Origin of the sequence: Nonomuraea soli (assembly GCF_013761175.1) — a bacterium.
Lineage (GTDB): Bacteria > Actinomycetota > Actinomycetes > Streptosporangiales > Streptosporangiaceae > Nonomuraea > Nonomuraea soli.
This window is the reverse complement of the sequence record NZ_JACDUR010000002.1, coordinates 286,650-344,320: the sequence shown is the minus strand read 5'-3', so window position 1 is coordinate 344,320 and position 57,671 is coordinate 286,650. Positions and strand designations below refer to the sequence as shown.

Annotated in this window: 50 protein-coding genes (2 of these 50 cut by a window edge); 27 read left to right on the top strand and 23 right to left on the bottom strand. The window is 70.3% G+C overall.

Annotated features, from left to right (window positions below):
* The 5 genes from HNR30_RS08790 to HNR30_RS08770 form a co-directional block, all read left to right on the top strand.
* On the top strand, nt 1–1,221 hold the final stretch of the coding sequence (locus tag HNR30_RS08790) for a DUF8741 domain-containing protein (RefSeq protein WP_181609254.1). The gene continues 1,620 nt to the left of window position 1, outside the view; only the last 1,221 of its 2,841 coding nucleotides appear in the window; its start codon lies off the left edge, out of view; its stop codon occupies nt 1,219–1,221.
* Nucleotides 1,218–5,192, top strand: a complete 3,975-nt coding sequence (locus tag HNR30_RS08785) for an Eco57I restriction-modification methylase domain-containing protein (protein WP_181609253.1) — start codon at nt 1,218–1,220, stop codon at nt 5,190–5,192. Before HNR30_RS08790 ends, HNR30_RS08785 begins: the two co-directional genes overlap by 4 nt.
* A gap of 70 nt (nt 5,193–5,262) precedes the next feature.
* Entirely contained in the window at nt 5,263–7,257 is a 1,995-nt protein-coding gene (locus HNR30_RS08780) for an McrB family protein (protein ID WP_181609252.1), read from the top strand.
* Nucleotides 7,254–8,447: an McrC family protein gene (locus HNR30_RS08775; RefSeq protein WP_181609251.1), complete on the top strand. Its 1,194-nt coding sequence runs from the start codon at nt 7,254–7,256 to the stop codon at nt 8,445–8,447. Before HNR30_RS08780 ends, HNR30_RS08775 begins: the two co-directional genes overlap by 4 nt.
* Before the next feature lie 120 nt (nt 8,448–8,567).
* Nucleotides 8,568–10,331, top strand: coding sequence for a serine/threonine-protein kinase (locus HNR30_RS08770; RefSeq protein WP_181609250.1), 1,764 nt, complete (start codon nt 8,568–8,570; stop codon nt 10,329–10,331).
* Here the strand turns inward: HNR30_RS08770 and scpA are convergent.
* The 4 genes from scpA to HNR30_RS08750 form a co-directional block, all read right to left on the bottom strand.
* The gene (gene scpA / locus HNR30_RS08765) at nt 10,328–12,514 is read right to left on the bottom strand and encodes a methylmalonyl-CoA mutase (RefSeq protein ID WP_181609249.1); all 2,187 of its coding nucleotides are present in this window, start codon (nt 12,512–12,514) and stop codon (nt 10,328–10,330) included. The two genes, HNR30_RS08770 and scpA, sit on opposite strands and share 4 nt — an antisense overlap.
* Nucleotides 12,457–14,130 carry a methylmalonyl-CoA mutase family protein gene (locus HNR30_RS08760; RefSeq protein ID WP_181609248.1) on the bottom strand — a complete coding sequence of 558 codons (1,674 nt, stop codon included), beginning with the start codon at nt 14,128–14,130 and terminating at the stop codon, nt 12,457–12,459. Before HNR30_RS08760 ends, scpA begins: the two co-directional genes overlap by 58 nt.
* A 42-nt stretch (nt 14,131–14,172) precedes the next feature.
* Complete coding sequence (locus HNR30_RS08755; protein WP_181609247.1) at nt 14,173–14,928, bottom strand: peptidoglycan recognition protein family protein; 756 nt, start codon at nt 14,926–14,928, stop codon at nt 14,173–14,175.
* A gap of 100 nt (nt 14,929–15,028) precedes the next feature.
* Nucleotides 15,029–15,493, bottom strand: coding sequence for a GntR family transcriptional regulator (locus HNR30_RS08750; RefSeq protein ID WP_181609246.1), 465 nt, complete (start codon nt 15,491–15,493; stop codon nt 15,029–15,031).
* Between the two features lie 133 nt (nt 15,494–15,626).
* Between HNR30_RS08750 and HNR30_RS08745 the strand changes: the two genes are divergently transcribed.
* A complete protein-coding gene (locus HNR30_RS08745) occupies nt 15,627–16,439 on the top strand; it encodes a radical SAM/SPASM domain-containing protein (protein WP_181609245.1) in 813 nt (270 codons plus the stop codon).
* Here HNR30_RS08745 and mtnA read toward each other — a convergent pair.
* The 3 genes from mtnA to HNR30_RS08730 are packed head-to-tail and all read right to left on the bottom strand — an operon-like array spanning nt 16,429 to nt 20,818.
* Nucleotides 16,429–17,361, bottom strand: a complete 933-nt coding sequence (gene mtnA, locus HNR30_RS08740; RefSeq protein WP_181609244.1) for an S-methyl-5-thioribose-1-phosphate isomerase — start codon at nt 17,359–17,361, stop codon at nt 16,429–16,431. The two genes, HNR30_RS08745 and mtnA, sit on opposite strands and share 11 nt — an antisense overlap.
* A 37-nt stretch (nt 17,362–17,398) precedes the next feature.
* Nucleotides 17,399–18,904 carry a spherulation-specific family 4 protein gene (locus tag HNR30_RS08735; RefSeq protein ID WP_181609243.1) on the bottom strand — a complete coding sequence of 502 codons (1,506 nt, stop codon included), beginning with the start codon at nt 18,902–18,904 and terminating at the stop codon, nt 17,399–17,401.
* A gap of 48 nt (nt 18,905–18,952) precedes the next feature.
* A complete protein-coding gene (locus HNR30_RS08730; RefSeq protein WP_181609242.1) occupies nt 18,953–20,818 on the bottom strand; it encodes a CASTOR/POLLUX-related putative ion channel in 1,866 nt (621 codons plus the stop codon).
* A 231-nt stretch (nt 20,819–21,049) separates the two neighbouring features.
* Here HNR30_RS08730 and HNR30_RS08725 point away from each other — a divergent pair, with 231 nt between their 5' ends.
* Nucleotides 21,050–22,624, top strand: a complete 1,575-nt coding sequence (locus HNR30_RS08725; RefSeq protein WP_181609241.1) for a serine/threonine protein kinase — start codon at nt 21,050–21,052, stop codon at nt 22,622–22,624.
* Between the two features lie 29 nt (nt 22,625–22,653).
* On the opposite strand, the gene HNR30_RS08720 is transcribed toward HNR30_RS08725, so the two are convergent.
* The gene (locus HNR30_RS08720) at nt 22,654–23,823 is read right to left on the bottom strand and encodes an amidohydrolase (RefSeq protein ID WP_181609240.1); all 1,170 of its coding nucleotides are present in this window, start codon (nt 23,821–23,823) and stop codon (nt 22,654–22,656) included.
* Nucleotides 23,824–23,901: 78 nt separating this feature from the next.
* Here HNR30_RS08720 and HNR30_RS08715 point away from each other — a divergent pair, with 78 nt between their 5' ends.
* On the top strand, nt 23,902–25,005 hold the full coding sequence (locus tag HNR30_RS08715; RefSeq protein ID WP_181609239.1) for a DUF5925 domain-containing protein: 1,104 nt from the start codon (nt 23,902–23,904) through the stop codon (nt 25,003–25,005).
* Nucleotides 25,006–25,079: 74 nt separating this feature from the next.
* On the opposite strand, the gene HNR30_RS08710 is transcribed toward HNR30_RS08715, so the two are convergent.
* Together HNR30_RS08710 and HNR30_RS08705 are read right to left on the bottom strand one after the other, a co-directional pair.
* Nucleotides 25,080–26,423 (bottom strand): SWIM zinc finger family protein, encoded by a 1,344-nt coding sequence (locus HNR30_RS08710; protein WP_181609238.1) that lies wholly within the window; start codon nt 26,421–26,423, stop codon nt 25,080–25,082.
* Nucleotides 26,424–26,460: 37 nt separating this feature from the next.
* Nucleotides 26,461–26,805 carry a hypothetical protein gene (locus tag HNR30_RS08705; RefSeq protein WP_181609237.1) on the bottom strand — a complete coding sequence of 115 codons (345 nt, stop codon included), beginning with the start codon at nt 26,803–26,805 and terminating at the stop codon, nt 26,461–26,463.
* Nucleotides 26,806–26,929: 124 nt separating this feature from the next.
* Between HNR30_RS08705 and HNR30_RS08700 the strand changes: the two genes are divergently transcribed.
* The 3 genes from HNR30_RS08700 to HNR30_RS08690 are packed head-to-tail and all read left to right on the top strand — an operon-like array spanning nt 26,930 to nt 31,063.
* Complete coding sequence (locus tag HNR30_RS08700) at nt 26,930–28,018, top strand: C39 family peptidase (RefSeq protein WP_312894294.1); 1,089 nt, start codon at nt 26,930–26,932, stop codon at nt 28,016–28,018.
* Between the two features lie 4 nt (nt 28,019–28,022).
* On the top strand, nt 28,023–29,804 hold the full coding sequence (locus HNR30_RS08695; protein WP_181609235.1) for a dipeptidyl-peptidase 5: 1,782 nt from the start codon (nt 28,023–28,025) through the stop codon (nt 29,802–29,804).
* Nucleotides 29,801–31,063 (top strand): M20/M25/M40 family metallo-hydrolase, encoded by a 1,263-nt coding sequence (locus HNR30_RS08690; protein WP_181609234.1) that lies wholly within the window; start codon nt 29,801–29,803, stop codon nt 31,061–31,063. The genes HNR30_RS08695 and HNR30_RS08690 overlap by 4 nt, the downstream gene beginning before the upstream one ends.
* Here the strand turns inward: HNR30_RS08690 and HNR30_RS50015 are convergent.
* The 4 genes from HNR30_RS50015 to HNR30_RS08670 form a co-directional block, all read right to left on the bottom strand.
* The gene (locus HNR30_RS50015; RefSeq protein ID WP_181609233.1) at nt 31,056–32,888 is read right to left on the bottom strand and encodes a caspase, EACC1-associated type; all 1,833 of its coding nucleotides are present in this window, start codon (nt 32,886–32,888) and stop codon (nt 31,056–31,058) included. The genes HNR30_RS08690 and HNR30_RS50015 overlap by 8 nt on opposite strands.
* The gene (locus HNR30_RS08680) at nt 32,885–33,220 is read right to left on the bottom strand and encodes an effector-associated constant component EACC1 (protein WP_181609232.1); all 336 of its coding nucleotides are present in this window, start codon (nt 33,218–33,220) and stop codon (nt 32,885–32,887) included. The genes HNR30_RS50015 and HNR30_RS08680 overlap by 4 nt, the downstream gene beginning before the upstream one ends.
* 82 nt (nt 33,221–33,302) lie before the next feature.
* A complete protein-coding gene (locus tag HNR30_RS08675) occupies nt 33,303–33,938 on the bottom strand; it encodes a phosphatase PAP2 family protein (RefSeq protein WP_181609231.1) in 636 nt (211 codons plus the stop codon).
* A gap of 19 nt (nt 33,939–33,957) precedes the next feature.
* Entirely contained in the window at nt 33,958–34,344 is a 387-nt protein-coding gene (locus HNR30_RS08670) for a VOC family protein (RefSeq protein WP_376771736.1), read from the bottom strand.
* Nucleotides 34,345–34,417: 73 nt separating this feature from the next.
* Here HNR30_RS08670 and HNR30_RS08665 point away from each other — a divergent pair, with 73 nt between their 5' ends.
* Together HNR30_RS08665 and HNR30_RS08660 are read left to right on the top strand one after the other, a co-directional pair.
* On the top strand, nt 34,418–35,365 hold the full coding sequence (locus tag HNR30_RS08665) for a helix-turn-helix transcriptional regulator (protein WP_181609229.1): 948 nt from the start codon (nt 34,418–34,420) through the stop codon (nt 35,363–35,365).
* 47 nt (nt 35,366–35,412) lie between these two features.
* Nucleotides 35,413–36,363, top strand: coding sequence for a LuxR C-terminal-related transcriptional regulator (locus HNR30_RS08660; RefSeq protein WP_312894293.1), 951 nt, complete (start codon nt 35,413–35,415; stop codon nt 36,361–36,363).
* Here the strand turns inward: HNR30_RS08660 and HNR30_RS08655 are convergent.
* Nucleotides 36,360–36,785: an ATP-binding protein gene (locus tag HNR30_RS08655; RefSeq protein ID WP_181609228.1), complete on the bottom strand. Its 426-nt coding sequence runs from the start codon at nt 36,783–36,785 to the stop codon at nt 36,360–36,362. The genes HNR30_RS08660 and HNR30_RS08655 overlap by 4 nt on opposite strands.
* Nucleotides 36,786–36,882: 97 nt before the next feature.
* Nucleotides 36,883–37,695 (bottom strand): DUF1206 domain-containing protein, encoded by an 813-nt coding sequence (locus HNR30_RS08650; RefSeq protein ID WP_181609227.1) that lies wholly within the window; start codon nt 37,693–37,695, stop codon nt 36,883–36,885.
* Between the two features lie 114 nt (nt 37,696–37,809).
* On the opposite strand from HNR30_RS08650, the gene HNR30_RS08645 reads away from it, so the two are divergent.
* The 5 genes from HNR30_RS08645 to HNR30_RS08625 all read left to right on the top strand — a co-directional run bounded on the left by HNR30_RS08645 (nt 37,810) and on the right by HNR30_RS08625 (nt 43,082).
* Nucleotides 37,810–38,274, top strand: a complete 465-nt coding sequence (locus HNR30_RS08645) for an adenylyltransferase/cytidyltransferase family protein (protein WP_181609226.1) — start codon at nt 37,810–37,812, stop codon at nt 38,272–38,274.
* Nucleotides 38,275–38,402: 128 nt separating this feature from the next.
* A complete protein-coding gene (gene thrS / locus HNR30_RS08640; protein WP_181609225.1) occupies nt 38,403–39,605 on the top strand; it encodes a threonine--tRNA ligase in 1,203 nt (400 codons plus the stop codon).
* A gap of 98 nt (nt 39,606–39,703) precedes the next feature.
* Nucleotides 39,704–41,659 carry a TRAP transporter permease gene (locus HNR30_RS08635; RefSeq protein ID WP_220133383.1) on the top strand — a complete coding sequence of 652 codons (1,956 nt, stop codon included), beginning with the start codon at nt 39,704–39,706 and terminating at the stop codon, nt 41,657–41,659.
* Nucleotides 41,656–42,603: a TAXI family TRAP transporter solute-binding subunit gene (locus HNR30_RS08630; RefSeq protein ID WP_181609223.1), complete on the top strand. Its 948-nt coding sequence runs from the start codon at nt 41,656–41,658 to the stop codon at nt 42,601–42,603. Before HNR30_RS08635 ends, HNR30_RS08630 begins: the two co-directional genes overlap by 4 nt.
* A 116-nt stretch (nt 42,604–42,719) precedes the next feature.
* Nucleotides 42,720–43,082 (top strand): hypothetical protein, encoded by a 363-nt coding sequence (locus HNR30_RS08625; RefSeq protein WP_181609222.1) that lies wholly within the window; start codon nt 42,720–42,722, stop codon nt 43,080–43,082.
* Here HNR30_RS08625 and HNR30_RS08620 read toward each other — a convergent pair.
* The 3 genes from HNR30_RS08620 to HNR30_RS08610 are packed head-to-tail and all read right to left on the bottom strand — an operon-like array spanning nt 43,049 to nt 45,131.
* Nucleotides 43,049–44,017, bottom strand: coding sequence for a magnesium transporter CorA family protein (locus HNR30_RS08620; RefSeq protein WP_181609221.1), 969 nt, complete (start codon nt 44,015–44,017; stop codon nt 43,049–43,051). The two genes, HNR30_RS08625 and HNR30_RS08620, sit on opposite strands and share 34 nt — an antisense overlap.
* A gap of 11 nt (nt 44,018–44,028) precedes the next feature.
* Complete coding sequence (locus tag HNR30_RS08615; protein ID WP_181609220.1) at nt 44,029–44,742, bottom strand: DUF72 domain-containing protein; 714 nt, start codon at nt 44,740–44,742, stop codon at nt 44,029–44,031.
* A complete protein-coding gene (locus HNR30_RS08610; RefSeq protein WP_181609219.1) occupies nt 44,739–45,131 on the bottom strand; it encodes a nuclear transport factor 2 family protein in 393 nt (130 codons plus the stop codon). Before HNR30_RS08610 ends, HNR30_RS08615 begins: the two co-directional genes overlap by 4 nt.
* Before the next feature lie 44 nt (nt 45,132–45,175).
* Here HNR30_RS08610 and HNR30_RS08605 point away from each other — a divergent pair, with 44 nt between their 5' ends.
* On the top strand, nt 45,176–45,760 hold the full coding sequence (locus tag HNR30_RS08605; protein WP_181609218.1) for a PadR family transcriptional regulator: 585 nt from the start codon (nt 45,176–45,178) through the stop codon (nt 45,758–45,760).
* A gap of 23 nt (nt 45,761–45,783) precedes the next feature.
* Here HNR30_RS08605 and HNR30_RS08600 read toward each other — a convergent pair whose 3' ends face one another.
* Nucleotides 45,784–46,401, bottom strand: coding sequence for a VOC family protein (locus HNR30_RS08600; protein WP_181609217.1), 618 nt, complete (start codon nt 46,399–46,401; stop codon nt 45,784–45,786).
* 186 nt (nt 46,402–46,587) lie between these two features.
* On the bottom strand, nt 46,588–47,235 hold the full coding sequence (locus HNR30_RS08595) for a TetR family transcriptional regulator (protein ID WP_181609216.1): 648 nt from the start codon (nt 47,233–47,235) through the stop codon (nt 46,588–46,590).
* 97 nt (nt 47,236–47,332) lie between these two features.
* On the opposite strand from HNR30_RS08595, the gene HNR30_RS08590 reads away from it, so the two are divergent.
* From HNR30_RS08590 to HNR30_RS08575, 4 genes are read left to right on the top strand one after another with little or no spacing between them, the layout of a single operon-like run.
* A complete protein-coding gene (locus HNR30_RS08590) occupies nt 47,333–48,955 on the top strand; it encodes an ABC transporter substrate-binding protein (RefSeq protein WP_181609215.1) in 1,623 nt (540 codons plus the stop codon).
* Nucleotides 48,952–49,887 carry an ABC transporter permease gene (locus HNR30_RS08585; RefSeq protein WP_181609214.1) on the top strand — a complete coding sequence of 312 codons (936 nt, stop codon included), beginning with the start codon at nt 48,952–48,954 and terminating at the stop codon, nt 49,885–49,887. The genes HNR30_RS08590 and HNR30_RS08585 overlap by 4 nt, the downstream gene beginning before the upstream one ends.
* Nucleotides 49,880–51,733: a dipeptide/oligopeptide/nickel ABC transporter permease/ATP-binding protein gene (locus HNR30_RS08580; RefSeq protein WP_181609213.1), complete on the top strand. Its 1,854-nt coding sequence runs from the start codon at nt 49,880–49,882 to the stop codon at nt 51,731–51,733. Before HNR30_RS08585 ends, HNR30_RS08580 begins: the two co-directional genes overlap by 8 nt.
* Complete coding sequence (locus HNR30_RS08575) at nt 51,723–52,676, top strand: ABC transporter ATP-binding protein (protein WP_181609212.1); 954 nt, start codon at nt 51,723–51,725, stop codon at nt 52,674–52,676. The genes HNR30_RS08580 and HNR30_RS08575 overlap by 11 nt, the downstream gene beginning before the upstream one ends.
* Here the strand turns inward: HNR30_RS08575 and HNR30_RS08570 are convergent.
* A complete protein-coding gene (locus HNR30_RS08570; RefSeq protein WP_181609211.1) occupies nt 52,671–53,885 on the bottom strand; it encodes an acyl-CoA dehydrogenase family protein in 1,215 nt (404 codons plus the stop codon). The genes HNR30_RS08575 and HNR30_RS08570 overlap by 6 nt on opposite strands.
* Before the next feature lie 50 nt (nt 53,886–53,935).
* Between HNR30_RS08570 and HNR30_RS08565 the strand changes: the two genes are divergently transcribed.
* The 4 genes from HNR30_RS08565 to HNR30_RS08550 all read left to right on the top strand — a co-directional run bounded on the left by HNR30_RS08565 (nt 53,936) and on the right by HNR30_RS08550 (nt 57,350).
* The gene (locus tag HNR30_RS08565; RefSeq protein ID WP_181609210.1) at nt 53,936–54,586 is read left to right on the top strand and encodes a TetR/AcrR family transcriptional regulator; all 651 of its coding nucleotides are present in this window, start codon (nt 53,936–53,938) and stop codon (nt 54,584–54,586) included.
* 37 nt (nt 54,587–54,623) lie between these two features.
* Nucleotides 54,624–55,835 (top strand): hypothetical protein, encoded by a 1,212-nt coding sequence (locus HNR30_RS08560; RefSeq protein WP_181609209.1) that lies wholly within the window; start codon nt 54,624–54,626, stop codon nt 55,833–55,835.
* 91 nt (nt 55,836–55,926) lie between these two features.
* Entirely contained in the window at nt 55,927–56,070 is a 144-nt protein-coding gene (locus HNR30_RS08555) for a hypothetical protein (RefSeq protein ID WP_181609208.1), read from the top strand.
* A gap of 110 nt (nt 56,071–56,180) precedes the next feature.
* Entirely contained in the window at nt 56,181–57,350 is a 1,170-nt protein-coding gene (locus HNR30_RS08550) for an acyltransferase family protein (protein WP_181609207.1), read from the top strand.
* A gap of 2 nt (nt 57,351–57,352) precedes the next feature.
* Here HNR30_RS08550 and HNR30_RS08545 read toward each other — a convergent pair whose 3' ends face one another.
* Nucleotides 57,353–57,671, bottom strand: the final stretch of a protein-coding gene (locus HNR30_RS08545; protein ID WP_312894292.1) for a tetratricopeptide repeat protein. The gene runs 1,466 nt beyond the window's last position; only the last 319 of its 1,785 coding nucleotides appear in the window; its start codon lies off the right edge, out of view; its stop codon occupies nt 57,353–57,355.

Below are 57,671 nucleotides of genomic sequence, written 5' to 3'. Positions count from 1 at the left end.
AACCTGCAGGACGCCTTTCAGGCAGTGATTCACTATGACCTGGCCTGGAACCCGACCCGCCACGAGCAGCGCGAAGGCCGGGTCGACAGGTTCGGACAGTCGAGGAACGAGGTCCGCACGGTCACTTTGTACGGCAAGGACAACGGCATCGACAGCATCGTCCTGAAGGTGCTGCTCCGTAAGAGCAGGAAGATCTGGGAGACCACGGGGGTGGCGGTTCCCGTCCCCGAGCGCTCCGACGAGGTTATGGACACCGCTTTGAGAGGTCTGCTTCTCGGTCAGGACGAGATCGACCAGCCGACCCTGGATCTGGATTTCACCGTGTCCGCCGACATCGAGCGACTGCACCAGGAATGGGAGGAGTCCGCATATGTCCACCAGCTCTGGCGAGACAGTGCAGATCATGAGTCCAAGCAGCGCACGCTGTACGCCCACCGGCCTATCGACCTGACGGAGGTGGCCGCGGAGGTGACCGCCGTGCGTTCCGCATTGGGCGACAGCACCGACATAGCCTGGTTCGTCCGCTCAGTACTCACCGCTCTCGGCGCGCACGTGGCCGATCAGCCGGAGACCGGCGGGTTCACGGCCGATGTGCTGGGGGTCGCTCCGGGCGTACGGCTCGCGCTTGGGTTGTCCGCGTCCGGGCCGGTGCAGCCGCTACGCTTCGTCGCACATCCACCCGCCGGACCCGGCCAGCGAGCCTTGGTGCGCACCGACCCCGCCGTCGCCGGTCTCGCCCGGCACGTGCTGGAGTCCGCGCTCGACACGCGGCTTGATGCCAGGGATCGGCCTGCCCGCAGGACAGGTGTCATCGTCACGTCGGCTGTGTCCAGCCGCACCATCGTGGCACTGGCCCGTTATCGGTTCCACGTGACGCTGCCGGGAGGCGAGACGCGCGTCGCGGAGGACGCTCGCGTCGTCGGCTTTCGCGGCGGTGAGCGGATCGCCGAGGAGGAGGCCGCCGCCTTGCTCAACGCCAAGCCCGATGACAACCTCCTGGAGGGCATCGTCAGGCAGCAGATGGAGCGGGCCATGGCAGGACTCGACGAACTCAAGCCCCAGCTTGACCGGCTCGGCGCGGACTTCGCGGACGAACTCGAGGCGGCGCATCGCAGGGTGCGAAAGTTGGCCAGCGCCTATATAAGGGGACTTTCGGTGCGTTTCCAGGCGCCCGCCGACGTGCTCGGCCTGTACGTCTACCTGCCCGGAGGAGCCCGGTGAGGCTGTCGCACACCACGATCACTGGCGGCCTGTTCACCAACGACCTGCTCGCCCGCGTAGGCTTGGCCGAGCCTGATCCCGGCGTGCCGGGCACCCGCGCCGCCGACTATCACCTGGCGGGATCCGACCGTGTGCGTGACGCGGCCGCCCGCACCTGGCGGCGGCTGCGCGCCGCCTACTCCGCCTTCCACGTCGAACTCGACACGCTCCCGAGCTCCGACGACGGCACCCGCCTGACCCGGGAGCGCTGGCTCATCCCCCTGCTGGTCGAACTGGAGTACGGCAGGCCCGCGCCAGGTAGGCCGCCGATCAGCCATCAGTGGCGCAACATCCCCATCCACCTCGTCGGCTGGCATGTCGACCTCGACCGGAGAGTCATTCCCGGCCGCCGCGCTCCACAGCCAGTGATGCAGCAACTGCTCAACAGCTCACCGGACCTGCTGTGGGGCATCCTGTCCAACGGGCGGCGCCTGCGCCTGCTGCGCGACTCCACCGCCCTCACCGGCGCCGCGTTCATCGAGTTCGACCTCGAGTCGATCTTCGGCAGCGATGACTTCAGCGAATTCCTCCCGTTCTTCGTCTTCGTACACCAATCCCGGCTTGAGGCTCTGCCCCGCTCCGACGGGGCGCCGTCCACTCCCGCCGACTGCCATCTCGAACGCTGGCGCGAGCACGCGATCGAGAGCGGCATCCGCTTCCATCGCAAGCTGGCCGCCGGAGTCAAGGAAGCCATGGAACGGCTGGGCACTGCCTTCCGTGCCGCCAATCCCGACGTGGACCATGCCCTGGCGACCGGCGGGTTGTCGCTGGAGGACTACCGCCAGGAGCTTCTTCGCCTCGTCTACCAGCTCATTTTCATCTTCGTGGCGGAGGATCGGGGCACACTGCTCGTCCCCGGAGCGGAGGCGCGATGCCGTGATCGCTACGAGCGGTACTTCTCCTCCGCACGGCTGCGCAAGCTCGCCCGCATTCGGCCGGGCGACCGATACGACGACCTATGGCCAGCCGTAGTGAGAGTGCTTGACGCTCTCGGCGCGGACGGCGGTGAGCCGCGCCTGGCTCTGCCCGGCCTCGGCGGGCTGTTCCTCACAGCGGACGACGGTCCGCTCGGCCCCGACTTCGTACGTTGTTGCAACCTGCCCAACAGCGACCTGCTCGCCGCAGTGCGCAGCCTCTCGATGACCGAGGAGCACGGCAGAGACATCAGCGTCGACTACCGCAACCTCGGGGCGGAGGAACTGGGCAGCGTCTACGAGTCACTTTTGGAGCTGCGCCCGGACGTGGATCCGGACACCGGGGCGTTCGTCTTGGCCGGGCTGCCCGGCAATGAGCGAAAGACCACCGGTTCTTTCTATACTCCGGTCGCGCTCATCGAGTCGCTGCTGGAGTCGGCCTTGGATCCGATCCTGGACAGGGTCGACACAAGCGGCAACGATCCCGACGTCTTCCTGGATGTCACGGTCTGCGATCCGGCCTGCGGTTCCGGGCACTTCCTGGTCGCCGCCGCCAGGCGCATCGCCAAGCGTCACGCGGCGATGTACACCGACGAGCCCGAACCGGCACCGGAGTATGTCCGCAGGTCCATGCAGCGGATTGTCGGCCGATGTGTCTACGGCGTGGACGCCAACCCGCTCGCGGTCGAACTGGCGAAGGTGTCGCTGTGGATGGAGTCCACCGAGCCAGGCCTGCCCTTGTCCTTCCTCGACGGGCATATCAAGACCGGCAACTCCCTCCTGGGGGCGTTTCCTGACCTGATCAGGAAGGGGTTGCCCGATGAGGCGTTCAGAGAGCTGCCGGGCGATGAAGGTGCCCTCGTCGCACCTCACCGCGCGCGCAACGCCACCCAGCGTGGAGGCCAGACACTCGATGGCGGCCAGGATGAGCTGGACCTCGGCCTGACCGAAGAGTTCCGCGTGCGCAACGACTACCTGGCGGGCAGGATCCGGCAGATCATGCCACCGCCCGGAGCCTCGCTGGCCAAGATCCGGCAGAGCACCCTGGAGTTGCGCGCCTTCGAGCAGGACGATGTGGAGCGCCGGAGGCAGAAGCTCCTGGCCGATGCCTGGTGCGCGGCTTTCGTCTGGCCGCGCGGAAAGGAAGCGCCCGACGCTCTCACCCATGCCGCGCTGAGCGACATCTCACGGGGCAAGTCCCTGCCTCATGAAGCCGCTGTGCTGGTGGACGCCCTGACTTCCTCATACGGCTTCTTCCACTGGTACCTGGAGTTCCCTGAGATCTTCCCGGCCGACGGTGGCGGGGGGTTCTCATGTGTTCTGGGCAACCCCCCGTGGGAGCGGGTGAAACTGCAGGAGAAGGAGTGGTTCGCGGTTCGTGATCCGGAGATCGCCTCCGCTCGTAACGCGGCCGAGCGCAAGGAGAAGATCGACGCGCTCGCACGCAGCTCCGATCCCCTCGACCGCGGGCTTCACGACGCCTTTGTCAGGGCGTTGCGATACTCAGCCGGTGTCTCGCACTTTCTGCGTGCTTCCGGCCGTTATCCGAAGACCGGCGCCGGCGACATCAACACCTACGCGGTCTTCGCGGAGAACGCCCGCGATCTGCTCGCGTCCGGCGGTGCGGCGGGACTGGTGCTGCCGACCGGCATCGCCACCGACGCCACCACCGCGCCGTTCTTCGGCGATCTGGTACGGCGCCGCGCGCTGTCGTCGTTCCTGGAGTTCGAGAACGAGGAGTTCCTGCTCAGCAGGGACGTGCACCACAGCTTCCGCTTCTGCCTGCTCACCATCTCCGGAATCCCGGTCAAGGCAGCGACGGTGGCGTTCGGCGCACGCCGGATGAGCGACCTTGACAGCCGCTCCTTCGTCCTTCCTCCAGAGGAGATCCTCCTGGTCAACCCGAACACCGGTACGCTGCCGCTGTTTCGCTCCCCACAGGACGCCCGGATCACTTTTGGCATCTACCGGCGCGTACCGGTTCTCATCAGGAACGAGCGTATGGGCGACCGCCCCGCAAACCCATGGCGTCTTTCGTTCCAAGCGATGTTCCACATGGCCAACGACTCCAGTCGATTCCACCGCGCCGCCGATCTCGAGCGAGAGGGATGGGCGCTGGATGGAAATCACTATGTACGAGGCCTCGGCGAGCACATGTTGCCCCTGTACGAAGCCAAAATGGTCCACCACTACGACCACCGGTGGGGCACCTACTTGGGGCAGAGCGACAAGCAGGCCAAGATGGGCACCCTGCCCAGACTCGGGCGGGCCGACAAGGACGACCCGGAATGCGTGGTGCTGCCCCGCTACTGGGTGCCCGCAACGGATGTGGAGGAGAAACTCGGTGACCGGTGGGATCGTGGCTGGCTGCTCGGATGGCGCGACATCTGCCGCGCAACCGACGAACGCACCTTGATCGCCGCGCTCATTCCGCAGGCTGGCATCGGTCACACATTCCCGCTCGCCTTGGCTCCTCACGCGGCGGCGTGCCTGTATGCCAACTTTTCCGCCCTCGTGCTCGACTACGTGACACGGCAGAAGATCGCTGGCACCCACCTCACCTATGGCTACCTCTACCAGCTACCTGTGTTGCCTCCGGAGGCCTACGAGGCGTCCGCGCCGTGGCAGCCCGAGATCTCGCTCGGCGACTGGATAAACGCTCGTGTTCTCGAACTGATCTACACCACCTGGGACATGGCGCCCTTCGCCGCCGATCTCGGGGATGACGGGCCGCCGTTCCGCTGGAACGAGGAACGGCGGTTCGAGCTGCGCTGCGAGCTCGACGCCGCCTATTTCCACCTTTACGGCCTGGCGCGTGACGAGGTGGAGTTCGTCCTGGACAGCTTCGGGGCTTTCCGCAGGAACGACCCCGCCCGTTTCGCCAGGACGGCCGAACGCGTTCTGGACATCTACGACTCCATGGCCGGTGGCCCGCCGTACACCGGACAGATGAACCCGCCACCCGGTAAGGGAGCTCGCCACCCGGCACGCCCAGACTCCGTCAATTCCGGATCTTGAAAAGTGTCCGTCGCATCTGCCATGGTCAGAGCCTGCCCCGCACCTCCGGCACCCCTCGATCGGAGTAGTCATGGCCGTGATGCACCAGCTCGCCGCCAAGGCATGTGTCGCCCTCCTCACCGTGTTGCGCGACGTCGGCTCGCTGAGCCCGGCCGAGGCGTGGACCCGCGTCCGTGAGCGCGCTCCCGAGGTGGAGCACGACTGGGTGGGCCCCGGCGGGCTCACGGCCGGGGCCCTGCTCAGGGTGCAGGTCAATCATCTGGTGAAGGCGGGCTGGGTCTACCGCGATGACCAGCGCTGGGAGATCACCTCAGCCGGGCGAGCTGCCTTGCGCGTCCATCCCTCCCCGCAAGAGCTCGGCTCGGCTCTGGCGGAGGCATACGACCATTGGGTGGACCGGCAGCACGCCTACTGGCGGGCTTTCGAGCTCGCCGGTGCCATACCCGAGGGACGTTGGGCTGCCGACAGCGACGTCGCCGCGATCGCCGAGGTGAGCGCCCGCCACCTCACTGCTCTACTGGAGGCCGAGCGTCCGCCGGGATGGCGCCGGGTCCTGGGGAGCGGCGGACGCGTTCCCAATCTCGATACCTCCTGCTTTCAGGCGTGGTGGGATGAGCTGGCCGCCGAAGGACTGCGACACCAGAACGGCCACTTTGACCGCGTCTACCAGCTCGGCAGGGAAGACCTGCGCCAGTTGCTGGCGCCTCCCGAAACGCTGCGGCGGGCCTGGCTGCTCAGGTCCGATGTCGCCGGCAACAACCTGGCTACCCTGTGGCTGGCGGATGGATTCTGTTCTCTGCACGCCCACCTGCTGCGCGAGATGGCGCCGGGAGCCAGCAGGGCCGAGGTGCACGCGGCCGTCGAGGACGACTACGGCGAGGTGGCCACCTACAGCGAACGAACCAAGCTGACCACCGAGGTCTACTCCTTCCTCAGCCAGATGAGCCCGGGTGACCTCGTCGTCACCTACACCGATGCCGACTACCACATCGGCACGCTCACTGCCGACCCACCCTGGTTCAAGCCTTCGGCGAACTCCCTCGCCACCCTCCGCCGCCGAGTTGAGTGGTTCGCCGGACAACCGATCCCCCATGACTCCATCCCGGCTGCCTTGTTCGCCAAGATGACGCCCCCAGGCGACCTCATCGAGCTGCCCGACGCCGTACCTGACCTGCTGGAGCTCGTCGGCGACCGTGAGCCGTCCGCGCCGTTCACCCTGCCTGACATCGACCAGGATTTCGCGCGGAAGCTGTACTTCCCTGCCGAGTGGCTGCAGGAGTGTGTGGAGTTGCTACGAGAGCGCCCGCAGCTCGTCTTCGACGGTCCCCCGGGCACCGGCAAGACGTACTTGGCCCGCAAACTGGCTGCGCACCTCACTGCCGGCAAGCCGCAAAATGTTACCTTCATCCAGTTTCACGCGAACTATGCCTACGAGGACTTTTTCGAGGGGTTCCGGCCGATCGACGACGGGGAAGGTGGCATGCGCTACGTGAAACGCGATGGGCCTCTCCGTACAATCGTCACCGCCGCTCGCCGCCACCCCGACCAGGTGTTCGTCCTCCTCATCGACGAGCTGAACCGCTGTAACCTGCCTCTGGTCTTCGGCGAACTCTATTTTCTGCTCGACTACCGCGACGAGAGCGTGGCCACGCAATACTCCCCTGAGGAGCCTTTCATCCTGCCTCGCAATCTGGTCATCATCGCCACGATGAACTCCGCAGACCGATCGACTCGAGAACTCGACGCAGCCATGCGGCGCCGCTTCGCCTTCAAGACCCTCCACCCCGACGAGCGGCCAGTCTGCGACCTGCTCGCCGAGTGGCTACGCGCGAAGAATCTGCCTGACGAGGCGGCGATCCGCCTCGAACAGCTGAATCGCCTCATCCAGCACCGTGACTTCAAGATCGGCCCCGCATATCTCATGCGCGAGAGCATCCATAACGGCGGGCTGGAACGTGCCTGGGCCACGCAGATCATGCCCGCCCTTCACGAACTGCATGCCGGGGACCGGGCTGCTCTGGAGCAGTACACCCTGTCTGCCCTGCGCCAGGCACGCTCCTCGTGACGCCTGTCACCCTCAGAGAGGGAGGCGGATGGAAGCCCGCCCCCGGCGTCTCCCGGCAGACCTTGGACCGGCTGAAGAAGCTGGAGATCACCGAGGCCCGCACCAGCCGCGGCACAACAGAGCTCAGGGCGAAACGGAAGGTCGGCTCCATCCGCTTTCCCGACCTGGAGCTGCACATTGAGCCGAAGCTGGCGATCAGCCGCCTCGCCTTCCTCTTGGGGTTCGCCTACGCCAGGCTGGAGGACAAGTGGCGAGAGCCTGATGTGTCCACCGTCGAAGACACCGGGCTGCTTCCGCTCGTCTCCTACACCTTCCTGAGGGCGGTGGATCAGGCTCTCGTACACGGCCTGCCCAGTGCCTACCGCCCCGTATCGCGGACGTCACCTGTCATCAGGGGTCGAATCAGGGAGGCGGATCAGCTCCGCAAGCATGGCGGACATCTGTATCCCGCCGAGGTCACCTACCATCAGCTGACCTCAGATACCGGAGAGACAGCCGTGCTGCGGGCCGCGGCGGAACATCTGCTGACCGTGCCCTGCCAGGACGCCGAAGCAGAGAGGCGACTACACGATCTCCTCGCCCGTATCCGCTTGGCGGTACCTCATCCCAGTGTCCATGCCACGTGGAGTCCGACACCGGACAATTTGCCCTATCGCACTGCACTCGGCCTGGCGGATCTCGTCCTGCGGGACGGCTCCTTCGAGTACGTCGCGTGCGGCGTCGGTTCTATCGCCGCCAGCGGACTGATCATCGACATGGACAAGGTCCTCGAAGACTTCCTGGAGAACGCGCTTCGCCCTCTGCTCACTAAGCACGGCGGGCAGGTGAAGGCCCAGGAGACGTTCCCTCTGGACACCGGCGGCGCCATCGAGATCCATCCGGATGTGCGATGGTTCGAGGGTGACACCACGCTCGCGGTAATCGACGCTAAATACACCTCCGCGAAGCCGGTCGCGCACTACCGGTATCAGATGTTGGCCTATTGCGGCCGTCTCAGCTGCGCCCAGGGGCACATCGTCTACGCCGGCGGAAAGACGACAGCACGGCGGGAGTTCCGGATTCACATGCCACCGATGCTTCTGGCGGAGCATACGCTTGACCTTGCCGCGCCCGTAGCCGACATCAAGCAGCAGATCACGAACATCGCCGATCGGATCGTCACGTTGGCCTCGCGTTCTGAGCTGCCCTGATGCCGTCCTTGCCCTCAACAAGCACATCGCTGTTGGCACCCTGCCGATCGTGGCGCTCGACGGCGCAAACAGTAGAGGAGGATCTCCCTATTGTCCCGATGACTCAGTACGCTGTCCCGCATGGTCATCGACGGTCGCTTCGAGCTGGTCGAGCGGCTCGGCAGCGGCGGGATGGGCACCGTCTGGCGAGCGCGCGACCTCGCACTCCACCGCGAGGTGGCGCTGAAGGAGGTCCGCACCCCCGACTCGGTCGACTCGGGCATGGTGCGCGAGCGGGTGCTGCGCGAGGCCAGGGCGCTGGCGCGCATCCATCACCCCAACGTCGTGACCATCCACCACATCGTGGAGACACCCGAGCATCCCTGGCTGGTGATGGAGCTGGTGCAGGGCGGCTCGCTGGCCGACCGGCTGGCGCACGGCCCGCTCGACCCGGTGGAGGCGGCCCGCGTCGGGCGCGGCATCGTCGCCGCGCTGCGCACCGCCCACGAGGCGGGCATCCTGCACCGCGACGTCAAGCCCGCCAACGTGCTGCTGCGCGCCGACGGCAGCCCCGTGCTGACCGACTTCGGCATCGCCGCGCTGGGCGACTCCCCCGGCCTCACCGGCACCGGGGAGATCATCGGCTCGCCTGAGTACATGGCGCCGGAGCGGCTGCGCGGCATCGAGGGCGAGGCGTCCTCCGACTACTGGTCGCTGGTGCTGCTGCTGTACGTCGCCGTCGAGGGGCGCAACCCCTTCCGCCGCGACACGACGATGGCGACGCTCGCCGCCGTGCTCAACGGGCGCATCCCGCCCGCCGCCAACGCCGGGCCACTGGCTCCCGTCTTCCAGGCGGTGCTGCAGCCGGAGCCGTCCACGCGCCCTCCGGCCGAGTGGATCGAGCAGCAGCTGACCGCGATCGTGTCGGGACAGGCGACGGCCGCACCTTCCGTCCTGCCGTACACCCCGCCGCAGCCGGGCGGCCCCGCCTTCGGCGGCCCGCCCACGCCCGGCCAGGGCACGCCCGTGCCCGGCCCGTACGGCGCGCCGGGCGCGCCGCTCTACGGCGCCCCGCAGCACGGAGTGCCGCAGCACGGAGCCCCGCAGCACGGCGTGCCCTCCTACGTTTCGCCCGTGCACGGGGCGCCCACCGCGGGGTCGCCGATGCCGGGGTACGGCGCGCCGCAGTACCCCGGGCCCAAGCCGTACTACGGCGACCACCTGGCGCCGACCCAGATCAGCGGCCGCCGCTCCAAGGCCCCCGCGGTGATCGTGGGAACGGTCCTGGTCGCCGCCCTGGCCGCCGCCGGGCTCTACGTGCTGCCGGGCCTCCTGGACGGACCCTCCACGACCGTCACCGCCGACCCGACGAGCCTCACCCTGCCCTCACGCACCCCCGTCGCCGTCGACAAGCCCTCGACGGAGCCGACGGAGGAGGAGACCACCGAGGCGCCCGGCACCCTGCTGTCCCCCGCGGGCATGGCGGCCGTCATCGCGGCGCTGAAGGACGAACGCGGCGACACCAGGGCCTACGACCTGACGGTCTACCCGCAGCACATCAGCGTCAGCGTGCCGGTCAAGGGCCGCAAGAAGGCCTACGACAGCCTCACCTTCCGCGGCGGTCTCCTGGAGCCGGGCTCCAGCGGCACGTGGACCCGCGGCGGCGAGCCCGTCGACCTGGCCAAGGTCGACTGGAAGGTGATGATCGACGGCTTCAAGCGGGCCGACAAGGTGCTCAACGTCGACAAGCCCACCAGCCGCTACATGGTGATGTGGGCCGAGTGGGTCTTCAACAACCGCGGCGAACCGGCGCTCGGCTTCTACCTGAGCGACAAGTACGGCGGCGGCTACCTGGCCACCACCCTGACCGGCAAGGTGGTGGCCACGCATCCGGCCGAGGGCTAGAGCCGTTCGCGCAGGTCCTTGAGCAACCCGAGCGCGGCGTCGGCGATGACCGTGCCCGGCGGGAAGATCGCCGCCGCGCCCGCCGCGCGCAGCTCGTCGAAGTCGCCGGGCGGGATCACCCCGCCCACGACGATCATGATGTCGCCCGCGTCGAGCTCGTCGAGCGCCTGCTTGAGCGCGGGTACCAGGGTCAGGTGCCCCGCCGCCAGCGTGGAGACGCCGACGATGTGCACATCGGCCTCGACGGCCTGGCGCGCGACCTCCTCCGGCGTCTGGAACAGCGGGCCGACGTCGACGTCGAAGCCGAGGTCGGCGAAGGCGGTGGCGATCACCTTCTGGCCGCGGTCGTGGCCGTCCTGCCCCATCTTGGCGACCAGGATGCGGGGGCGGCGTCCCTCGGCGGCCTCGAAGTCGGCCGCCGCCTGCCGGACGAGCTCGATGTTGCGCACGGGCCCGGCCTCGTCTCGATACACACCGGAGATGGTACGGATCTGACCGGCGTGGCGGCCGAACACCTTCTCCAGCGCGTCGGAGATCTCCCCGACGGTTGCCTTGGCGCGGGCGGCGCGGATGGCCAGCTCCAGCAGGTTGTCGTCGCTCGCGGCGCCCTTGGTCAGGGCCTCCAGCGCCTCGTCTACCGCGCCCTGGTCGCGTTCCTCGCGCAGCCGCCGCAGCTTGTCGAGCTGCTGGGCGCGCACGGCGCTGTTGTCGACCTTGAGCACCTCGATCGGCTCGTCGGCCTCGGGACGGTACTTGTTGACGCCGATGACCGGCTGGCGGCCCGAGTCGATGCGCGCCTGGGTGCGGGCGGCGGCCTCCTCGATGCGGAGCTTGGGCAGCCCTTGGTCGATCGCCCTGGCCATGCCGCCGGCGCGCTCGACCTCCTGGATGTGCTCCCAGGCCTTGGCGGCCAGGTCGTGGGTGAGACGCTCGACGTAGAAGCTGCCGCCCCACGGGTCGATCGGGCGGGTGGTGCCCGACTCCTGCTGCAGCAGCAGCTGGGTGTTGCGGGCGATGCGGGCGGAGAAGTCGCCGGGCAGCGCGAGCGCCTCGTCGAGGGCGTTGGTGTGCAGCGACTGGGTGTGGCCCTGGGTGGCAGCCATCGCCTCGATGCAGGTGCGGGCGACGTTGTTGTAGACGTCCTGGGCGGTCAGCGACCAGCCGGAGGTCTGGCAGTGGGTGCGCAGCGACAGCGACTTGGGGTTCTTCGGGTGGAAGCCGGAGACGAGCTTGGCCCACAGCAGGCGAGCCGCGCGCAGCTTGGCCACCTCCATGAAGAAGTTCATCCCGACGCACCAGAAGAAGCTCAGCCTGGGCGCGAAGGAGTCGACGTCGAGCCCCGCCCCGATGCCCGCACGCAGATACTCCACGCCGTCGGCCAGGGTGTAGGCGAGCTCCAGGTCGCAGGTGGCCCCGGCCTCCTGGATGTGGTAGCCGGAGATGCTGATCGGGTTGAAGCGCGGCATCTCGCGGCTGGCGTAGGCGAAGATGTCCGAGATGATCCGCATCGACGGCGAAGGCGGATAGATGTAGGTGTTGCGGACCATGAACTCCTTGAGGATGTCGTTCTGGATGGTCCCGGCCAGCTGCGCGGGCGACACCCCCTGCTCCTCGGCGGCGACGATGTAGAGCGCCAGGATCGGCAGCACCGCCCCGTTCATGGTCATCGACACGCTCATGCGGTCGAGCGGGATGCCGTCGAACAGCTGGCGCATGTCGTAGATGGAGTCGATCGCCACGCCCGCCATGCCCACGTCGCCGGCCACGCGCGGGTGGTCGGAGTCGTAGCCGCGGTGGGTGGCCAGGTCGAAGGCGACGCTCAGCCCCTTCTGCCCGGCGGCCAGGTTGCGGCGGTAGAAGGCGTTCGACTCCTCGGCGGTGGAGAATCCGGCGTACTGCCGCACCGTCCACGGCTGGTTGACGTACATCGTGGGGTACGGCCCGCGCAGGTACGGCGCCGCGCCGGGATAGGTGCGCAGGAAGTCGAGACCGTCGAGGTCGGCGGCGTCGTAGACCGGCTTGACCTCGATGCCCTCCGGCGTCTCCCACGCCTGGCCCTCCACCGGGGCGCCGAGCGCCGCGGGCGCGGCGGGGGCGTAGTCGATGCGGGTGAAGTCGGGGATCGTCACAGCTGCACTCCCAGGTCCTCGAAGGTCTCGCGCAGCACGCCCAGCGCGTCGCATCCGGCGAAGAGGTTGGCGTCGACCCCAGCGTAGGAGCCCTTGCCCGCCAGCCAGATCTTCCTTGCCCCGGCCTTTCTGAGCGCCGCCGCCACGGCTTCGGCCTGCTCGCCGTACAGCTTGTCGCTGGAGCACAGGCACGCCACGGGCGTGCCGGCGGCGGCGAAGGCGGCGGCGATCCGCTCGGGGTCGGCGCCGGCTCCGGCGCTCTCGACGGCCAGGCCGCCGGCGCGGAACAGGTTGGAGGCGAACGAGGCACGCGCGGTGTGCACCGCCACGGGCCCGATGGTGGCCAGGAACACCTTCGGCCGCTCGTCCTGCGCGTCGGCGGCGTCACGCAGCCGTTCGTACGGCTCGGCGTAGCGGGCGGCGTGCACGCCCTCGCCGGAGCGGATCACCGGCCGCTCGTCGACGTCGGGGAACTCGCTCACCCCGGTGAGAGGCAGGCGCCGGTGCGCGATGTCGTCGTCGCGCCTGGAGCGGGTGGCGGCGATCCGCTCCTCGATCAGCGCGGCGGCGCCCTCGCCCGCGGCCTCGATCTCCTGGAACCACGCCCAGGCGGCGACGGCCAGGTCGTGGGTGAGCCGCTCCACGTACCAGGAGCCGCCCGCCGCGTCGGCCACGCGGCCCAGTGACGACTCCTCCAGCAGCAGCGACTGGGTGTTGCGGGCGATCCGGCGGGAGAAGGCGTCGGGCAGGCCGAGCACGGCGTCGAACGGCTGCACGGTGACCGCGTCTGCGCCGCCGACCCCGGCGCCGAAGCACGCGAGCGTCGTGCGGAGCATGTTCACCCACGGGTCTCGGGCGGTCATCATCGCCGAGGAGGTGACCGCGTGCTGCACCTGGACGCCTTCACCGGCGGCGCCGCACGCCTCGGCGACGCGGGCCCACAGGCGGCGCGCGGCGCGCAGCTTGGCGATCGTGGCGAACTGGTCGGCGGTGGCGCAGTAGCGGAACTCCAGCTGCCCGAGCGCCTCCCGCACGCTCAGCCCGCCCGCGGTGAGCGCGCGCAGGTGCGCCACCCCCAGCGCCATCGAGCAGCCGAGCTCCTCCACGTCGCTCGCGCCCGCGTCGTGGTACGGCGTGGCGTCGACGACCACGGCGCGCAGACCTGGGTGTTCGTCGGCGCAGCGGCGCGCCAGCTCCACCAGCTCGGGCGTCTCCAGCGTCGCGCCCAGCGTGCCCGACAACGGGGTGCCCCGCTCGGCGGCCAGCGCGAACAGCACCTCGGCGGCCCGTGCCGTGTCGGGGCCAGCCTGCAGCACGACGGGTGCCAGGTCGAGCAGCACGTCCTTGAGCACGCCGGGAAGGGCGTCGGGCGGCAGGGCCAGCCACAGCGAGGTGACGCCGTTCTCCAGGTCGGCCATGACCGCCTCCGGGTCGGCCACGGCGTGGCGCTGCCGGATGTCCCATCCGCGCCCCGCCGGTCGCAGTTGCGAGCCCTCGGGCAGGTCGGAACAGTCGTAGAGCGGGGCGATCCGGATCCCGTCGTAGGTCGGGGTGGCCAGGAAGTCCTCGGGATCGGCGATGTCCGCCGCCCCGGACTTGCGCAACACCGCGAGGGCCAGGGCGCGCCAGTCCTCGCGGGTCGTGGGGGTGAAGTCCGCCGCCAGTTCCATGTTCGGATGGTAAGCGATCGCCGCCCGAACAAGGCTCCGGGGTCAGGATTGAGGGGTACCCCAGGTCAGCGTCCACGTCAGGGGACCCACGATGCCGTCGTCCTCGATGCCCACGCTGCGCTGGAAGCGGCGGCACACGTCACGCGACTGCGCGCCGTAGGCGCCGTCGGCCGTCAGCTCCCAGCCCCGCCGCACCATCTGGCGCTGCCAGGTGCGCACGTCGTCGCCGCGCATGACCGGCGGATACCGCAGCAGGCGTCCGGGGAACTCGGGCGGCCCGCCCTCGCCTCCCGGCCGCGGCGCCCCGCGTCGCACCCACGCGTACAGCTTGTCGCCGGGGCAGTCGGTGGCGTAGCCGTCGCGGTGCCCCTTGATCTCGTTGCCCGCGTTGCCCTTCTCGCGCAGGAACTCGATGGCGTCGCGCACGCCGTGCAGGAGCCCGTCGGGCGGGGTGACCAGGCCGGTGGAGCCGACGAGGCCCAGGACGGCGTAGTGCCCGGCGTTGAGCCCGGCGCCGTTGGCCGCGGGCAGGTGGTAGAGGCCGCGGCCCTCGAAGACCTCCCGATGCGGACACGCGACATAGCTGTAGCCGATGTCCAGCCAGCCGTTGCCGTCCATGTGGTGGTTCTGGATCGCCTGGACGAGGGCCACGCACCTGCTGTGGTCGGTGGCCAGGCCGGGGTCGACGTGGCCGCCGGTGTAGTGCACCTTGACGCCGCGGGTGGAGTCGAGTTGCGTGTAGCTCCCTTGGGGTGGACGAGCGTCCCATTCGCCCCTTAAGACCAGGTCAATGGCCACGGCGGTCTCCTGTCGGTCGCGCGTTGGCTGACTGTAACGCGCCGTGACCTGGACAGGCGGGAAATCCTGGAGATCGGTCTGACTGGGCGAACGTGCGGGATCAGTCACACGCCAGATAGGTACCCTTGCCCGGCACGGTGACCAGCATCCCCCGTTCGCGCAGGATCGCTATCGCCCGGCGAACCGTCGACACCGAGACGTCGTAGTGCTGGGCGAAGCGCTGCTCCGACGGCAGGGGCGGCTCCGGTCGCCACTCTTCGTCACGGATGCGGCGTTCGAGATCCTCGGCGATCTCGACGTAACGCTGGCCGCGGCGACGCCGGGCCTTCCGCGCCTCCTCGGGGCCGATGAACGACCCCTGGCCCTGCCGCGTGTAGACCACGCCCTCTTCGCGCAGCAACCCGATGGACTTGCGCGCCGTGATCCTCGACACCCCGTACTCCGCCACAAGCTCCGCCTCGGACGGCACCCGGTCGCCTGCTTCCAGTTCGCCGTCTGCGATCCGGCTTCGAATCCGGTCGGCGAGCTGCTGGTAGAGCGGGACACGGTCTTGTGGGTCGAGCACGGACCGCAGGCTAGACGTCTCATTTCCAGGCTCCCCGCCCGACTCCCACTGCTTACCTGTTCTATGACAAGTCTCTGGCAGACCTAAGACAAGTTGGGTATCGTTACAGGCAGAAGCTCATCGGGAGGGCATGATGATCGAGCCGGTCCGACGCTATGGCTACGCCTGGATGGAGATCACCTCACGCTGCCAGCTCGAGTGCGTGCACTGTTACGCCTCGTCCGGCCCGCGTGGTGATCACGGCGTGATGACCGCCGCCGACTGGATGACGACACTCGGCCAGGCCGCAGTGGTCGGCGTTCACAGCGTCCAGTTCATCGGAGGCGAGCCGACCATCCACCCCGAACTGCCCGCCCTCCTCGAACGGGCGGCCTCACTCGGGCTGAACATCGAGGTCTACTCCAACCTGCTCCGCGTGCCGGAGTCCCTGTGGCAGGCCCTGGTGCGATCCAGGTCGAAGCTGGCCATCAGCTTCTACAGCACCGATGTGGTCGAGCACCGCCGGATCACCGGCCGCGACGGGGTGAGCGCCACGATGGCCAACCTTCGCGAAGCCGTCCGGCGTGGCATTCACGTCCGCGCTGGGGTCGTCAAGATCATCCCAGGTCAGCGGGTCGTCGAGGCCGCGACCCAGCTCAGGGAGGCGGGAGCGGCCGAGGTGGTAATCGATCGGATGCGACTGCTGGGGAGGCCGGCGCCGGGGGCGAACGACGAGTTCCAGCTGTGCGGGAGATGCGGCGACGGCCGCTTCGCCGTACTGCCGGACGGGTCTCTCACCCCCTGCCCGCTGGCTCGCTGGAAGCGGGTGGGCAATGTCCTGCGTCAGCCGTTGGCCGACGCGCTCACCGGCATGCCCGCGCCGGCGGTTTCCGAGGGAAACGCGTGCTTCCCCGCCAACTGCCTGCCGATGAACGACTGCGCACCGAACATGCGCTCTAGGGAGTGATCACCCGGGCCTCGGTGACGATGGCGGTGATGAGGTCGTTCGGGGTGACGTCGAAGGCCGGGTTGAGCGCGCGGCTGCCCTCGGGCGCCAGCCGTACCCCACGGACGGTGACCACCTCGTCGTCGCCCCGGTCCTCGATCTCGATGTGCTCGCCGGACGGGGTGGCGGCGTCGATCGTGCTCTCCGGCGCGACGACGATGAACGGCACGCCCGCCCGCCTGGCGCCGAGCGCCAGCGCGTAGGAGCCGATCTTGTTGGCGGTGTCGCCGTTGGCGGCCACGCGGTCGGCCCCGATGAGGACCGCGTCCACGCCGGTGGTCAGGAGGTAGGGCCCCGCGGAGTCGACGACGAGCCGGTACGGCGCCGCCATGCGCTGGAGTTCCCAGGCGGTGAGGCGGGCTCCCTGCAGCAGCGGGCGGGTCTCCAGGGCGAGCACCTCGGCCAGGCGCCCGCGTTCGTGCAGGGTCTGGACGACGCCGAGGGCGGTGCCGCGCTCGACGCAGGCCAGGCCTCCGGTGTTGCAGATCGTCATGATCCGGGCGTCGCCCGGGGTGAGTGACTGCACGAGGTCGGCGCCGCGCTCGCCCATGGCGCGGCAGGCGGCGATGTCGTCGTCGCGCAGCCGCAGGGCGGTCTTGAGCGGGTCGTCGGCGCTGCCCGTCACCTGGTCGACGCCCCAGGCGAGGTTGACGGCGGTGGGCCGGGCGGCGCGCAACCGGGCGATCTGCTCACGGTCACCTCCGGCCATGACGACGCCGAAGGCGCCCGCCACGCCGAGGGCGGGCGCGCCGCGGACCGCGAGCCGCCGGATGGCGTCGATCAGGTCGTCGACCGTGGTGATGCGCAGCATGACCAGCCGGTCGGGCAGCAGGGTCTGGTCGACGAGCTCGATGGCTCCGTCGACCCAGTCGATCGTGCGCATGGCCGCATTCTCCCCCACCCGGGGAGAATCACGGCGGTCAGCAGGCGGTCGTGGTGATCGCCTGCGTGTAGGTCTCGGGCGGCCCGCCGTTGAAGGTGACCTTCTGGCCGGTCGAGCCGCCCAGGTCGGCGAGCGGCACCCGCCAGACGTGGCGCCCGTCGTCGGAGGAGGCCAGCGGGGTGCCCGGCTGCTGCTGCCAGGTCCAGCCGGGCCCGGCGTGCTTCAGCAGCCGGTTGTTCTCGATCATGTAGTCGGCCCCGTCGAGCCCGGTCGTCGCGTCATGATCGGCGTCGACGAAGACCCGGTAGTGCTCGACCTCGTCGAGGTAGGTGGCCTCGTAGCGGGCCTCGGAGGCGGTCACGCAGGCGGAGGCGCCGGCGATCGTGCTCGCGGCGGCGGGCGGGGTGGTGATCTTCAGCGAGGTGCTCAGGTCGCCGACGTTGCCGGCCGCGTCCGTCGCCCGCACGCGGAAGCGGTAGGCGGTGGCCGGGTCGAGGCCGTTCACGCGCAGCCGGTTGTCGTAGGTGTGGCCGAGGGAGACGCCGTCGCGGAAAACCTCGTAGCTCACGGTGGCGACGTTGTCGTAGGGGTTGTTCCAGGCCAGGTCGACGCGGGAGGCGGTGGTGCCCGACCGGGTGGTGCCGCGCAGGCCGTCGGGCGGGTCGGGGCGGCGGGTGTCGGTGATCCCGGCGATGCGCACCAGCTCGGGATGCCAGTAGGTCGGCAGCGTGTCCCAGGGGAAGCCGAGTGCGGCGTTCGGGTCGCCCGGCCGGGTGGGGTCGAAGATCAGCTTGTCGTCGGTGACGTAGACGAAACCGGCGTTGTTCGCCTTGGACCTGGCCACGGCGTCGTTCATGGCGGCCTCGTCGGGGGCGTCGTAGACCAGGTGCCAGAACTTGCGCGGGTTGGGGTGGTTCAGCTCCCAGGCGGGTGGGGTGAAGCTCAGGTAGGAGGCGTAGGTGTGCTCGAAGGTCAGGATCGTCGTGGCGATGCGCTCGTAGCACTGCGGCACGCTCACGCCCGGGTTGATCACGATGTAGGCGTTGGGATGGTTGTCGCTGATGTAGTCGCTGATCTCGGCGTAGGCGTCGACGTAGAGGTCGTCGGCGCCGCAGGTGGCCGGGGTCTGGTCCAGGAAGACCCCGGCGACCCCGTCGTAGAGGTCGAACCACTCGTCGAGGTCGGCCTTGATCTGCGTGCTCCAGGCGGCCATGGTGGTGGTTCCCTGGCGCGTGGTGTGGCCGGTGGTGCCGAGGTAGCCGGTGTCGACGTAGCCGAGCGGCAGGGCTCCGGTCGCCCGGATCCTGCCGATCGCCTCCGTCCAGGCCGGATGGGCCGGCGACTGGGCCTTGCGCTGGGAGCCGTTGACCACGACCAGCTCCAGCGTGGGCACGTTCTGCGCGAGGCGGGCGAACCGCTCGCGGCCGTCGGGAGTGTCCGGCCCCCAGTAGGCCGGGATGGCCACCAGCTGGCGCTGGACGGCGACGACGGTCTGCGGGGCTGCGCTCAGCGCCAGTGCGAGGACAATCCGTAACCAGGACACCGGCTCATGATAATCACGATCGGTGCCCGGGTCATCATTCTCCGTATATCAGCGCTCCGCCAGCACTATCACCGAGTCACGACGGCCGAGGGTCAGGCGCTTGCGCTTGTCGGGGTTGAGCACGATGCCGTAGTGCGGCGGCACGTTGGTGTAGGCCACCAGGCGGTAGCCGATGGCGGTCTCCCCCCGGCGGCGGGCCGACTCGACGATGGTCGCGAAGTCCACCTCGACGCCCGGCTGCACGTAGTCGGCGGCGGGACGCGGGTAGATCTCCGAGCCGCGCGAGTCGAAGAGGTAGGCGAACACGTCGGCCAGGTGGCGGTTCTCGGCCAGCTGGGCCAGCAGCAGGCCGATGACGGTGTCGCTGATCACGATGTCGTCGGCCTCGGTGACCTCGGCCAGGGCGCGGTTGCTCTCGTCGTGCATCTCGCTGACGATCGAGTACCGCTGGCCGTACCTGCTCTGCATGTCGCGCAGCTGCAGCAGCGTCATGAGGGTGCGCGTGTCGGCGTGCTGCGGCTTGTAGCGGTCGTCGGAGAGCACGATGACGTGGTCGAACAGGTCGAGGCCGAGCGACTCCAGCGCGTAGCGGTCGGTGGTGTCGCACTCCTTGACGTTGATCTTGAGGTTCTGCGGAGCCGCCAGGTCCGCCCCGGCGCGGGGGTGGTCGGTGGCGATGTCGAGGGTGGAGCCGGGGGCCACGTAGCCGTCGAGGTAGCCGATGATCTGCTCGGCGCGGCCGTTCCAGTTGAGGATCAGCGTGCGTTCCGGCTCGACCGGCGGGTGATCGCCCGCCACGATGGCGGTCTCGATGGGCTTGGCCGGCTCGCTCGCCAGCTGGATGACCGAGTCGTCGTGGCTGATCAGGACGAGCTGGTCGGCCTTCTCGATCACGGTGTCCATGGGCGGGTTGAGGACGACGCCCGAGGGGCGGCTCAGGCCCATGAGGGTGGCGGTGTGGTAGGCCTGCAGCGCCTCGCCGTACGTCCGGCCGGCCAGCGACGTCTCGGTGCGCAGGTAGATCTCGCCGCCGTCGAAGTTGAGCAGGTCCATGCAGACGACCGACATGCCCGACTGGCGCGAGGACTGCACGATCAGGCGCGAGGCGGTGTCGTCGGAGTCGACCAGGTGGACGGCGGCGCCTCCGGCCAGCCGCGCGGCGGCCAGGTTGCGGCCCGAGGTGAGCGCGGCCACCACCGGCGGGTGGTTGCCGCTGCGCTTGGCCAGGGCCAGGAGGATCTTCATGACGTGCGCGTCTGGGTCGTCGCCCTCCGGGGAGATGACCACGATCGAGCGGGCCGCGCCCAGGTTCATGAGCTCCAGGTCGCGGGGCTCGGTGGGGCGGCCGGTGCGGCAGACGATGCGGGTCCTGCCGGTGTCGCCGAGCCGCTCGCGCAGCTCCTCCTCCATGGTCGGCTTGTCGCGGTCGGCCAGGATGGTGATGGCCGAGCTCTTCTGGCTGGCGTGCGCCTTGACCAGCTCGCCGACGATGGTGGCGACCTGGTCGGACCAGCCGAGCACCACGGTGTGGCCGCGCTCGACGACCTGGGAGCGTCCCCGGCGCAGGCGGTCGACCTTGGCCTTCATGCCGTTGGACAGCAGGCCGATGAGGATGCTGACGATGAACAGCCCGCCGAGCGACCCGGCGAGCATGATCGCCATGAATGGCACGGTGCCCTTGTCGCTGGCGAGTTTGCTGGGGTTCAGCGCGTGGATGAAGGCGAGCCAGAACACCTCCCCCGCGCTGGTGTCGGGGCTGGGCTCGTGCGGAGTCAGCCACAACACCAGCAGACCCATCACCACGACAAGGCCGACGGAGACCAGGGCCAGCCAGCCGACGAGCGCGGCTGTTCCCTTGGCCATGGTGTTGTCGAACCAGTATCGAGCGCGCTGGCGGAACGTCGCCCTGGACACCCCGAAACCTCCAGTTGGGCGGAAATTTGCCGACAAGACACGGTAAATCACTCAAGAGCCGTCTGTGCACCGAGTGCGGAATTGGTGCAGGTGACGCGTGGTGCGGAGAAAGGTGTCGTTACCCTTCCGTGCCGCGACGGCGGACCGCCGGGCGCTCAAGGGGCGCAGACACCCATGAGCCAGGACCATAGATGACGATCACGACATTTTTGGCAGGTGTACCGTAGCGCCATGGTCTTCCCCCTGGAACCGGACGATCCCCCGCAACTGGGGCCTTACCGTCTGGCGGGGCGTCTGGGCGAGGGCGGCCAGGGCGTGGTCTACCTCGGCTTCGACGGCGCGGGCGAGCGGGTGGCGGTCAAGCTGCTCAGCCACGGCGACCGCGAGACCCGCGCCCGCCTGGCCAGGGAGCTGCAGGCCCTGGAGAGCGTGGCGTCGTTCTGTACGGCACGCGTGCTCGACGCCTCCGTGGAGCATCAGCGGCCCTGGGTCGTCAGCGAGTTCGTCGACGGGCCCTCGCTCGCCCAGCGTGTCTATGACAAGGGCCCGATGCGCGGCGGCGAGCTCGAACGCCTGGTCATCGGCACCGCGACCGCGCTGGCGGCCATCCACGCGGCGGGCGTCGTGCACCGCGACTTCAAGCCCGGCAACGTGCTGCTCGGCCCCGACGGACCGCGCGTCGTGGACTTCGGCATCGCCCGCGCCGAAGGCGCTTCGACGATGACATCGGGGCTGATCGGGACGCCCGCCTACATGGCGCCCGAGCAGATCAACGGCTCCGCGGCCTCGCCCGCGTCCGACGTGTTCGCGTGGGCGGCGACGATGCTGTACGCGGCGACGGGCAGCAGCCCGTTCGGGGCGGACACGGTGCCGGCGGTGATGCAGCGGGTGCTGTTCGCCGAGCCGGACGTGTCGGTGTTCCCGCCGCGGTTGCGGGGGTTGCTCGGCGCGGCGCTCTCCAAGGACCCCACGCAGCGGCCTCCGGCCCGCGACCTCATGGTCGCCCTCGTGAACCCGGGCACCTCTGGGCCGCAGCCAAGCTTCCCGCCGTCGCAGCCGGGCTTCCCGGTGTCGCAGCCGGGCGGGGTGCACGGCGGCGGCGCCCAGGGTGGTCCCTTCGCGGCGGCGATGGCGTCGCGGCCCCCCGGCACCACCGGCCCCGCCTCCCCCTCCGCGCCGACGGCGCCGGGGTCCGGCCGCTCGCGGCGCGGCCTGGTCGTGAGCTCGGTGGCGATCGTGGCGGCCCTGGCCGTGCTGGCGGGCGTGGTTCTCTGGCTGAACCGCGGACCGGCCACCACCCTCACCACCGTGGTGACGCCCGCCCCTACGGGCGCCGCGAAATCCGACCCGGTGCCCAGCCAGGACGACACGGGACCCGGACAGGACGACACCACGCCCAGCCAGGACACAACGCCAGGCCAGGACGACACGACTCCCCCGCAGCGGACCAGGCCCCCCGCCCAGGAGAACGCGAAGATCCCCGAGAGGTTCGCCGGCACCTGGTCGGGCCAGACCACCTCGACGAACCCCATGAACGCCGACGGCGCCGTCAACACCGTCGTGCTCACGCCCGGCGAGTCGACGGCGCAGTGGAGCGAGAAGGACGCCACGGTCGACTGCACGGCCACCATCGAGCTGGTCAGCGTGAAGGGGAACACGCTGACCTTCTCCCTGGGCACCAGCAAGGGCGGCTGCATCCCGGGAACGATCTGGCTCGACCTCGAGGGCGACGACCTCACCTACACCTACCGCGACACCCCCGGCATGGAGCTCGTCACGGAGACCGGCAAGCTGCGCAAGCAGTGACGCCCGTGCGTCCCCGCCCGTTCAGGCGGTCACACCAGGGCGCCCTCGCGGGCCACGACGCGTCCGCCCTTGACGACCAGCGACCGCACCGGCCGCACGCACACGGCCTCGGCCGGATTGCGCGTGTCGACCGCGACGAAGTCGCCCGCGTCGCCCACGGCGAAGCCCGCGCGGCGACCGGTCAGCGTGGCTCCGCCGTACGTGGCCGCCTCCAGGGCGATCTCGATGTCCTCGTCCTGGACGAACCCGGCCCGCTGGGCCAGGAAGAGGGTGCGCTCCAGCATGTCGCCGGTGCCGTACGGGCTCCACAGGTCGCGCACGCCGTCGTTGCCCGCGCCGACCGGGACGCCGGCCTCGCGCAGCTTCTTCAGCGGCAGCGAGATCGACGGCGCGACGGTGGCCAGGCCGATGCCGGTCTCGGCGAGGGCGGCGATGACGCGGTCCTGGACGGCGGGTGCCGCCTCGCCCAGGCAGTAGCCGTGGGAGATGGTCACCTTGCCGCCGAGGCCGCGCGCCCTGGTCTGCTCGATGATCAGGTCGTACTGCCAGATGCCCATGTCGCCGCGGTCGTGCAGGTGGATGTCGACGCCGGAGCCGTGCTTCTCGGCGAGTCCGAAGACGATGTCGAGGTGGCGCACCGGGTCGTTCTCGAGCCCGGCGGGGTCGATGCCGCCGACGAGCTCCACGCCCTCGGCCAGGGCCCGGTCCATGAGCTCTTCCGTGCCGGGGCTGATGAGCAGGCCGGTCTGCGGGAAGGCGACCATGTCCAGCGTGATGCGGCCGTCGAGGCGGGCGACCGCCTCGCGCACGGCCTCGACGGCGGCCAGGCCCTGGTAGGGGTCGATGTCGACGTGGCTGCGCACGTGCGTGGTGCCGCTGACGATCATGTTGGTGAGCAGCGAGTGGATGTAGTCGGCGCTCGGGATGCCGGCCTCGGCGCGCCGCTCCACGCCGCCGCGGATCTTGCCCATGAGGCCGGGGCCGGAGGTGTGCGGCAGCCAGGGGCCGCCCCACATGGTCTTGTCGACGTGCGCGTGGGCGTCGACGAAGCCGGGCAGCAGGAGCTTGCCGTCGAGCCGCTCGACCGGCGTGCCGGGTCCGGCGTCCGTGAGGGGGGCCACGAGGCCGTCGCGGATGTACAGGTCGGTCGGTTCCGGTGAGCCCCACAGCCGGGCGTCGCGAAGCAGCAGTTCAGCCATACGATCGAGCTTAATGGTATACCGTTACGTCGCAAAATCCGTGGACATGTCATCTCTCGCGCGAGGATCATGGCGGGCATGTCCGTGATGAGGGAGGTTCCCTTCCGCGCACCATCCCCGACCCCCGACCAGACGTACGGCGAGCTGCCGGTCGCGCTGACGATCGACGACTCCGACTCCGCGATCGACGTCATCGACGCCCTGGCCCTGTCACCCTTCGCGAACGGCACCCAGCCCTGGTACGTCCAGGCCGACCTGGAACGGGTGCGCCCCGACGCCACCCTGCGCCCCGCCCGCGGCGAGGTCGTCAGGGTGGCGCGCATCGACGACGAGGAGTCGCGCCTGTTCCGCGGCGACGGCTGGACCATGCGCGTGGTCCGCTACGCCAACCGCAACGTGCGCGTGGGCGTCACCGCCGTCACCGAGGACCTGGCCGCGACGCTGCTGCGCGAGGTCACCACGGACGTGGAGGAGCCCGCACCGGAGGCCGAGCACGTCAAGATGGGCTTCTGGTGGAACAACGGCCACTGCGGCCAGCGCCGCTCCAAGCCCATCACCGCCCAGCCGTGGCCGGAGATCCGCCGCAACTACTCCGCCCGCGCCCACGACCCTCTGGCCCGCCTGATGGCCACCCGCCCCGACGACGTGCACGGCCGCCTCGTGCTGCTGCACGGACCGCCCGGCACCGGCAAGACCACCCTGCTGCGCACCCTCGCCCACGAATGGCGCGACTGGTGCAAGGTCGACTGCGTGCTCGACCCGGAGCTGCTGTTCAACAGCCCCGGCTACCTCATGGAGGTGGCCGTCGGCCACGACGAGAAGCGGTGGCGGCTGCTCGTGCTCGAAGACTGTGACGAGCTGATCGGGGAGGGCGCGAAGTACGCCTCGGGGCAGGGGCTGTCACGCCTGCTCAACCTCACCGACGGGCTGCTCGGCCAGGGGCGCGACGTGCTGGTGGCCATCACCACCAACGAGGATCTGGCCCGGCTGCACCCCGCGGTCATCCGGCCGGGGCGCTGCCTGGCGCAGATCGAGGTGGGGGCGCTGACCGGCGAGGAGGCGACGACCTGGCTGGGCCGCCCGCACGAGCAGGCGACGCTGGCCGAGTTGTACGCCGCCCGCGACGACCGCCCGATCGCCCGGGCCGCGACAGAGGACGGCTCGACCGGCCTCTACCTCTGAACGACAACGACACCGGGCCACAACACCGGGCCACCACACCGGGCCACCACAACACCGGGCCACGGCGCGGGCCGCTACGTCTGAACGGCCGAGAGCGGCTCGACCGGCGCGCGGGCGGCGATGCGGGCGGCGAGGACGTGCTTGCAGGGCCCGCGCGACCCTCGATGGTCGAACCACCACGGGCACGTGCACGACCCCGCCGCCAGGTCGACCCTCCGCTCCCCGCCGCCGGTGGTCACCGTGGCGGCGGCGCCGTCGAGCCGCACCGCGCCCGACTGCGCCAGGGACCTGGCGGCCGTCAGGCGCGGGTTGAGCTCGGCCACCTGCTCGCGGTCGTAGGGCAGCTCGCGGTGGAAGTGGGCGGCCTCGTGCAGGTCGTAGCCGACCCGCCCCGAGGTGCCGAGCTGGGTGAGGGCGGAGCGCACCCGCGCGATCGGCAGGCCGGAGCGTTCGGCGAGCAGGCCGAGTTCGACCGAGGGCTCGAAGTTGAGCAGCATGCCGATCACGTCGGCGTCTCCGGCCGCCTCGTCGGTGGCCAGGTCGTCGAGGACCGCGCCCTCGCCGGAGAAGCCGCGCCACGGCTGGGGCGACAGGGCCAGGGTGTAGCGCATGCCCGGCAGCTCCAGCTCCCAGGCGCCGGCGGCGGGGCCGTCGCCGGCGGCCGGGCCGTACACGCGCAGCGCCTTGGCGAAGCGCAGCAGCGGCATCAGCGTGGCCAGCCGTCCGGCGCCGGCCAGGCAGACCGAGCCTGGCGCGGCCTGGTGCGTGACGCGCAGGTCGCGGCCGGTGGGCGCCACCCAGACCGTGGCGGAGGCACGTTTGGGCAGGCCGCGCAGGAATCGCACGGCGTTCGGTCCGCGCAGTTCGGCGCGCAGGTCGAATCCGGCGGAGATGACCTGCGCCTCGGCGAAGCCGCGCAGCCAGCGTGAGGGCAGCGGCACCTTCTTCTCCACCACGGCGCCGCCGAGGGTGGTGACCGCCATCTCGTCGGGTCCGACGCCGAGGTGGAGCGGGTCGCGCCCGCCGACGCGGGCCAGGGCCTCGCGCAGGGGGCCGTTGACGTCGACGTTGGTGGTGCCGCGGTCGATCACGTCGCCGTCGAGGGCGGCCAGGTCGAGCCGGGCGTAGACGCCGCCGCAGGCGGAGAACGACTCCAGCCGCAGCCGGTGGCCGTCGCAGGTGACCACGGGGTCGCGGGTGAAGCCGGGGCGGGGCTGGTGGTAGCGGGCCATGGCGACGTCGGCCAGGGCCAGCAGCCCGGCGGCTGCCGGGGCTGCCTCGGTGATCAGGCCGCTGAAGAAGCGGGGGTGGGCCGCGGTGCCGGACAGCGCCCGGCCCCCGGAGGTGGACAGGTCCAACCGGGAGCCGTCGAGCGTGGAGGGTCCGGCGTAGGAGTACGCCTGCACGGCTGAAGTCATGCCACGGACAGTAGAGATCACCCCCGACAGTTCGGGGTCAGGTCCAGAAGACCGCCACGGCCGCTGTCAGGGCGGCGAGCACGCCGGCGGCGTAGAACATCCCGGGCGACTTGACCCGCTGCCGGGTCCCGGCGATCGCCACCGCCAGCACGATGAGGTCGAGCACCAGCTTGACGCCCATCTTGGGATTGTTCACCGGCAGGTCGAGCGCATAGCGGGAGCCGATGAGCGCCGCCCCGGTGACGGCCTGGCCGATCGCTCCGCCGATCATGTAGCTGCCGATCTCCGGCTGCTTGATGCGCATCTGGTAGAAGAACCCGCCCACCATGGCCGCGAATCCCGCCAGGTGGCCGAAAAGAAGGACGAGCCGCACGATTTCCATGACCGACACGCTGGTCCACCAGGACGAGAAGGGCATCCGACCGGGGTAGGCCGTCGCCGTACGTCCACAGGAGTACGTAAACCTTCCGATGTCCCGGCCCGGCGGAGCGACCAGAATCGGGCCGGTGGTCACCAGCGTCGCCCTGCACCGATTCGTTCCGGAGGGCCCTTTCGAGGATGGTTTCGGCAGCCGGGAGGATCCCTTCGGCGCCGGACGCGTCACCTGGCCGCGCCGCCGCTGGACCGGCCCCGAGCAGGAGATCGGCTTCCCGGCCAGGGAGCTGGTCGCCTCGTGGATCGCGCGTACCCCGCCGGGCAGCTGGCTGGAGGTGGAGCTGCGGGCCCGCACCGAGGGCGGCGAGCTGACCAGGTGGTATTGCATGGGCCGCTGGGCCGAGCACGAGGGCGACATCCACCGCACGTCGCTGCCCGGCCAGGGCGACGGCCACGCCGACGTGGCGGTCGACACGCTGGTGGCCAGGCAGCCGCTGACCGCCTACCGGATCCGGCTGACGACGTACGGCGAGGCGGCCCGGGTGGATCTGGTCAGCGTGATGGCCTCCGCGACGCTCCCCCAGGTGATCGAGCCGTCGCCCCCCACGACGGCGGCCCGGCTCGACGTGCCGCCCTTCTCGCAGAAGGCGCACACCGGACATCACCCCCAGTGGGACGGCGGCGGCCAGAACTGGTGCAGTCCCACCTCGGTCGCGATGGTCCTGGCGTACTGGGGTGTGGGCCCGGCGGACGACGAGCTCGGCTGGGTGGGCGGCGACGACCCGCGCCCGCAGGTCGACCACGCCGCCAGGGGCATGTACGACCACAGCTACCAGGGCACCGGCAACTGGCCCTTCAGCCTGGCCTACGCCGGGAGGTACGGCCTGACCGGATGCGTCACGCGGCTGCGTTCCCTGGCCGAGCTGGAGCGTTTCATCGACGCGGGCATCCCGGTGATCACCTCGCAGTCCTTCAAGGCCTGCGAGCTGCCGGGCGCCGGATACTCCACGACCGGCCACATCCTGGTCGTCACCGGCTTCACCGAGGCGGGCGACGTGGTCGTCAACGATCCGGCCGCTCCCGACGACTCCGAGGTGATTCGTGTCTACCCGAGGGCAGCGTTCGATCACGTGTGGCGCAGAAGCAGCGGCTCGGGCGGGATCGCCTACGTGATCCATCCCCCCGGAGTCGATCTTCCACCAACCGACGGCAACTGGTGAGTTCATGAGCATTGAGGCCATTGACGTGGCACGCACCGACGGCGGCCCCCTGTGGGTGTCGGCCGTCTCCACCCCCGAGGGCCTGGAGGCCTGGTGGGACGAGCCGCGGCCGCACGAGGGCGGGCGCCGCTGCGTCGTACGGCGCACCCCGGACGGCCGCGTCGAGGACGTGCTGCCGCCCGGGTGGAACGCCCGCAACCGGGTCATCGAGTACGGCGGGCGTTCGTGGCTGCCGATGCCGGACGGCGGCCTGGTGTTCACGAACTGGGCCGACCAGCGCGTGTACCGGCTGGCGGGCGGCGAGATCACGCCCATGACGCCGGAGGGCACGGCACGCTACGCCGACCTCTACCGTCCGCCGGGCAGCGACGAGATCTGGGCCGTGCGCGAAGACCACGACGAGCGCGACATCGTCGCCCTCGACGGTACGAACGTCACCACGCTCGTCAAGGCGCAGCACTTCGTGATGAACCCCCGCCTGTCCCCCGACGGCACCATGGTCGCCTGGATCGGCTGGGACCACCCGAACATGCCCTGGGACGGCACCGAGCTGTGCGTGGCCTTCCTCGACGACCCGTCGTCCCGCACGGTGATCGCCGGAGGGCCCGGCGAGGCGGTCGTCCAGGCCGAATGGCGCGACACCGGCAGCCTCTACGCGGTCACCGACCCCACCGGCTGGTGGAACCTGCACGTGGTCGGCCTCGACGGCGACACGCGCAACCTCGCCCCGCTCCCGATGGAGTTCGGCGACGCGGTGTGGAAGCTCGGCAACACCTGGTTCGCGGTGTGGGGCGACAAGCTCGTCACCCTGTACGGCACCGCCGACGGCAGGCGGCTGGGGGTGCTCGACCCCGAGACCGGGAAGCTGAGCGACCTGGGCGGCCAGGCGTCGTGGTGGTCGTCGAGCGTCGCCGTGGCCGGGGCGACGGCGGTGGGCGTGGCCGCCTCGCCGTACGAGCCCTCCCGGGTCACGGCGGTGGACCTGGCGAGCGGCGCCCACACCGCGCTGTCGGCGGCCAAGCCAGTCCCGGCGCGCGAGCTGGTCCCCGTGCCGGAGCCGACGGTCGTCGAGGGCGTGCACACCCACCTCTACCGGGCGCGGGACACCCCCGGGCCGTGGCTGGTGTTCGTGCACGGCGGGCCGACCAGCAGCAGGCCGCCCGTGCTCGACCTGGAGATCGCCTACTTCACCACCCGCGGGTACGGCGTGGCCCAGGTCAACTACGGCGGCTCGACCGGGTACGGCAGGGCCTACCGCGAGCGGCTGCGCCACCAGTGGGGCGTGGTCGACGTGCAGGACTGCGCGAAGGTGGCGCGGGGCCTGGTGGCGATGGGCCTGGCCGACGCCTCGCGCATCGCGGTCAGGGGCGGCAGCGCGGGCGGCTGGACCACGGTGGCGGCGCTGGCGCACACGGACGTGTTCGCCGCGGGCGTGGCCCACTACGCGATCACCGACCCGGAGAGCTGGGCGGCCGAGACACATGACTTCGAGTCGCGCTACCTCGACGGCCTGGTCGGCCCGCTGCCCGAGACGCGCGAGCGCTACATCCAGCGTTCGCCGCTGCTCAACGCCTCGCGGGTGAACGCCCCGTGCCTGATGATGCACGGCCTGGAGGACGCGATCGTCGATGTCGGACAGGCCGAACGTTTCGTCGCCGAACTGGACAGACATGGCAAAGAGTGGGCCTTGCTCACCTTCCCCGGCGAGCAGCACGGCTGGCGCCGGGAGGAGACTATCGTCGCGGTGCTCGAAGCCGAGCTCGATTTCTATGAGGAGAACCTGTGAAGTCCGTCGGGGAGATCTGCTCCGATCTGATCAGATTCGACACCACCAATCCCGGCTCGGGTGAGCGCCCGGCGGCGGAGTACGTCGCCACGCTGCTGGCCGACGCCGGCATCCAGCCCGTGGTATTCGAATCGGCGCCCAAGCGCACCACCGTCGTCGCCAGGATCGAAGGAGACTCGCCCGAGGCCCTGCTCATCCACGGTCACCTCGACGTCGTGCCCGCCGACCCCGCCGAGTGGCGGCTGCACCCGTTCTCCGGCGAGATCGTCGACGGCGACGTCTACGGCCGGGGCGCGGTCGACATGAAGGGCTCGTGCGCGATGACCATCGCCACCGTGCTCGGCATGAAGGCCCGCGGTGAGAAGCCCAGGCGCGACCTGGTGCTGGCCTTCCTGGCCGACGAGGAGGCCACGGGAGAGTACGGCGCGGGCTACGCGGTCACCGAGCGGCGCGAGCTGTTCGACGGCGTCACCGAGGCGATCAGCGAGTCGGGCGGCTACAGCGTGCCGTCCGGCGAGGACCGCGTCTATCCGATCGCCGTGGGCGAGCGCGGCACCGCCTGGATGAAGCTGACCGCGCACGGCGTGGCCGGCCACGGCTCCCGCCCGCCGATCGACAACCCGGTCGCCACGCTGGTGCACGCCATGTCGCGCATCGCCGGCCACACGTGGCCGGTACGGCTGACGCCGTCGGTGGCGGCGCTCATCGAGGAGCTGTCGCGCATCACCGGGCAGCCGATCGACCTGGAGCGGCTCGACGCCGAGGCCGAGCGCCTGGGCAAGCTGGGCTCGCTGTTCAAGGCGCAGATGCGCAACTCCGCCAACCCGACCATGCTGAACGCGGGCTACAAGGTCAACGTGGTGCCGTCGAGCGCCGAGGCGCACGTCGACGGGCGCTACCTGCCGGGGCTGCAGGAGGAGTTCCTGGCCACGATCGACGAGCTGCTCGGCCCGAAGATCACCCGGGAGTTCGTCAGCCTGGAGGAGGCGCCCTCGGCGCCCTACCCGTCGTCGTTCTTCGACGAGCTGGCCGCCTCGCTGGTGGCCGAGGACCCTCTGGCAAGGCCCGTGCCGTACGTCATGAGCGGCGGCACCGACGCCAAGTCGTTCGACAGGATCGGCATCAAGGGGTACGGCTTCGCGCCGCTCATGCTGCGCCCCGATCTCGACTACTTCGGCATGTTCCACGGCAAGGACGAGCGGGTGCCGGTGGCGGGCCTGGAGTTCGGCACGCGGGTGCTGACCCGGCTGCTCACGTGAGGTCCAGCCTGAGCTTGTAGAGGCGGGTGGTCTGCCGGTCGCTGCCGTTGTCGTCGGAGATCAGGTAGAGCACCCCCTCGGCCTGGTCGAGCGCCATGCCCTCGATGTTGTCGAGCAGCGGGTTGCGCTGCGGCTGCCGCGAGGGGGCCGAGGCGCCCGGGCACTCGGCCAGGTCGGCCAGCAGCCGCTTGCCGGTGTAGGACGCGAGCGGCAGGTCCCTGATCGACGCCTGGCGGCGCACGTCGGGCTTGCCACGCAGGTCGACCAGGTAGAGCTTGACGCTGTTGCCCGCTCCGTCGGTCCAGGAACGTTCCATGGCCAGCAGCCGGTCGGGCTCCAGGGCGATCAGCTCGACCAGCTGGTGACCGCCGTCGGTCAGGTAGGGGTATTCCTCGGCCGGGACGTACTGCCCCTCCTTGAGCCGGTAGCGCAGGATGCGCACCCTGCCCCTGCCGCGGTCGCTGCCGTCGACGCCGAGCGGCTCCTCCAGCCCGGTGAACAGCGACAGCCCGTCGGTCGTGGCGGCCAGCGACTCGAAGGTCTTGTCGGGGACGGCGGAGCCCTCCGGCCCCAGTAGGAACCGCTCGGGCACCGGCAGGGCCTCCAGCGCCTGGTGGTCGTCGCGGGCGAAACGCTGGATCGACGGGAGGGTCTCGGAGGCGACCAGGACCGAGCCGGCCGCCACGACCAGCCCCTCGCCGTCGAAGCCCGCGGGCTCGCCCGGGTATCGCCCTCCGCCGCGCCGGCTGAGCTCCCAGGAGCCGACGACTTCCGGGCTGAGCCCGTCGGCGCCGAGCGAGAGCTCCAGCAGTCTCGGCGGCGCGTTGTCGGCCAGGGCCAGCGCCCGGTCCTTGCCGGTCAGGGCGAGGGCCGACAGGTGGCTGACGGTCTTGCCCGCCTGGTAGCGCGCCTTGTCGAGCGCGTCGCTGTAGCCGAGCAGGGTGACACGATCCGAGCACGGACCCGCGGCCTCGGCCGAGGTCTGCGGCCACAGGAAGTAGGTGGTGGCGGCGACGGTGGTCACCGCGGTCGCCGCCGCCGCGATCCACCGGCGGTCGCGCGAGCGCGGGCGCGGCGTGGGCGCCTGGGCTCCCTCCAGTGCCTGGTTGCGGATGAACGGCAACGCGCCGATGCCCTGGTCCTGCCATCGCGGCAGCGGCCGGCGCTGGGCGTCGAGGCGAGCGTAGGCGGAGCCCAGCACCTCGTCGAGCGACAGCAGCTCGCCGCCGCCGGGCACGCCGTGCTCCATGACCTGGACCAGCGCCCCGGTGAAGGCCGTGCACTCCTCGCCCTCGGGGGAGATGGCCACGGCGTTCTTGCCCGCGGCCGTCATCACGTAGGCGCCTTCGACGCTGGCCAGGTCGAGCAGGGTCGGCCCCGGGCACATGTTCTGCACGGCCCTGCCGCTGTAGCAGCAGTCGAGCACGATGATGCGGCGCCTGGCCCGCTGGTTGTCGGCGATGACCTCGCGCAGGAAGTCGTACGGCACGGCGGTGTGCTTGCGGCCGGTCTCGGAGTCGGGCAGCGTCAGGCAGAAGGCCAGGCTCGTGTTGGCGAGCATGCCGTGGCCGCTGTAGTAGACGATCAGGGTGTCGGTGGCCAGCTCGCTGGCGCGCACGACCGGGTCGAGCAGGTCCTTCATGGAGGAGGGGTTGCCGACCACGTGGCATTGTTTCTCGGGAATCCCGAGAATATCCCGATTTGTCAGGACACTTTTGAGCTTTTCCAGATTTCTGGCGACTGCGGGGAGTGGTTCCATTTTCGTATAGGCGTCGACGCCGATGAGAACCGCATATGATTTCGCCGGGTCCGGGAGGCGCGTCACGCGCCGCCTCCGAGTTTCGCGACGATCTGATCCACCTCGTCGAGTTCGACGTTCGTGACCGTGATCGTGACGCCGTCACGCTCCACCGTGACGTCGGAACCCGACCGGCACGCCCGCCGCCACGCGGCCAGTGCGAGCGCGAGATTGGCCAGGTCGAAGCCATGATCGAGGATCAAGGACACCGCCTCGAACCCCGATCCCATCTCGCCGGGCGCGGGCCGCGGGCCCTCCAGGCGGACGCGGGCACGCGAGCGCACCCCGGCGTCGTCGCGCAGCCAAGCCGCCAACGTCGCCAATTCCGTGCTGTCGCTGAGCATGATGCTGATATTCACGTCGAATTCCTCGCTCGGGTCGGCCCACCCGTGAAAGGAATCGTTTCACGCGCATTCCCCGCCGCGTGCGCGAACGCTTGATTCAGATGCCGAAAGCGGCCAGGGAGCCCCAGGTGGTCGCCACTCCCACCGCCAGTCCTGCGAGCACCTGCGCCGGGGTGTGGTGCGTCAGCCGTACCCTCGCCCAGCAGACCAGGACCAGCATCGCCGCGGCCACCGCCGCCGTCGGGGCGGGCGGCAGCACGTGCGCGAAGACCACGGCCGTGCCCGCCGCGACGGCCGCGTGGAAGGAGATCTTCCACCACATCGTGACCGGCACCGCCACCGCGAGGGCGGCCAGCATGCCCGTGACCGTGGCGACCAGCAGGTCGGGCGCGCCGAGCACGACGAGCAGGACCAGCGCGAGCACCACCGACGCGACCGCCGCCAGCAGCGGCTTGGTGCGCTTGGTGCGGTCGACGAGGTGACGCGAGTCGAGCCTGCCCAGCCGTACGCCTATCGCGATGACGGCGGCGGGGATGCCGCCGCACAACGCCGAGGCGAGCAGGCCCCACGTGGCGCCCGCCCAGCCCTCGGCGATCAGCCCGACCAGGGGCGGCATCGCGATCACCAGCACCTGCGGCGCGAACAGCTCGGTCGTCCACCGCGCGACCCGGTCGGCGGGGCCGCGCCCCGCCGACGCCGTCAGGTCCCGGCCGTCCTCGGCTTTCACGCTCATGGCTCGCCAGCCTAACGACCTAGCCGCGCGTGGCCAGCACCTCGAGGTAATGGACGTTGTACATAACGCCCAGGATGTTGCCGAAGGGGTCGATCACCGAGGCCGTCACGAAGCCGTCGCCGCGCACCGTCGGCGGGTCGTGCGGCTTGCCGCCCAGGTCCAGCAGCCGCTGGTAGGCCGCCTCGACGTCGTCGACCGCCCAGTAGCAGATCTGCCCGCCGGGCTCGGTGACCGTGCCCGCCGGGGCGTAACGGCTGTCGAGCAGGCCGAGCTCGTGCTGGTAGTCGCCGATCCTGAACTCGGCGTAGGCGCCGCCGCGCTCGAAGTACGGCGGCACGCCGAGCACCTCGGTGTACCAGTCGATGGCCGCCTTCAGGTCGGCGGTCCAGTACGTGATGGTCGTCATTCCTCTGAACATGTCTCCATCCTCCCTCCTAAAGTGCTCACCAAATGAGCACTTTTATGCGGAGAATGACGACATGCGCGCCGACCGCCTCGTGGCCACCCTGATGCTGATGCAGACGCGCGGCCGGGTGACCGCCGCCGAACTCGCCGACGAACTGGAGATCTCCGTCGCCACCGCCCGCCGCGACCTGGAGGCCCTGTCGGCCGCGGGCGTGCCCGTCTACCCGCAACCGGGGCGCGGCGGGGGCTGGCAGCTGGTCGGCGGAGCGCGCACGGACCTGTCGGGGCTCACCGCCGACGAGGCCCGCAGCCTCTTCCTCCTGCTCGGCCCGGCCGCCGCGACGCCGGAGGTCAGGTCGGCGCTGCGCAAGCTGCTGCGCGCCCTGCCCGCCACCTTCCGCGCCGAGGCCAGCGCCGCCGCGGCGGCGGTCGTCGTCGACCCGGCCGGCTGGGGCGAGCCGGAGCGCCCCCGCCCACCCCTCGTCGACCTGCTGCAGTCGGCGGTCGTCCGGCGCGCGCGGGTGAGCCTGACCTACGGGAGCGGCCAGGACCCGCGCCTGGTCGAACCGTGGGGGCTGGTCGGCAAGGGCGAGCTCTGGTACCTCATCGCGGGCACCGAGCGCGGCCGGCGCACCTTCCGCGTGGACCGCATCGCCGCGGCCGAGCCCACCGCGCAGACGTTCACGCCGCCCGAGGACTTCGACCTCAACGCCGCCTGGCAGGAGGTCGTCGAGGTGGTCGAGCAGAAGCAGACGGAGACCTCGGCGACCGTGCTGGTCTCGCCCCGCCACGTCCGCGTCCTGCGCGACCAGTTCGGTCGCCACTGCCACGTCCTGGAGGAGCGCGACGGCCGCACCCTCGTCCGGCTGACCGCGCCGCGGCCCATTATGATCGCCCAGCACCTGGCGGGCTGGGGCGCACTCCTGGAGGTCGTCGACTCCCCCGAGGTCGAGGCCGAACTGGCCCGCCTGGGGTCGGAACTGGTCGCCAGGTACGGCTCGCCGGCCGCCGCGCAGCCGTGACACGGATGAAACTTTTCTTCACCTAACCCCGTGCTATAAAGAAAACCGTGTCACCCATCCCCCTCCTGCAGGCGTTCGCCGAGGTCGGTTTCCAGGTGGCCGGGCGCGACGGAGCTCATGGTGCGATGCGGGCGCTGCGCAAGGTGGTCCCGCTCGAGGCCTACGAGTTCGTGGCCTTCGACCCCGGCACCGACAAGCACCGCAGCCTGCTGTCCGGAGGGCATCGGCGGGTGCACGACGACGCGGCCGAGGAGTACGTGCGGCTGGCCCCCTACCGTGAGGCGATGGCGGCGCGGCGCACAGTGGCGCTGCCCGGGCCGGGCACCGAGCGCTACTTCCGCCGTCACCTGGAGCCCTACGGATGGCAGTCGGCGCTCACCACGCCGCTCTTCCTCGACGAGGGCCGCTACACGGGACTGCTGCACCTGGTGTCAAGCGAGCGCGAGGCGTTCGGCGGTCAGGCGTGCGAGCTCGTCGGGGCGCTGGGGCCGACGCTGGCGCACGTGACGGACCTGTCGAGGTGCCTGCTGGGCCCGGTGGGCCTGCCGCCGGGCTTCCGGGCGACGGCGTTCGACCGGGCGGGGGTCAGGCGCGAGGTGCCGGGCTCGGCGCCGGTCGCCGATCCCGCCACGATGGCCGGGCTGGCCAGGGAGTTCATCGACTCGCGCGAGCTGAGCAGGTCAGGGTTGTGGCTCGACTCGGCGGGAGGCTGGCACGAGGTGCGGATGATGCGGGCGGCGGTGGGGCTGCACGGCGCGATCCAGGGGGCGGTGGTCGCCGAGCGCGCGTGCGCGTTGCCGTACGAGCTGACCGGCCGGGAGGTGGACGTGCTGACCAGGGTGGCGGCGGGCGACTCCAACCCGCAGATCGCCGCCGCGCTGGTGCTGAGCGTGCGCACCGTCACGACCCACCTGGAGCACATCTTCGCCAAGCTCGGCTGCGACAGCCGTACGCGGCTGACCACCAAGGTGCTCAACGAGGGGCTGTGCAGGCTCTAGCAGATCCACTGGGCGGGGACGGTCACGTGCACCAGCTCGAACCAGACGCTGTTGCACCCGTTGGCCCGGGAGAAGCCCCAGCGGTGGCTGAGCGACTCGATGAGCGGCAGGCCGCGCCCGCTGGTGCCGTTCAGTGAGGTACGGCAGGCGCACGGAGGTTCGGGCGACCCGTCGTCCTCGATGCTGACGCGCACCCGTCCCCCCGCGGCGTGGACGGCGAGGGTGAAGCCGCCCCCGTCCCCCGACCGGGAGTGCAGCACCGCGTTGGTGGCCAGCTCGCTCGTCAGCAGGAGGCAGTCGTCGTAGAGCGGGTGTCCGCGTCCGAGCGCCCCGGCGACCAGATGGCGGGCCCGGGAGACCTGTGAAGGCACTCCCGGGAGCCGGACCACCAGATCTTGACTCTCCAGATCGGATGTTGTCACCGCGACCTCCCCGAAAACGTCAGCGTTGTGAGACGCGGCGCCCCGGGGGCGGAGAGAATGGCGAAAAGGTAGAAATGCCCTTACCGATGGAACCGGATCAGGTCCTGTGCCATCGCGCTTCCGCGAAGCAGTACACCGCGAACAACATCAGCCCCACCGCTACCGCGACCAGCAGGTACGGCCCGGCGGGCGCGTCGGCCAGACCCTTGAGCGCGCCGTCGATGCCGACCGCGTCCTTGGCGTCGTAGGTGATGGCCGCCTTGCCGATCAGGGCGCCCGCGGAGATGGCCACGACGCCTCTGGCGATGTACCCTGCCTGCCCGACCCTGCGGACCCAGCGGCCGCCGCCGGTCATGTCGCGCATGAACTTGGCGGTCCAGCCCTCGTGGATCCAGTAGATCCCGAGCGCGATGACGCCCAGGCCGACGAGCGCGACCAGGATCTGCCCCAGCGGCGGGGCCAGCTCCAGGAGGGCGCTGGTGGCGTCGCGCGACTGCTTGTCGGTGGAGGAGGCCTCCTTGCCCTTGAGCAGCAGGCCGAGCATCGAGATCACGAGAAGCACGTACACCGCGGCACGCCCGGCCGACTCCACCCGGTCACGGGTGCGGTGGTGGCTGAAAACGGCCTCGCCGATCTGCCAGATGGCCAGCGCCGCCAGGCCGATCGTCATGACCCACAACAGGAAGTTGCCGAAGGGCTGCTGCTCCACCAGGTGGATGGCGCCACTCTTGTCGGCCTTCTCACCGGATCCGGAGAAGGGGCCGATCTGCAACGCAAGGAGCCCGATCAGGGCGTAGAGGACGCCGCGGGCGGCGAAGCCCACCCTGGCGAGCCGGTCGATCCAGGGGTTGTCGGTGGCCCGGCGGGCCGCGCCTGACGCCTTGCGTCCGGCTTCGTTCGCCGTCTGCATGAGGGATCAGTCCTTTCTGTTAAGAACCTGGACTGTCTCTGCCTTGGCATGCCGTTGATAAACCGGTCGGGCGCACCAAGTACCCTCTGATCGACGAGGGAAGGGGCCTTTTCCGTGGGCAATCTGGAGGCAGTCTGGGTGCGGCCCGTCGACGGGCCGGGCGCGGCTCTGGTCACGGGGGTCTTCGACATCCTTCACGTGGGCCACGTGCGCTTCCTGGAGGCGGTGGCCGCGCGCGGCCTGCCGCTGGTGGTGGGCATCGAGGACGACGAGCGGGTGCGCGCCTGGAAGGGGCCGACGCGTCCGCTGAACTCCGCACAGGAGCGGGCCGAGCTGATGGCGGCGCTGCGGTGCGTGTCGGGCGTGTTCATCGTGACCGGTCCCCCCGAGGCGCACGGCCCCGAGGACTACATCGACCTGTTCGCCCCGATGCGGCCGGGCGCGCTGGCGCACACCGCGGGAGACCCGCACGCCGGGGGCCGCTGCGCGGCGTCGGCGCTGCTGGGGGCCGAATGCTGGGAGCTGGAGATGATCCCCGGGCGGTCGACTACGCGGATCGTCAACGCTGGGCTAGGATGACCGCCATGCAGCGCGCACACGTCTCCTCCACGACGACGCCGGACACCGTCCCGGCGCGCTAGCACTCCTGCCCGGGCGAACGCCCGGGCTCCGCTGGTCGTTCGCCCTTTCATCGAAAGAGGCGTCCCATGAACGACCACCGCAAGCTCGGCCGCGAACTCCAGCTGTTCGACACCGACCCGCTCATCGGCGCGGGCCTGCCCTACCTCCTGCCCGCCGGCGCCGCCGTGCGCAAGGCGATCGAGGACTACGTGCACGAACTCGAACGCCGCCACGGCTACCAGCACGTCAACTCCCCCGTGCTGGGCAAGCGCGAGCTGTACGAGAGATCGGGGCACTGGGCCCACTACAGCGACGACATGTTCCCTCCCATGCAGGTGGGAGGCGAGCAGTTCGTGCTGCGCCCGAGCCTGTGCCCCCACCACGCCCTCATCTACCGCTCGCGCCAGCGCAGCCACCGCGAGCTGCCGCTGCGGATCGCCGAGCTCGGCGGCATGTACCGGTGCGAGCTGTCGGGCGTGCTGGGCGGGCTGACCAGGGTGCGGGCCATCCACCTCAACGACGGCCACGTCTTCTGCGCGCCCGAGCAGGCCGCCGCCGAGGTCTCCAGGTCGCTCGACCTGATCGAGGCGGCCCACGCCCAGCTCGGCATCCGCGCCCGCCGCTACCGGCTGTCGTTGCGCGGCGACGGCGGCAAGTACGTCGACGACCCGCGGATGTGGGCCAGGTCCGAGCAGATCCTGCGCGACGTGCTGGAGGCGCGCGGCCAGGACTACGACGAGGAGAAGGGCGAGAGCGCCTTCTACGGGCCGAAGATCGACATCCAGATCGCCGACGCCGCGGAGCGCGAGACCTCCATCTCGACCGTCCAGGTCGACCTGTACATGCCGGACCGCTTCGAGCTGTCCTACATCGGGCCCGACCAGCGGGCGCGCCGGCCCGTCATGGTGCACCGCAGCGTCGTCGGCGGCATGGAGCGGCTGCTGTCGCACCTCATCGAGGTGCACGCCGGGGCCTTCCCCGCCTGGCTCGCGCCGGTGCAGGCCGTGGTGCTGCCGGTGTCCGACACCGAGGCGCAGGCGGGCGAGAACCTCGTACGGCGGTGCGTGGCCGCCGGGCTGCGCGCCGAACTGGCCCATCCCGACCGCGGCTCGCTCGGGGCGCGCGTGCGCCAGCACCGGCTGGTGCCCTACCAGCTGGTCATCGGCCCACGTGAGGCGGCGGGCCACGAGGCGGCCGTACGGCTGCGCGACGGAGGGCAGGTCGGAGCCGTCCCGATCGAGCATCTGGTCAATCAGCTGGCCGGATGGTGCGCGCCCGTGCTGTCGTGAGGAGACCGAATCGAGATGAGGAAGTCTTCCTACAGAACATCAACTACTCGTAAAGTCCCCCCAGCAAAGTCTTGGGGGACTTCGGGGAGGTAACAGGCGTGACCCAGCTCAGCAGCAGCGAGAAAGAGCTTCTCGCCGCGCACGAACAGGAACGTCCGGCACGGGAGCTGGGCGGCCGGTTACGCCTGGGTGTGTGGATCATCGGCGGGCTGTTGTCGGTCTACTCGCTCGCCGTGGTCTTCTGGCCGGTCGAGGCCTTACAACACCGCATGTTCTTCCTGGCGGTGACGTTGCCGCTGGTCTTCGTGTGTTACCGCTCCGGGTACGGCAGGCGCAGGCCCGCCGACGCGGAGCAGCCGGCGGCCGGGCGTGGCGAGTGGCCGACGGTGACGGACTGGGTGCTCGTGGCCCTGTCGCTGGCGGTGACCGTCTATCCCCTGCTCGACATGGACGGCTTCCGCGACCGGGGCTCCGGGTCCGCGCTGACCGACCTCGACATCATCATGGGCATCGGCCTGACGTTGCTGCTGCTGGAGGCGGTGCGGCGCACGGTCGGATGGTCACTGGTGATCATCTGCGGGCTCTTCCTCGTCTACGCCTACTTCGGCGGCTACCTGCCGATCTCCTGGCCCATCGGGCACCGCGGCTTCGACCTCGAGCAGATCGTCTCCCAGCTCTACACCGGCACCGAGGGCTTCTTCGGCGTCCCGATGCAGGTCGCCGCGAGCTACATCATCCTGTTCACGATCTACGGGGCGGTGCTCGACTACTCCGGCGCCTCGAAGTTCTTCATCGACCTCAGCTTCGCCGCCTTCCGCAAGTCGCGGGCGGCGCCCGGCCGTACGGTCACCACCGCGGGTTTCCTGCTCGGCACCGTGTCGGGCTCGGGCGTGGCCACCACGGTCAGCCTGGGCAGCGTCGCCTGGCCGGTCCTGCGCAGGGCCGGATACCCGAAGGAGCCCGCGGGCGGCATCCTCGCCGCCAGCGGCATCGGCGCGATCCTGTCTCCCCCGACGCTCGGCGCGGCGGCCTTCATCATCGCGGAGTACCTCCGGGTCAGCTACCTGGAAGTGCTGCTCTACGCGACGATCCCGACCCTGCTGTACTACCTGGGCATCTTCCTGGCCATCGAGATCGACTCGCGGCGCTTCGGCACCCAGGCGGTGCAGGTCGACGCGCCGAAGGCGAGCAAGCTGCTGCTGCGCTTCGGCTACCACTTCAGCTCGCTGATCCTCATCATCGTGCTGATGGCGCTCGACCGCTCGGCCTTCCAGTCGGTGGTCATCGCCACCTTCATCGCCTTCGCGCTGAGCTTCCTGGACCCCGAGCACCGCATGACACCCAAGCGCACCGGGCAGGCCCTGGCCAAGGGCACCCTGGAGGTGCTGCCGGTGACCGCGGTCTGCGCGGCGGCCGGCATCATCGTGGGCGTCATCACCCAGAGCGGGCTCGGACTCAACCTCAGCGCAATCATCGTCGACGTCGCCGCCGGCAACCTGGTGCTCACCACGCTGATGTCGGCCATCGCCGTACTCCTGCTGGGCCTGGCGGTGCCAGTGACGGCGAGCTTCATCATCGCCGCCGTGATCATCGGCCCGGCGCTGGTCACGCTCGGCGTGGCACCGGCCGAGACCTACATGTTCATCTTCTACTACGCGGTCCTGAGCGAGGTCAGCCCGCCGACGGCCCTGTCGGCCGTCGCGGCGGCCGCCATCACCGGCGGCAACACGCACAAGACCATGATGATGACCTGGCGCTACACGCTCCCGGCCTTCCTGGTGCCCTTCGCCTTCGTGCTCACGCCGAACGGCTCGGCCCTGCTGTTCCAGGGGCCGATCACCACGATCCTGATCATGTTCCTGGTCTCCTGCCTGGCCGTCGCCGCACTGGCGATGGCCACCGGAGGCGCCACGGGCTGGCCGGAACGCGTCCTGGCCGCGCTCGCCGCGGTCCTGCTGCTGTTCCTGCAGACCTCGTTCATCGTCGCGGGCCTGGCCGTCCTGGCCGCCGCGGCAGCCGTACATCTCATCAGAAGAAGGAGAACACCAGCGTGAAGCGCTTAATCGCGGGTGCCGCGGTAGCGGTCATGGCGCTGACCGGGGCCGCTGGTTGCGGCGGTCAGGGCAACCGCCTGACCATCGCGACCGGGGGCACCACGGGCGTCTACTACGTCTACGGCGGTGGCCTGGCCAACCAGCTGAAGGCCAACATCGAGAACACCACCGCCACGGCGTCGGTGACCTCGGCCTCGCTGGAGAACATCAAGCTGCTGGCCGAGAAGAAGGCCGACATCGGCTTCTCGCAGACCGACGCGGCCGCCGACGCCATCACCGGCACCGGCAGCTTCGACTCCAAGCAGCCGGTCAAGGCGATCGCCCGCATCTACGACAACTACACCCACGTGGTCGTCGCGCCCGGCGTGAGCGCCACCAAGCTGGCCGACCTCAAGGGCATGAAGGTCTCCCTCGGCCCGGCCAACTCCGGCACCCAGGTCGTGGCCCGCCGCATGCTCGAGGCCGTCGGCCTCAACCCCGACACCGACGTGCAGAAGCAGCAGCTGTCGATCAACGAGTCGGTGCAGGCCGTCAAGGACGGCACCATCGACGCCTTCTTCTGGGTCGGCGGCGTGCCCACCGCGGGCATCGTCGACCTGGCCACCAGCAAGAAGGAGATGAAGCTGCTCGACACCAGCGACGTCATGGGCGGGCTGTCGAGCAAGTTCGGCGAGACCTACGTCAGCCTCGACGTCGACCTGGCCGCCGCCTACAAGCTCACCGGCGCCATCAAGACGGTCGGCGTCGCCAACGTGCTCCTCGTGCACGAGGGCATGAGCGACGACCTGGCCTACAACATCACCAAGACCCTCTTCGAGAAGAAGGCCGAGATGGTCAAGGTGCACAAGGAGGCCGAGAAGCTCGACACCAAGCTGGGCGCGCAGGTGCAGCCCATCCCGCTGCACCCCGGCGCCGAGCGGTACTTCAAGGAGAAGAACGGCTGATCCGCTCCGTTCTGACCGTCCTCGCGCTCGCCGCCACGCTCACGGGCAGTGGCGGCGGGCGCCTGGCCGTCCACTCCCTGCCACTGCCCGCCAACGGGCACTTCGCCCTGGCGTACGTGCATTCGATCTACCACGCGCCCTCCGCCGAGCTGTTCGTCGCCGACGGGCGGCGTTTCACGATGTACGCGGTGGTCTCGCTCAGCGGCGGCGTGCTCGACTACTACGCGCTCGAGGGCCGGCGCACGCGGCTGACGGGCGGCCGGTTCCGGCTCGACCTGGACGAGCCCGTGACCTACTCCTCGATCGACCTGCTGGCCACCTCGCTGGGACAGCGCACGCTCGTCGCCGGTGACCGCTGCCTGCCGCTGTTCCCGCCGACGGGGGCGGCTTCCGTACGGCTGGAGCTGGACTGGACCCAGTCGGGCACGAGCGGGCCCTGCCCCGCCTACAGCCAGTCCCTCTTCTTGAAGGCCCAGTAGAGCCCGACCGAGGCCATCGCCACCACGAACGTCGACATCCAGAAGCCCCACGGCTGCCCCGAACCCGGATAGGGCACGTTCTGCCCGTAGAAGCCGGTGATGGCCGTCGGCACCGCGATGATCGCCGCCCAGCCGGTGACGCGCTTCATGATCTCGTTGAGCCGGAAACCCTGCTGGGTCAGGTGCGTCTCGCGGACGTTGACCAGCAGATCCCTTAAGGAGTCCGTCCACTCCGACACCCGCAGCACGTGGTCGTAGACGTCCTGGTAGTACGGGCCCATGCCCTGCTCGACGACGTGCAGGTCACGCCGGATGAGCGTGTTGACCACCTCGCGCATCGGCAGCGTCAGGCGGCGGAAACCCACCATGTTCTTGCGCAGGTCGAAGGTCAGGCGCTGCATCTCCTTGGTGGCCATCTGCTCGCCGAACAGCCGGCCCTCCAGCTCCTCGACCCGGTCGTCGAAGCTCTGCACGAGCTCGAAGTGGCCGTCGACCACCACGTCGAGCAGGCCGTGCAGGAGGAAGGAGACGCCGTGCTTGGCCAGGTCGCGGTTGTGGTCCCAGTGCCTGGTGACCCTGGTGATGTCGAAGTGGTCGTTCTCGCGGACCGTCACCAGGGCGTTCTTCGTCACGAACACGTTCAGCTCGACCGGGTCGAGCTGGCCCTGCTCGTCGATGCGGATGGCGTAGACGGTGAGGAACAGGTGGGAGTCGTAGACGTCGAGCTTGGGGCGCTGGTGGGCGTTGACCACGTCCTCCACGGCCAGCTCGTGCAGGCTCAGCTCCTCGCTGACCGCCGCGAGCTCCTCAGGCGTGGGGGCGCACAGGTCGAACCAGACGGCGCAGTCGGGCTGGCAGACGTATTCGGAGACGTCCGCGATGGGGAAGCCCTCCTCGGCCAGGACCCCGTTGCGATAAAGCCGTGTGTGACCCATGTCGGCCTACCCTAGACGAGGCTCTCGAAGGTGGTCGCGTTGCGGACGGCGGCGCCGCCGGGATCGTTGTTGAAGTAGACGAAGCAGTCGTCCCAGTCCTGGTCGGCGATGCGCGCGGCCCAGGATCTCAGCGCCGCCCGGCCGTACAGGGGCCTGGGCGTGGCCCTGCCCTCGTGCAGGCGCACGTACCCCCAGCCGGCGGTGCGCCACAGCGGGGTCACCGGCCTGCCCAGGCGGTCGGCCCAGCACATCGCGGCCCCGTGGCCGGCCAGCACCCGGCGCACGTCGTCGGTCCACCAGGTGGGGTGCCTGGGCTCCACGGCCAGCCGGACGCCGCGCGGGAACGCGCCCAGACAGGCGTCCAGGAGGCCGGGATCGGCCCTGAGGGTGGGCGGGAGCTGGAGGAGGATGGGGCCGAGCTTGTCCTTGAGCTGCGAGGCGGCTTCCAGGAGGCGTTCGACGGGCTCCTCGGGATCGCGCAGGCGCTTGATGTGGGTGAGATAGCGGCTGGCCTTGACGGCCATCACGAAGCCGTCGGGGGTCCTGTCGCGCCAGGCGGCGAAGGTCTCCGGTTTCGGCAGCCGGTAGAAGGCGTTGTTGCTCTCCACGGTCGGGAAGGTGGCGGAGTAGACCTCCAGCCACTCCCCCTGCGGGCAACGGTCCGGATACAGCACGCCCCGCCAGTCCTTGTACTGCCAGCCGCTCGTCCCCACATACGTCGTCATCCCCGGGCAGCTACCCCCGGAGCGGAATCCATGCCGAGCCGCACAGCCATGGCCTGCTGCAACGCGTTCGCCCCCGACAGCGGGCGCACCATGACCATCAGCTCCTCGATCTTCCCCTCGGCGTTGTAGCGCAGGAAGTCGCAGCCCGTCAGCTCCCTCCCGCCGACCTTGGCGGTGAAGACCAGCGCGTGGCCCGACTCGTCGCCGAGCTCCCTGACATAGGTGAAGTCCTCGAAGACCTGCGTGACGGCCCGGAGGATCGCCGTCGTGATCTCCTTGCCGTGGTAGGGCTTGTAGACGACCGGGCTGACGAAGACCACGTCATCGTCCAGCAACCGCTCGATCGCGTCATGGTCACCGGACTCGACTGCTGCTCGGAAGGCATCCATGTAGTCAACTTATTGAATAATCGATTTTCTGTACACTTGCGGGTATGAGCTTGCGTCACGCGGTGCTGGCCGCGCTTCTGGAAGGAGAGGCGTCGGGCTACGACCTGGCCAAGGGCTTCGACGCGTCGGTCGCCAACTTCTGGATGGCCACGCCGCAGCAGCTGTACCGGGAACTGGAGCGCATGGAGGGCGAAGGTCTCGTCCAGGCCCGCGTCGTGGAGCAGGAGCGGCGGCCCAACAAGCGGGTGTTCTCGCTGACGGACGCGGGCTCGGCGGCGCTGCACGACTTCACCGCCACGCCCGCCAAACCGACGGCGATCCGGGACGAGCTCATGGTGAAGGTCCAGGCGGTCGACTCAGGCGACGCGGAAGCGGTCGTCGAGGCCGTGTCGGCGCAGCTGGCCTTCTCCCGGGGGAAGCTGGCCCGCTACGAGCGGCTGCGGGAGCGGCTGCTCGTGGGGCGGGGGGAGGAGGAGTACCTGGCGTCCGGGGGGCGGGTGGGGCCGTATCTGACGCTGATGCGGGGGCTGAGCTTCGAGAGGGAGAACATCGCCTGGGCGGAACGAACCGTGGGCATCCTGCGTCAGCGGCACGGCCTCGTCACTCACGCCGTCGACGGGGAGCGGTAGCAGGCGAAAATCTCCGCCACCGGTCAGCTCTCTTTCGCCGCGACCCACACGAAGCCGTCGGGATCGGTGAACGGCTCGACGTCGCCGCCGATGAACAGGCGGTGCGACCCGCTCCCCTCGGGCGAGACGCCGGCGACCTTGGCCAGCGCCTTGCGCGTGTACAGCGACAGCGACAGGGGGCCGGACGGCTGCGAGAACTCCACGTACTTGCGGCCGTAGCTCTTCGTCACCTCGAACCCGTGCTCGACGTAGAACCGCCTGCTCGCCGGCACGTCCTGCGCGCCGAGCTGCAGCACCACCTCGTCGATCTTCCGGGTCGGCGGTCCGGTCTCCTTCTTCGACGAGCTCGCGATCGTCCAGATCGCCCCGTCCGGGGCCTGCACGACGCCGCCGTAACCCCACAGGGACTTCGCGACCGGCTTCAGCGGCCTGGCCCCCGCCTCGACGGCGGTTCCGAAGAGGCTGTCGACGGTGGACGGCTGCGAGACGACGAGCGACAGGGCGAAGCCGCGGAAGCCCGACGTGGGCACGTTCGAGGAGTGCAGGCGCAACCGGTCGTCGAGGCCGAAGGCGGCGGCGTAGAAGCGCTCGGCTTCGGCGAGGCTGGGCACTTCCAGGGTGACAAATTCCAGGTGGGCCATGGTGTCAACGGTAGGCGGGCCGTGGTGGGGGCGCTTCTTGATTCCTGCTCGATGCGTGTTGGAGTTTCGATAGAAGCTCCGTCCGCCCCGCAGGCGCGGCAGCACCCCCCACGACGGAGGGACACTGCCAGAGGCCGCCGGCCCGGGCGGGAGCAGGGGCGGGTGGGTGGGTGGGCGGGGGGTGGGTCAAGGGGTGGAGGAGGCCCGCAGGGGGTGGAGGGCGCCCTTCGACAGGGAGACGAGGACGTCGACGACCTCCTCCAGGTTGGGGTAGCGCCCCTCCAGGTGGCCGATGGCCAGGGCGTTGGTGGCGGCGTTGACGGCGTCCGCGATGATCTCCAGGCGCCTGCGGCCCTCGGGCGAGTCGGGGACGTAGCCGAGCGCCGCGAGGTCGGCCGCGTGGTGGGTGCGGTAGACGTCGGCCGTCTGGATGGCCAGGTCGCGCAGCGGCGACGAGGGGTCGTGGCGGGCGCGCAGGAGCATGCGCAGGATCTCGGGGTGGCGGCAGATGGCTTCCAGGGGGATGCGGAAGGCATCGCGGTAGCCCTCGGAGTCGGGGTTCTCGCGGGCCTGGCGGCGGGCGTCGCGGATGGTGGCGCGCAGGCTGTCGCCGCCCTCGGAGCCGATGGCTCGCAGGAGTTCCTCGGTGTCCTTGAAGTGCACGTAGAAGCTCGACTGGGCGATTCCCGCCGCTTTGGCGACCGCGACCGTGGTGACTCCGGCCTCCCCCTCGGCGTCGAGGATGGCCAGGGCGGCGCGCATGAGCTTGCGCCGGGTGGCTTCCTTGGCCTCGCTCCTGGACAGGCGCACGACGACCCCTTCCTCAAACGTCAAGAATGCCGATATTTCCAGGTAAATCGGGGATTTCCAGCTTATTTCACCGATAGTACTATCGGTGAAACTCGGGGGCCCTGCCGCAAGGGAGACACCCATGATCAAGCGCTTGACGATCTTATTGACAGCCGCCCTGACCCTGGTCGCCTGCAGCGGCCCCAGACCGGTGGCCACCACCCCTGGAGCAGCCGCCACCTCCACCGGTGGCCCCGCCAAGGGCGGGAAAATCGTGTACGGCCTGAGCGCCGACGCCAACGGGTTCAACCCCGTGACCGACCAGTTCGCGGCCCAGAGCTACAGCATGGTCACCACGATCATCGAGCCGCTGGTGAGCGTCGACGCCAACGGCGACTGGAAACCGAACCTCGCCGAGTCCCTGACCCCCAACGCCACCTACGACGAGTGGACCATCAAGGTACGGCAGGGCATCAACTTCACCGACGGCCTCACGCTGACCGGCGAGATCGTCAAGTCCAACCTCGAGGCCCAGCAGAAGTCTCCCCTGACCAGCGCCACCCTGCAGCCTCTCGAAGGCATCGAGCTGGTCGACCCGATGACCGTCAAGGTCAAGCTCAAGCAGCCGTGGGTGGTCTTCCCCTACTACCTGGCCGCCCAGATCGGCATGATGGTGCCGCCCTCGACGCTGAACAACCCGCTCGGCGGCAGCCGTACGCCGGTCGGCACCGGGCCGTACATCTTCAAGGAGTACGTCCCCGACAGCCGTTTCGTGGTGACGCGCAACCCGCACTACTGGCGTGACGGCCTGCCGTACCTGGACGAGATCGAGTTCCGCATCCTGCCCGACACCCAGACCCGCGCCCAGTCGCTGGAGGCGGGCAGCCTGGACGCGATCGGCACGACGCGTGACGAGGACCTGGCCAAGTTCGGCGCGGCGAAGGACGCCTACACCATCCACCGGACGCAGGGCATGGCGGTGTCCGAGGCGATGTTCATGCTGAACACCGAGGTCGCGCCGATGAACGACGTGCGGGTGCGCCAGGCGATGGCGGCGGCGATGGACCGCAAGGCGATCATCACGACGCTGCGCGGCGGCCTGACCAAGGAGGCCGACAGCCCGTGGACGAAGGACTCCAAGTGGTACGCGCCGGGCGGCGCCCCGCACACTTACGACCTGGCCAAGGCGACGAGCCTGGTCAAGGAGTACGAGGCGGAGAAGGGCGAGCTCAAGGTCGAGGTGTTGTCGACGCCGGACCCGAACACCATGCAGACCGTCGAGCTGGCGCAGGACATGTGGCGCAAGGCCGGGATCGACGTGACGATCAAGCAGGCCGACCAGGCCGACCTGATCAACCGGGCGCTCACCGGCAACTTCACCGCGACGATCTGGACCGCCTTCAGCTCTCCCGACCCCGACGGTGAGTACATCTGGCTGCACCAGGCCTACGCCAAGCCGATCGGGGCGATCTCGCTGAACTTCTCGCGCGTCAAGGACGACGAGCTCAGCAAGGCGCTCGACGTAGGCCGGATGAACCCGGACGAGAGCGCCCGCAAGCAGGCCTACGCCACCGTGCAGAAGCGCCTGCGCGACCTGGTGCCCTACATCTTCATCGACCACCTCGACACCGGCGCCATCATCACCAAGTCCAAGCTGCGCGGCATCGGCGAGCAGCTGCTGCCCGACGGCGAGAAGGGGCTGCCGCTGACCGGCTCCCCCATCCCCTACCACCCCTTCTCCCAGCTCTGGGTCAACGGCCAGTGATCGCCGGCCGCCTGCTTCGCCTGGTGGTCGTGCTGCTCGTGGTGACGTTCCTGTCCTACGCGCTGCTCAGCCTGCTGCCGGGCGACACCGTGACGCAGATCCTGGGTCCCGGAGCGAGTGAGGAGGCCAGGGCTCAGCTGCGAAGCGAGCTCGGGCTCGACGATCCGCTGCTGGTCAGGTACGGCGTGTGGCTGGGCGACCTGGTCACCGGCGACTTCGGCACGAGTTTCGTGTCGAGGCTGCCGGTGGCCGAGGAGCTGGCCGCCCGGCTGCCGGTGACGATCGAGCTGCTCGTCGCCGCGCAGCTGGTCGCGCTCGGCCTGGCCGTACCCATGGGCATCACGGCGGCCCGCAACGCGGGCCGCTGGATCGACCAGACGCTGACCACGCTCAGCTTCGCGCTGCTGTCGACGCCGGTGTTCGTCTCCGGCGTGCTGCTGATCCTGGTGTTCGCGGTCAAGTGGCAGCTGCTGCCCGCGACCGGGTGGACGCCGATCTCGCTCGACCTGGGCTGGAACATCACCTCGGTCGTCCTGCCCGCTCTCACGCTGGCCTTCGCGCAGGTGGCGGTCTACGCGCGGCTGCTGCGTACCGACCTGATCGCCACACTGCAGGAGGACTACATCACGCTGGCGCGGGCGCGCGGGCTGTCGCCGCGGCGCATCCTGTGGCGGCACGCGCTGCGCCCCTCGGCGATCACCCTGATCACCGCGATCGGGCTCAACCTGGGCGCGCTCATCGGCGGCGCGGTGATCGTCGAGACGCTCTTCGGCCTGCCCGGCATCGGGCGGCTCATCGTCGACTCCATCTTCTCCCGCGACTACCTGACGGTGCAGGGGGGCGTCGTGCTCATCTCGGCGGGATACGTTCTGATCAACTTCGCGGTGGACCTGGTCTACGCCGCGGTGGACCCGAGGATCCGGCGTGCGTAGACACCACACCCGCAGGCAGTTCACCACGGTGCTGGCCGTCTCCTGGATCGTCCTGGTGATCCTGGCCGCGATCACCGCCGACCTGCTGCCGCTGCCCGCCTACGACGAGACCCTGACCGGCCCGGCGAGCGAGGGTCCGACCCTCGCCCACCCGCTCGGCACCGACGCTCTCGGCCGCGACGTGGCCAGCCGGGTGGCCTACGGGGCGCGCGTGTCGCTCCTGGTGGGCATCGGCGCGGTCCTGCTCGGGCTGGCGATCGGCGCGCCGCTGGGCATCCTGGCCGGTTACCGCAGGAAGCTGACCGACGCGGTGATCATGGCGGTCAACGACATCGCGCTGGCCTTCCCCGCGCTGGTGTTCGCGCTGGCCGTGGTCGCCTTCGCCGGGGCGAGCCTGCGCAACGTGCTGATCGTGCTCGGCGTGCTGGGCGTCCCGGCGTGGACGCGGCTGATCCGCGGCACCACGATGGCGTTCTCGCGGCGCGAGTTCGTGCTGGCCGCCCGCCTGCTCGGCGCCCGCGACCGGCGCATCCTGGTCAGGGAGATCCTGCCGAACGTGGCCGTGCCCGCCGCCTCCTACGCCTTCATCGGCATGGCGGTGGTCATCGTCGCCGAGGGCAGCCTGGCCTTCCTGGGCCTGTCGGTGCAGGCGCCGACGCCGACGTGGGGCGGCCTGATCAACGAGGGCCGCCCCATGCTCGACACCGCGCCGCACATCACGCTCGCCCCGTCGGTGGTCATGTTCCTGACCGTCCTGTCGTTCAACCTGGTGGGCGACCGGCTGCGGGCCAGGACCGACGTACGGCAGAGCGGCCTGGAGCCGGTACGGCAGGCGCCACCGGCGGCGGCGCCCTCCGTGCACGTCGTCAGGCAGGACACCCTCCTGCAGGTCGAGGAGATGCGCACCCACTTCGAGACCGAGCGAGGCCTGGTGCGCGCCGTCGACGGCGTCTCCTTCACCCTGGAGCGAGGCAAGACCCTGGCCATCGTGGGCGAGTCGGGTTCGGGCAAGTCGATGCTGATCCGCTCCATCCTGGGCCTGCTGCCGGGCTCGGGGGTGATCAGGTCGGGCAGTGTCTACCTCGACGGCGAGAACCTGACGAGCTACACCCCGCAGGAGATGCGCCAGGTGCTCGGCCCGCGCATGGGCACGGTCTTCCAGGATCCGATGACCGCGCTCAACCCGGTGCGCACGATCGGCGCCCAGGTGACCGAGCCGCTCAGGGTGCACCTGGGCCTGGACCGCAAGCAGGCGCGCGCCGAGGCGATCAGGCTGCTGGCCCAGGTCGGCCTGCCCGACCCGGTCAGGGCGCTGAAGCGTTACCCGCACGAGCTGTCGGGCGGTATGCGCCAGCGTGTGACGATCGCGATGGCGTTGTCGTGCGACCCTGACGTCCTGTTCGCCGACGAGCCCACCACGGCGCTCGACGTCACCATCCAGGACCAGGTGCTGCGGCTCATCCACCGGCTGCGCCAGGAACGGCATCTGGCCGTGGTGCTGGTCAGCCACGACCTGGCGGTGGTACGGCAGTGGGCGGACGAGGTCATCGTCATGTACGCGGGCAAGGTGGTGGAGCGCGGGGCGACGGCCGAGATCTTCTCGCGCACCCGCATGCCGTACACCGAGGCCCTGTTGCAGGCGGTGCCCAAGCTCGGCGATCCGCCGCACCACCGGCTCAGGGTGATCACCGGCCGCCCGCCCGACCTGGCGGCCCTGCCACCGGGATGCGCCTTCCAGCCGCGCTGCCCGTACGCGCAGGAGAGGTGCGCGCTGGAGGCGCCGCCGCTCGAAGAGGACTGCGCGTGCTGGTATCCGCTCAACGTCAGGGAGAGTCATGGCCGGTAGCGGCAGCGCCCACCTGCGCGAACCCGATCGGGTCGCGCTGCGGGTGCAGGATCTGGTGGTGGAGTTCCGGGGCGGCGTCCAGGCCGTCTCGGGGGTGAGTTTCGACGTGGCGCGCGGCGAGACGCTCGGCATCGTGGGCGAGTCGGGCTGCGGCAAGTCCAGCACGGCGCGCGCGCTGGTGCAGCTGCCTCCGCCCCGTTCCGGCTCGGTGCGGCTGGACGGGGTGGAGCTGACCGGGCTGAAGGGCGAGGCGCTGCGCCGTACCCGCCGGCGCCTGCAAATGATCTTCCAGGATCCGATCTCGTCGCTGAACCCGCGGCGGCGGGTGCGCGACATCGTGGCGGAGGGCCCCCGCCTGTGGGGGGCCGACGACTCGGAGGTCGACGAGATCCTGGAGGCGGTCGGGCTCGATCCGGCGACGGCGGCCACCCGCCGGGCACACGAGTTCTCGGGCGGTCAGTGCCAGCGCATCTCGATCGCCAGGGCGCTGGTGCTGCGGCCGGAGGTGGTGATCTGCGACGAGCCGGTCTCCGCGCTGGACGTCTCGGTGCAGGCGCAGATCCTGGCCCTGCTGGAGGAGCTGAAGGAGCGCTACCGGCTCACCCTGGTCTTCATCGCCCACGACCTGGCGGTGGTCAAGAACGTCAGCGACCGCATCCTGGTGATGTACCTGGGCAAGACGTGCGAGCTGGCGCCCGGCGCGGAACTGATCGACCGGCCGGCGCACCCGTACACGCGGGCGCTGCTGGCCGCGGTGCCGGGCGGGAACCGCACGTCGGAGACGCTGATCAGCGGCGAGCCGCCCTCACCCGTCTCGCCGCCGAGCGGGTGCAGGTTCCGCACCCGCTGCCCGCTGGCGACCGAGCGGTGCGCGGCGGAGGAGCCGGTGATGCGGCAGGTCGGCGAGGGACACTTCGCCGCCTGCCACTACCCGTTGCTATAGCGGCAGCCCACCGGTGGCCGCCCAGGTGGAGCCGGTGGAGCGGTAGGCGTCGATGGTGCGCTCGGCGATGCGCATCTGGTGGATCTCGTCGGCCCCGTCGGCCAGGCGGGCCCAGCGGGCGTGCTGGAACATGTGCGCGAGGGGCGTGTCGGTGGAGTAGCCGAGCGCCCCGTGCACCTGCACGGCCCGGTCGACGATGCGGTTGAGGCTCTGCGCGACGAAGTGCTTGGCCATGGAGACCTCGGTGCGGAAGTCCTCGCCCTTGTCGATCTTCGAGGCGGCGTGCAGCACCATGAGCTTGCACTGGTAGAGCTCCATCGCCGAGTCGGCGATCAGCCACTGCACGCCCTGCTTGTCGGCCAGCACCGAGCCGTGGCTGTACCGGTTGAGCGCCCGGTCGACCATCATGTCGAGCGCCGTCTCGGCCTGGGAGATCCACCGCATGCAGTGGGCGAGCCTGGCCGGTCCGAGGCGGTACTGCCCCAGGCGGTGGCCGTTGCCGCGCCCGCCGAGGATCTGCTCGTCGGTGACGCGCAGGTCGGTGATGACGATCTCGCTGTGGCCGGTGGAGCCGTGCATGGTCTCCACCTCGCGCACGTCGTTCCATCCGTCGCTGGGCAGGTCGATGAGGAAGGCGGTGTTGCCGCCCCGCTCGCCCGGCGGCACGTCCTCGGTGCGGGCGATGAGGATGGCGAAGTTGGCGCGGCGGGCGTTGGAGATGAACCACTTGTGCCCGTTGATGACCCACTCGTCGCCGTCCTTGACGGCCTTCGTCTGGATGAGGGTGGGGTCGGATCCGGCCACCTCGGGCTCGGTCATGGCGAAGCACGACATCTGGACGCCTTCGAGGAGCGGCTTGAGGTAGCGCTCCTTCTGGTCGTCGCTGGCCCAGTGGAGCAGGGTGTGCATGTTGCCCTCGTCGGGGGCCATGCAGTTGAGCACCCACGGGCCCAGCCTGGTCTTGGCCGCCTCGGCCTGGACCATGGCGAGCTCGACATGTCCCAGGCCCATGCCGCCCCACTCCTTGGGCATGTGCGGCAGCCACAGGCCCTCGGCCTTGGCCTTCTCCCGCAGGCCGAAGATGGTGCGCAGGTACTCGTCACGGGAGGCGTTCTCGTCGGCCGCCGGGATGACCGTCTCCTGGATGAAGGTGCGGACCTTCCGCCGCAGCTCCTCGTGTTCAGGGGCGAGCGTGAAATCGATGGCCATGGGCGGGTCCTCCTGGGTTTTAAGGCGGTTGCCTTATTAAACTCTTCCTTGTGCCGCCGAATCCAGAAGAAACCCGAAATCGCCTCATATCCGCCGCCGAGCGGCTCTTCGCCGAGCGCGGCGTCGACGCGGTGTCGCTGCGGGAGATCAACGCGGCGGCGGGCCAGCGCAACAACACCGCGTTGCAGTACCACTTCGGTGACCGGGCCGCGCTGGTGCGGGCGGTGCTGGGACGGCACCAGCCGGGCGTCGAGGCCGCCCGGCACCGGCTGCTCGACGCCTACGAGGCGGGAGCCGGGGATCCGGGCGAGGCGGGCGGGAGAGGGCCGGGCGATGCGCGGCGGGAGCTGGCGGGCGCCCTGGTACGGCCGGCGGCGGCCAAGCTCGGCGACCCCGAGGGAGGGCGCGACTACCTGCGCATCCTCGGCCAGCTGGTGGCGCGCCCCGAGCCCGCGGTCCCGCGCGACAGCATGCAGCGCTGGCGCGAGCTCGTCGAGCCGTGGCTGCCCGACGGCGCCGCCCGGCTGCACCAGCGTTTCATGGCCGTGCGCGTCACCTACGCCGAGCTCGCCCGCCGCGCCCTGCTGCCGCCGGGCGGCGACGAGCGGCTGTTCACCAGCCATCTCGTCGACGTGGTCGCCGCGGTCCTGGCCGCCGAGGTGTCGCAGGAGACCGCGCTGCTGCTGGCGGAACGCGACTGACCCGGAACCCTCGCGGGAGCGGCGGTGTACTACGGGCGTGGAAACGTACGAGGTGCTGGACAGCACCACCGAGGAGGCGCCCGGCCGCGGGCGGATCGTGCTCGCCGCCGTCACGGTCGTCGCCGTCGCGGCCGCCGTCGTGCTGCTGTGGCCGCGCGGCGCCACCCCGCCGCCCGCTTCGGGAGCGAGCGCCGTCACAACACAGACCGCCTCGCTTCCCGCGCCCGTGACCGCCTCGCCTCCGGCCTCCCCCGCCTCGGCCGCGGGTGCGCCCATCGACATCGCGCCCGCCTCCGAGCACGAGGGCGGGCTGCCCCTGCTGCCCACCGCCTTTCCCGCCACTCTCGACCCGGCCGCGGCGCGTCCCCTGACGTCGTGGCCGCTCACGCGTGCCGTCGCCCTGTTCCAGGAGTACGGCGAGCACGGCGGCGGACGCCTGTTCGCCCTCGGCGAGGACGGCGGGCTGCGCGAGCTCGCCGGCCTGGACCTCGCCGCCGTCTCCGACCGCGACGGCAACCTGCAGACCGCCCTGGACGACACCTCCCTCAGCCCCGACGGCACCCGCGCCGCCTTCGCCCAGAAGGACGAGGTCGTGCTGGTCGAGCTGGCCACGGGCGCGGTGAGCCGGCTGCCGCTGCCTGGTTTCAACGAGCGTGTCTCCTGGCGCCCGAACGGCATCGGCCTGCTCGTCGAGCAGGATCCGCGCGTCTACCTGATGGACACGCGCACCGGCGTGTCCAGGCGCATGCCGTACCCGGCCTGGGGTCTGGTCGCGGGCGGCGAGATCGGCACGGACGTGCACCGGCTGGACGCCGCCGACGGCGACCAGCCGGCGGTGCTGTCCAGGTGGGACTCCTCGGGCGTACGGCAGGCGAGCACGCCGGTGCGCCCCCCGGTCGGCACCGGCGAGTGGTGGGGCACCGGCTGGCTGCGCGAGGGCCGCGTCGCCCGCGACGTGTTCGGCGCCGGCGGCCCGCGACCCTACGGGGACGTCGTGGAGGCCGAGGCGGTCGTGGTGCTGGACGCCGCCACCGGAGCCACGCTGCGTTCCCTGGTCTTCGAGGGCTTCGGACGCTGGAAGGGATGCTGCGCGGTCATGGGCTGGTACGACCGCGACACCGTGCTCGTGACCAGCGGCGGCGAGCACGCACGCCTGCTCGCGTGGCGGATCACCGACGGCGCGTTGTTCCGCGTAGGTGACCTACCCGCCCAGATGATGCTGTCCCTAGGGATCCGGGGTGGTTCCTAGGAGGGGGAGATAGGGACTCTGTCCGATGTGCCGGAATGCGCCTTAGCAGCACTCTAGAAGTGTCACCAAGGACACCGACCCGGAGGACGACATGAACCCCGAGCTTGAGTACCAGCTGATGAAGAGCCACGCCAGCGAGCTGCGCCGCGCCGCCGCCCAGCACCGCCGGGCGCGGGAGGCCGAGCGGGCCTCCGGCCGCCGTTCCTTCTTCGGCAAGCGCCGCGACGACTCGTGACGCCATGAGGACGCCACATCGCGAACTCTGTACAGAGGGGCACCATCCCGGATGGTGCCCCTCTTCCGTGTTCTGACCCCGATGCGCTGGACTCCGATACGTTGGTCCATATGCTGACGACCGCGACTGACATCCGGCCAGCCGTCCAGTCGAGGCTCGCCTGGCTCGACGCCCTGCGCGGCCTGGGCGCCGCGGCGGTCGTGGCCGAGCACCTGTTCACCTGGGCCATGCCGTGGCTGCGGCCGGTCTGGTTCAACATCGGGATGTACGGCGTGCTGGTGTTCTTCCTGGTCAGCGGTTACATCATCCCGCACTCCCTGGAGCGGCGCGGCGACGTGCGCGCCTTCTGGATCGGCCGGCTGTTCCGGCTCTACCCGCTCTATCTGGCGGTCATCGCCCTGGCCCTGGCGGTGTCGTGGTGGATCCCCATCCGCGCCGAGGTGCCGCGCGACCCATCGGCGATCGCCTCACACGCCACCATGCTGCTCGACGTGGTCGGCGCGGGGGGCGTGGTGAACACCATGTGGACCCTCTCGTACGAGATGATCTTCTATCTGCTCGTGTCGGCCCTCTTCGCCGCGGGCCTGCACCGCGGGCGTTCATGGATCGCCCTGGCGCTGGGCGTGACCGCCCTGGTCAGCGGGCTGTTCGTGGCCGGACCGCTGCTGAGCGGCGGGTGGCTGGCCTGGACGTCGATGGTGCTGGTCGTCCTCGGCCTGGCGGCCATGATCTCCGGCCGGTTGCGCGGCCCCGCCGCGATCGTGCTCGGCGTCATGGCGCTGCTCCTGCTCCTGCTGTCGAGCCGCGTGCCGTGGTTCGGCGTCGCCGTGGTCGCCGTGATGTTCGCCGGCACCGGCATCCAGCGGTGGGAGCGCGGCGACGGCTCGCTCTGGCCGGTGCTGCTCACGGGCGCGCTGGTCGCCGCGACCCCGATATGGGCGCTCAACGCGGGCTGGTGGTGGGTGCAGCCCGACGTGTGGATCTCCACGATCGTGCTGGCGGGTGTCACCTTCGCCGCCGTCATGGCGCTGCGCGGGCGCCCGATGCCGCGCGCGCTGACGTGGCTGGGGCTGGTCAGCTACTCCCTCTACCTGCTGCACCTGCCGATCCTGACGATGATGATCGCGGCCGTGGGCGAGATGCGTTGGGCGCCGACGCACCTGCAGCTGGCGATCGGGGCGGCCTTCCTGCTGGTGCTCGTCCCGGCGACCTGGCTCAGCCACCGGGTGATCGAGCAGCCCATGCAGCGGCTGGGCCGTACGTTGAGCGGCGGCGCGTGACCCTAGGGCGCCGGCTCTTCGTCGTCGTCCAGCATCGCCAGGGCCAGCGACCGCACGCCCGGCTCCAGATCGGGCGTGGCCAGCGCCAGATGGCTCAGCGACTCCAGGATGGTGACCGGCCGGGTCCTGCTCGCCTGCACCGCCGCGAGGAACCTCCAGCCGACCAGGGCGGCCACGTCCTGCCGCGCGGCCCGGTCCACCCAGGCGGTGGCGATCATCGCCAGCAGCGCCGCCTCGCTCACCCAGTCCTCCGGGCCGTAGGCCAGGTCGACGAGGATCTGCCGGCGCTCTGACGAGGCCCACGGCTGGTCGCCGCGGTGG

Bases quoted from the DNA above. Each gene is read 5' to 3' on its own strand.
- HNR30_RS08550 (WP_181609207.1), top strand. From the start codon at position 56,181: ATGCTGACGACCGCGACTGACATCCGGCCAGCCGTCCAGTCGAGGCTC.
- HNR30_RS08745 (WP_181609245.1), top strand. From the start codon at position 15,627: ATGATCGAGCCGGTCCGACGCTATGGCTACGCCTGGATGGAGATCACC.
- HNR30_RS08705 (WP_181609237.1), bottom strand. From the start codon at position 26,805: ATGGAAATCGTGCGGCTCGTCCTTCTTTTCGGCCACCTGGCGGGATTC.
- HNR30_RS08650 (WP_181609227.1), bottom strand. From the start codon at position 37,695: ATGCAGACGGCGAACGAAGCCGGACGCAAGGCGTCAGGCGCGGCCCGC.
- HNR30_RS08715 (WP_181609239.1), top strand. From the start codon at position 23,902: ATGTCCGTGATGAGGGAGGTTCCCTTCCGCGCACCATCCCCGACCCCC.
- HNR30_RS08615 (WP_181609220.1), bottom strand. From the start codon at position 44,742: ATGACGACGTATGTGGGGACGAGCGGCTGGCAGTACAAGGACTGGCGG.
- thrS (WP_181609225.1), top strand. From the start codon at position 38,403: ATGAACGACCACCGCAAGCTCGGCCGCGAACTCCAGCTGTTCGACACC.
- HNR30_RS08605 (WP_181609218.1), top strand. From the start codon at position 45,176: ATGAGCTTGCGTCACGCGGTGCTGGCCGCGCTTCTGGAAGGAGAGGCG.
- HNR30_RS08570 (WP_181609211.1), bottom strand. From the start codon at position 53,885: ATGGCCATCGATTTCACGCTCGCCCCTGAACACGAGGAGCTGCGGCGG.
- HNR30_RS08675 (WP_181609231.1), bottom strand. From the start codon at position 33,938: ATGAGCGTGAAAGCCGAGGACGGCCGGGACCTGACGGCGTCGGCGGGG.
- HNR30_RS08760 (WP_181609248.1), bottom strand. From the start codon at position 14,130: ATGGAACTGGCGGCGGACTTCACCCCCACGACCCGCGAGGACTGGCGC.
- HNR30_RS08665 (WP_181609229.1), top strand. From the start codon at position 34,418: ATGCGCGCCGACCGCCTCGTGGCCACCCTGATGCTGATGCAGACGCGC.
- HNR30_RS08710 (WP_181609238.1), bottom strand. From the start codon at position 26,423: ATGACTTCAGCCGTGCAGGCGTACTCCTACGCCGGACCCTCCACGCTC.
- HNR30_RS08725 (WP_181609241.1), top strand. From the start codon at position 21,050: ATGGTCTTCCCCCTGGAACCGGACGATCCCCCGCAACTGGGGCCTTAC.
- HNR30_RS08695 (WP_181609235.1), top strand. From the start codon at position 28,023: ATGAGCATTGAGGCCATTGACGTGGCACGCACCGACGGCGGCCCCCTG.
- HNR30_RS08720 (WP_181609240.1), bottom strand. From the start codon at position 23,823: ATGGCTGAACTGCTGCTTCGCGACGCCCGGCTGTGGGGCTCACCGGAA.
- HNR30_RS08670 (WP_376771736.1), bottom strand. From the start codon at position 34,344: ATGACGACCATCACGTACTGGACCGCCGACCTGAAGGCGGCCATCGAC.
- HNR30_RS08575 (WP_181609212.1), top strand. From the start codon at position 51,723: ATGGCCGGTAGCGGCAGCGCCCACCTGCGCGAACCCGATCGGGTCGCG.
- HNR30_RS08590 (WP_181609215.1), top strand. From the start codon at position 47,333: ATGATCAAGCGCTTGACGATCTTATTGACAGCCGCCCTGACCCTGGTC.
- HNR30_RS08780 (WP_181609252.1), top strand. From the start codon at position 5,263: ATGGCCGTGATGCACCAGCTCGCCGCCAAGGCATGTGTCGCCCTCCTC.
- mtnA (WP_181609244.1), bottom strand. From the start codon at position 17,361: ATGCGCACGATCGACTGGGTCGACGGAGCCATCGAGCTCGTCGACCAG.
- HNR30_RS08610 (WP_181609219.1), bottom strand. From the start codon at position 45,131: ATGGATGCCTTCCGAGCAGCAGTCGAGTCCGGTGACCATGACGCGATC.
- HNR30_RS08770 (WP_181609250.1), top strand. From the start codon at position 8,568: ATGGTCATCGACGGTCGCTTCGAGCTGGTCGAGCGGCTCGGCAGCGGC.
- HNR30_RS08600 (WP_181609217.1), bottom strand. From the start codon at position 46,401: ATGGCCCACCTGGAATTTGTCACCCTGGAAGTGCCCAGCCTCGCCGAA.
- scpA (WP_181609249.1), bottom strand. From the start codon at position 12,514: ATGCGACGCGCTGGGCGTGCTGCGCGAGACCTTCGAGGACCTGGGAGT.
- HNR30_RS08620 (WP_181609221.1), bottom strand. From the start codon at position 44,017: ATGGGTCACACACGGCTTTATCGCAACGGGGTCCTGGCCGAGGAGGGC.
- HNR30_RS08555 (WP_181609208.1), top strand. From the start codon at position 55,927: ATGAACCCCGAGCTTGAGTACCAGCTGATGAAGAGCCACGCCAGCGAG.